55 protein-coding genes and 1 tRNA gene (1 of these 56 only partly in view) are annotated in these 56,703 nt (G+C 71.9%); 28 read left to right on the top strand and 28 right to left on the bottom strand.

All coding sequences use genetic code 11. From position 1 onward, the window contains the following. A protein-coding gene (locus tag Q8R60_14885) for a hypothetical protein (GenBank protein ID MDP3713758.1) crosses the window boundary here: on the top strand, positions 1-20 show its 3' portion. It extends 187 nt beyond the left edge of the window; the window shows 20 of its 207 coding nt (coding positions 188-207); its start codon lies off the left edge, out of view; its stop codon occupies positions 18-20. Between the two features lie 106 nt (positions 21-126). Here Q8R60_14885 and Q8R60_14880 read toward each other — a convergent pair whose 3' ends face one another. Next, positions 127-618 carry a hypothetical protein gene (locus Q8R60_14880; GenBank protein MDP3713757.1) on the bottom strand — a complete coding sequence of 164 codons (492 nt, stop codon included), beginning with the start codon at positions 616-618 and terminating at the stop codon, positions 127-129. Positions 619-1,107: 489 nt separating this feature from the next. Between Q8R60_14880 and Q8R60_14875 the strand changes: the two genes are divergently transcribed. The 4 genes from Q8R60_14875 (at position 1,108) to Q8R60_14860 (ending at position 2,875) form a co-directional block, all read left to right on the top strand. Next, positions 1,108-1,731 (top strand): hypothetical protein, encoded by a 624-nt coding sequence (locus tag Q8R60_14875; GenBank protein MDP3713756.1) that lies wholly within the window; start codon positions 1,108-1,110, stop codon positions 1,729-1,731. 88 nt (positions 1,732-1,819) lie between these two features. After that, entirely contained in the window at positions 1,820-2,173 is a 354-nt protein-coding gene (locus Q8R60_14870; protein ID MDP3713755.1) for a hypothetical protein, read from the top strand. 65 nt (positions 2,174-2,238) lie between these two features. Then, a complete protein-coding gene (locus tag Q8R60_14865; GenBank protein ID MDP3713754.1) occupies positions 2,239-2,496 on the top strand; it encodes a LysR family transcriptional regulator in 258 nt (85 codons plus the stop codon). Positions 2,497-2,518: 22 nt separating this feature from the next. Further along, positions 2,519-2,875, top strand: coding sequence for a hypothetical protein (locus tag Q8R60_14860; GenBank protein MDP3713753.1), 357 nt, complete (start codon positions 2,519-2,521; stop codon positions 2,873-2,875). A gap of 658 nt (positions 2,876-3,533) precedes the next feature. Here Q8R60_14860 and Q8R60_14855 read toward each other — a convergent pair. After that, positions 3,534-3,839, bottom strand: a complete 306-nt coding sequence (locus Q8R60_14855; GenBank protein ID MDP3713752.1) for a thioredoxin family protein — start codon at positions 3,837-3,839, stop codon at positions 3,534-3,536. Positions 3,840-3,915: 76 nt separating this feature from the next. Here Q8R60_14855 and Q8R60_14850 point away from each other — a divergent pair, with 76 nt between their 5' ends. From Q8R60_14850 to Q8R60_14805, 10 genes are all read left to right on the top strand, one after another. Next, positions 3,916-4,221, top strand: coding sequence for a hypothetical protein (locus Q8R60_14850; protein MDP3713751.1), 306 nt, complete (start codon positions 3,916-3,918; stop codon positions 4,219-4,221). Between the two features lie 69 nt (positions 4,222-4,290). Continuing rightward, a complete protein-coding gene (locus Q8R60_14845) occupies positions 4,291-4,518 on the top strand; it encodes a hypothetical protein (protein ID MDP3713750.1) in 228 nt (75 codons plus the stop codon). 36 nt (positions 4,519-4,554) lie between these two features. Next, a complete protein-coding gene (locus Q8R60_14840; protein MDP3713749.1) occupies positions 4,555-4,734 on the top strand; it encodes a hypothetical protein in 180 nt (59 codons plus the stop codon). Next, a complete protein-coding gene (locus Q8R60_14835; GenBank protein ID MDP3713748.1) occupies positions 4,731-6,161 on the top strand; it encodes a class I SAM-dependent methyltransferase in 1,431 nt (476 codons plus the stop codon). The genes Q8R60_14840 and Q8R60_14835 overlap by 4 nt, the downstream gene beginning before the upstream one ends. 56 nt (positions 6,162-6,217) lie before the next feature. Beyond that, a complete protein-coding gene (locus tag Q8R60_14830; GenBank protein MDP3713747.1) occupies positions 6,218-6,595 on the top strand; it encodes a metalloregulator ArsR/SmtB family transcription factor in 378 nt (125 codons plus the stop codon). Between the two features lie 14 nt (positions 6,596-6,609). Next, positions 6,610-9,429, top strand: coding sequence for a heavy metal translocating P-type ATPase (locus Q8R60_14825; protein ID MDP3713746.1), 2,820 nt, complete (start codon positions 6,610-6,612; stop codon positions 9,427-9,429). Next, positions 9,429-9,797: a DUF2470 domain-containing protein gene (locus Q8R60_14820; protein MDP3713745.1), complete on the top strand. Its 369-nt coding sequence runs from the start codon at positions 9,429-9,431 to the stop codon at positions 9,795-9,797. The genes Q8R60_14825 and Q8R60_14820 overlap by 1 nt, the downstream gene beginning before the upstream one ends. A 51-nt stretch (positions 9,798-9,848) precedes the next feature. Beyond that, positions 9,849-10,289 carry a DUF6153 family protein gene (locus tag Q8R60_14815; protein ID MDP3713744.1) on the top strand — a complete coding sequence of 147 codons (441 nt, stop codon included), beginning with the start codon at positions 9,849-9,851 and terminating at the stop codon, positions 10,287-10,289. Between the two features lie 90 nt (positions 10,290-10,379). Beyond that, positions 10,380-10,985, top strand: coding sequence for a DUF305 domain-containing protein (locus tag Q8R60_14810; protein ID MDP3713743.1), 606 nt, complete (start codon positions 10,380-10,382; stop codon positions 10,983-10,985). A gap of 103 nt (positions 10,986-11,088) precedes the next feature. Then, complete coding sequence (locus tag Q8R60_14805; protein ID MDP3713742.1) at positions 11,089-11,811, top strand: SGNH/GDSL hydrolase family protein; 723 nt, start codon at positions 11,089-11,091, stop codon at positions 11,809-11,811. Here the strand turns inward: Q8R60_14805 and Q8R60_14800 are convergent. From Q8R60_14800 to Q8R60_14780, 5 genes are all read right to left on the bottom strand, one after another. Then, positions 11,808-12,698 carry an exo-alpha-sialidase gene (locus Q8R60_14800; GenBank protein MDP3713741.1) on the bottom strand — a complete coding sequence of 297 codons (891 nt, stop codon included), beginning with the start codon at positions 12,696-12,698 and terminating at the stop codon, positions 11,808-11,810. The genes Q8R60_14805 and Q8R60_14800 overlap by 4 nt on opposite strands. Before the next feature lie 50 nt (positions 12,699-12,748). Beyond that, positions 12,749-13,360, bottom strand: coding sequence for an adenylate/guanylate cyclase domain-containing protein (locus Q8R60_14795; protein MDP3713740.1), 612 nt, complete (start codon positions 13,358-13,360; stop codon positions 12,749-12,751). Between the two features lie 92 nt (positions 13,361-13,452). Next, positions 13,453-14,946, bottom strand: coding sequence for a hypothetical protein (locus Q8R60_14790; GenBank protein MDP3713739.1), 1,494 nt, complete (start codon positions 14,944-14,946; stop codon positions 13,453-13,455). A gap of 27 nt (positions 14,947-14,973) precedes the next feature. Further along, complete coding sequence (locus tag Q8R60_14785; protein MDP3713738.1) at positions 14,974-15,723, bottom strand: transglutaminase family protein; 750 nt, start codon at positions 15,721-15,723, stop codon at positions 14,974-14,976. 54 nt (positions 15,724-15,777) lie between these two features. Then, positions 15,778-16,578: an AraC family transcriptional regulator gene (locus Q8R60_14780; GenBank protein MDP3713737.1), complete on the bottom strand. Its 801-nt coding sequence runs from the start codon at positions 16,576-16,578 to the stop codon at positions 15,778-15,780. Between Q8R60_14780 and Q8R60_14775 the strand changes: the two genes are divergently transcribed. Together Q8R60_14775 and Q8R60_14770 are read left to right on the top strand one after the other, a co-directional pair. Then, a complete protein-coding gene (locus Q8R60_14775) occupies positions 16,579-16,920 on the top strand; it encodes a metalloregulator ArsR/SmtB family transcription factor (GenBank protein ID MDP3713736.1) in 342 nt (113 codons plus the stop codon). It begins immediately after the preceding gene. Then, positions 16,920-17,591 carry a cation transporter gene (locus Q8R60_14770; GenBank protein ID MDP3713735.1) on the top strand — a complete coding sequence of 224 codons (672 nt, stop codon included), beginning with the start codon at positions 16,920-16,922 and terminating at the stop codon, positions 17,589-17,591. Before Q8R60_14775 ends, Q8R60_14770 begins: the two co-directional genes overlap by 1 nt. A 174-nt stretch (positions 17,592-17,765) precedes the next feature. Here Q8R60_14770 and mobF read toward each other — a convergent pair whose 3' ends face one another. From mobF to Q8R60_14755, 3 genes are all read right to left on the bottom strand, one after another. Further along, on the bottom strand, positions 17,766-20,960 hold the full coding sequence (gene mobF / locus Q8R60_14765; GenBank protein ID MDP3713734.1) for a MobF family relaxase: 3,195 nt from the start codon (positions 20,958-20,960) through the stop codon (positions 17,766-17,768). Between the two features lie 92 nt (positions 20,961-21,052). Continuing rightward, entirely contained in the window at positions 21,053-22,225 is a 1,173-nt protein-coding gene (locus Q8R60_14760) for a DnaB-like helicase N-terminal domain-containing protein (protein MDP3713733.1), read from the bottom strand. Between the two features lie 161 nt (positions 22,226-22,386). Next, positions 22,387-22,605 carry a hypothetical protein gene (locus Q8R60_14755; GenBank protein ID MDP3713732.1) on the bottom strand — a complete coding sequence of 73 codons (219 nt, stop codon included), beginning with the start codon at positions 22,603-22,605 and terminating at the stop codon, positions 22,387-22,389. 297 nt (positions 22,606-22,902) lie between these two features. Here Q8R60_14755 and Q8R60_14750 point away from each other — a divergent pair, with 297 nt between their 5' ends. From Q8R60_14750 to Q8R60_14740, 3 genes are all read left to right on the top strand, one after another. Continuing rightward, positions 22,903-25,476, top strand: coding sequence for an ATP-binding protein (locus Q8R60_14750; protein MDP3713731.1), 2,574 nt, complete (start codon positions 22,903-22,905; stop codon positions 25,474-25,476). Next, on the top strand, positions 25,473-26,534 hold the full coding sequence (locus tag Q8R60_14745) for a DNA cytosine methyltransferase (GenBank protein ID MDP3713730.1): 1,062 nt from the start codon (positions 25,473-25,475) through the stop codon (positions 26,532-26,534). The genes Q8R60_14750 and Q8R60_14745 overlap by 4 nt, the downstream gene beginning before the upstream one ends. A gap of 281 nt (positions 26,535-26,815) precedes the next feature. Beyond that, positions 26,816-27,790 (top strand): HNH endonuclease, encoded by a 975-nt coding sequence (locus Q8R60_14740; GenBank protein MDP3713729.1) that lies wholly within the window; start codon positions 26,816-26,818, stop codon positions 27,788-27,790. A gap of 67 nt (positions 27,791-27,857) precedes the next feature. Here Q8R60_14740 and dcm read toward each other — a convergent pair whose 3' ends face one another. The 5 genes from dcm to Q8R60_14715 are packed head-to-tail and all read right to left on the bottom strand — an operon-like array spanning position 27,858 to position 33,673. Continuing rightward, positions 27,858-29,048, bottom strand: coding sequence for a DNA (cytosine-5-)-methyltransferase (gene dcm / locus Q8R60_14735; protein MDP3713728.1), 1,191 nt, complete (start codon positions 29,046-29,048; stop codon positions 27,858-27,860). Then, on the bottom strand, positions 29,045-29,479 hold the full coding sequence (locus tag Q8R60_14730) for a very short patch repair endonuclease (GenBank protein MDP3713727.1): 435 nt from the start codon (positions 29,477-29,479) through the stop codon (positions 29,045-29,047). The genes dcm and Q8R60_14730 overlap by 4 nt, the downstream gene beginning before the upstream one ends. Continuing rightward, the gene (locus Q8R60_14725) at positions 29,476-30,096 is read right to left on the bottom strand and encodes a hypothetical protein (GenBank protein ID MDP3713726.1); all 621 of its coding nucleotides are present in this window, start codon (positions 30,094-30,096) and stop codon (positions 29,476-29,478) included. Before Q8R60_14725 ends, Q8R60_14730 begins: the two co-directional genes overlap by 4 nt. Beyond that, positions 30,093-31,751 carry a DEAD/DEAH box helicase family protein gene (locus tag Q8R60_14720; GenBank protein ID MDP3713725.1) on the bottom strand — a complete coding sequence of 553 codons (1,659 nt, stop codon included), beginning with the start codon at positions 31,749-31,751 and terminating at the stop codon, positions 30,093-30,095. Before Q8R60_14720 ends, Q8R60_14725 begins: the two co-directional genes overlap by 4 nt. Then, positions 31,748-33,673: a hypothetical protein gene (locus Q8R60_14715; protein MDP3713724.1), complete on the bottom strand. Its 1,926-nt coding sequence runs from the start codon at positions 33,671-33,673 to the stop codon at positions 31,748-31,750. Before Q8R60_14715 ends, Q8R60_14720 begins: the two co-directional genes overlap by 4 nt. 9 nt (positions 33,674-33,682) lie before the next feature. On the opposite strand from Q8R60_14715, the gene Q8R60_14710 reads away from it, so the two are divergent. Next, positions 33,683-34,180 (top strand): hypothetical protein, encoded by a 498-nt coding sequence (locus Q8R60_14710; protein ID MDP3713723.1) that lies wholly within the window; start codon positions 33,683-33,685, stop codon positions 34,178-34,180. A gap of 129 nt (positions 34,181-34,309) precedes the next feature. Here the strand turns inward: Q8R60_14710 and Q8R60_14705 are convergent. After that, a tRNA-Met gene (locus Q8R60_14705) sits at positions 34,310-34,383 on the bottom strand. Positions 34,384-34,469: 86 nt separating this feature from the next. On the opposite strand from Q8R60_14705, the gene Q8R60_14700 reads away from it, so the two are divergent. Then, positions 34,470-35,093, top strand: a complete 624-nt coding sequence (locus Q8R60_14700) for a dihydrofolate reductase family protein (protein ID MDP3713722.1) — start codon at positions 34,470-34,472, stop codon at positions 35,091-35,093. Next, positions 35,090-35,398: an ArsC/Spx/MgsR family protein gene (locus tag Q8R60_14695; protein MDP3713721.1), complete on the top strand. Its 309-nt coding sequence runs from the start codon at positions 35,090-35,092 to the stop codon at positions 35,396-35,398. Before Q8R60_14700 ends, Q8R60_14695 begins: the two co-directional genes overlap by 4 nt. Here the strand turns inward: Q8R60_14695 and Q8R60_14690 are convergent. The 4 genes from Q8R60_14690 to Q8R60_14675 are packed head-to-tail and all read right to left on the bottom strand — an operon-like array spanning position 35,337 to position 42,628. Beyond that, positions 35,337-36,914, bottom strand: a complete 1,578-nt coding sequence (locus tag Q8R60_14690; protein ID MDP3713720.1) for a potassium/proton antiporter — start codon at positions 36,912-36,914, stop codon at positions 35,337-35,339. The two genes, Q8R60_14695 and Q8R60_14690, sit on opposite strands and share 62 nt — an antisense overlap. A 13-nt stretch (positions 36,915-36,927) precedes the next feature. Beyond that, positions 36,928-39,180: a protein translocase subunit SecD gene (gene secD / locus Q8R60_14685; protein ID MDP3713719.1), complete on the bottom strand. Its 2,253-nt coding sequence runs from the start codon at positions 39,178-39,180 to the stop codon at positions 36,928-36,930. A gap of 56 nt (positions 39,181-39,236) precedes the next feature. Further along, positions 39,237-39,662 carry a hypothetical protein gene (locus Q8R60_14680; GenBank protein MDP3713718.1) on the bottom strand — a complete coding sequence of 142 codons (426 nt, stop codon included), beginning with the start codon at positions 39,660-39,662 and terminating at the stop codon, positions 39,237-39,239. Between the two features lie 23 nt (positions 39,663-39,685). Beyond that, a complete protein-coding gene (locus Q8R60_14675) occupies positions 39,686-42,628 on the bottom strand; it encodes a UPF0182 family protein (GenBank protein ID MDP3713717.1) in 2,943 nt (980 codons plus the stop codon). Positions 42,629-42,722: 94 nt separating this feature from the next. Here Q8R60_14675 and Q8R60_14670 point away from each other — a divergent pair, with 94 nt between their 5' ends. After that, the gene (locus Q8R60_14670; GenBank protein ID MDP3713716.1) at positions 42,723-43,235 is read left to right on the top strand and encodes a PPA1309 family protein; all 513 of its coding nucleotides are present in this window, start codon (positions 42,723-42,725) and stop codon (positions 43,233-43,235) included. A gap of 38 nt (positions 43,236-43,273) precedes the next feature. On the opposite strand, the gene Q8R60_14665 is transcribed toward Q8R60_14670, so the two are convergent. From Q8R60_14665 to Q8R60_14655, 3 genes are all read right to left on the bottom strand, one after another. Continuing rightward, positions 43,274-46,111, bottom strand: coding sequence for an ATP-binding protein (locus Q8R60_14665; protein MDP3713715.1), 2,838 nt, complete (start codon positions 46,109-46,111; stop codon positions 43,274-43,276). A 40-nt stretch (positions 46,112-46,151) separates the two neighbouring features. Continuing rightward, positions 46,152-47,204 (bottom strand): PDZ domain-containing protein, encoded by a 1,053-nt coding sequence (locus Q8R60_14660; protein MDP3713714.1) that lies wholly within the window; start codon positions 47,202-47,204, stop codon positions 46,152-46,154. Positions 47,205-47,299: 95 nt separating this feature from the next. Then, complete coding sequence (locus Q8R60_14655; protein ID MDP3713713.1) at positions 47,300-47,758, bottom strand: hypothetical protein; 459 nt, start codon at positions 47,756-47,758, stop codon at positions 47,300-47,302. Between the two features lie 303 nt (positions 47,759-48,061). On the opposite strand from Q8R60_14655, the gene Q8R60_14650 reads away from it, so the two are divergent. Together Q8R60_14650 and Q8R60_14645 are read left to right on the top strand one after the other, a co-directional pair. Further along, positions 48,062-49,147, top strand: a complete 1,086-nt coding sequence (locus Q8R60_14650; GenBank protein ID MDP3713712.1) for an RNA polymerase sigma factor — start codon at positions 48,062-48,064, stop codon at positions 49,145-49,147. Further along, entirely contained in the window at positions 49,144-49,317 is a 174-nt protein-coding gene (locus Q8R60_14645) for a hypothetical protein (GenBank protein MDP3713711.1), read from the top strand. Before Q8R60_14650 ends, Q8R60_14645 begins: the two co-directional genes overlap by 4 nt. 140 nt (positions 49,318-49,457) lie before the next feature. Here the strand turns inward: Q8R60_14645 and Q8R60_14640 are convergent, their stop codons facing one another. The 3 genes from Q8R60_14640 to Q8R60_14630 all read right to left on the bottom strand — a co-directional run bounded on the left by Q8R60_14640 (position 49,458) and on the right by Q8R60_14630 (position 51,245). Continuing rightward, a complete protein-coding gene (locus tag Q8R60_14640) occupies positions 49,458-49,661 on the bottom strand; it encodes a hypothetical protein (protein MDP3713710.1) in 204 nt (67 codons plus the stop codon). Between the two features lie 68 nt (positions 49,662-49,729). Beyond that, positions 49,730-50,158: a molybdenum cofactor biosynthesis protein MoaE gene (locus Q8R60_14635; GenBank protein MDP3713709.1), complete on the bottom strand. Its 429-nt coding sequence runs from the start codon at positions 50,156-50,158 to the stop codon at positions 49,730-49,732. 43 nt (positions 50,159-50,201) lie between these two features. Next, on the bottom strand, positions 50,202-51,245 hold the full coding sequence (locus Q8R60_14630; GenBank protein ID MDP3713708.1) for an NAD-dependent epimerase/dehydratase family protein: 1,044 nt from the start codon (positions 51,243-51,245) through the stop codon (positions 50,202-50,204). 146 nt (positions 51,246-51,391) lie between these two features. Here Q8R60_14630 and Q8R60_14625 point away from each other — a divergent pair, with 146 nt between their 5' ends. Next, a complete protein-coding gene (locus Q8R60_14625; GenBank protein ID MDP3713707.1) occupies positions 51,392-52,696 on the top strand; it encodes a zinc-dependent metalloprotease in 1,305 nt (434 codons plus the stop codon). 63 nt (positions 52,697-52,759) lie between these two features. Here the strand turns inward: Q8R60_14625 and Q8R60_14620 are convergent, their stop codons facing one another. Together Q8R60_14620 and Q8R60_14615 are read right to left on the bottom strand one after the other, a co-directional pair. Further along, a complete protein-coding gene (locus tag Q8R60_14620; GenBank protein MDP3713706.1) occupies positions 52,760-53,293 on the bottom strand; it encodes a M48 family metallopeptidase in 534 nt (177 codons plus the stop codon). A 456-nt stretch (positions 53,294-53,749) separates the two neighbouring features. Beyond that, a complete protein-coding gene (locus Q8R60_14615; protein ID MDP3713705.1) occupies positions 53,750-54,286 on the bottom strand; it encodes a septal ring lytic transglycosylase RlpA family protein in 537 nt (178 codons plus the stop codon). Positions 54,287-55,007: 721 nt separating this feature from the next. On the opposite strand from Q8R60_14615, the gene Q8R60_14610 reads away from it, so the two are divergent. Further along, positions 55,008-56,703: S8 family serine peptidase (locus tag Q8R60_14610; GenBank protein MDP3713704.1), on the top strand; the 1,696-nt coding region annotated here is incomplete at its 3' end.

The following is a 56,703-nucleotide window of genomic DNA, read 5'->3' as shown; positions in this document are numbered from 1 at the left end:
TCACCGAGGTGTCGATGTAGCCGCCGAACATGTCTCCCTCGACTGTGACGGGATCATCAGCCCAAGCAACCCGAGGCACGGCGAGGGGCGCGAGGCAGATCAGACAGGCGACCGCCACGCGCCCGGTCAGCATGGCGACTTCGCGTAGTCGATGAAGAAGACCTTCCACAGGCCTCCCGGCTGCTTCTTCATCGTGACGCTCACGTGGTTGCGCGCGACACCTTTGGTAAGCCGCTCTCCCGTATCGCGTTTGGCTAGACCGGCTTGACGACCGTCCTGACAGTCTCGAACTAGGGCCGTCGTTCCGTCCGGGTTCACTCGTGCAAGCGGCCGCGGGATGGCGGCGCCATAGAACACCTGACCCTTGCCGTCGGCCTGGGTCATCCCGAACAAGATCGACTTCAGCGCCGGATCGACCGCGAGTTCGGCCAGAACTGATCGCCGATCCGCGGCCGGCATCTTGCTGACTGGGGTCAGGCTCGCCCAGAACTCGCGGTACTGAACGAGCAGCTCCGCCGTCTCGTCGGCTGGAGTTGGCGTTGAGGTTGCCGATGGAGCGGCGGTCGAGCTCGGCGTCGGGGCACTCGTCGCCTCACCGGCACAACCCGACAGCAGCACTGCCAGAGCGGATCCGACAAGAACGCTTGTGCGCCGTGAGCGGGACGGATGGCCGCACGGCGTCGGCGCCTGAAGGCGCCTCGCCAGCGGCGTCTGGGAAGAAGCGCTCATCACGCCTCCCGCCGGTCCGTCGGAGCGAGGAAGATCGCAGTCTTTCCGTACATGTCGGGTTCGTGTCAACTCGCCCTCCCTCCGCTCCACGTGCGCACGACCACGAGGCTGGGCTTCAACCGCTCCAAAAACGTGACCAAACGCTCCAAGCAAAGCGTCGGGATCCCACCTTCAGCACGGCGCTGACGGATCTGTGGATAACTCCCAGGCGCGGATCGTGCTGGTCCGTTGCGGCCGCGAAGGGTCGGGAGCCGTCCGCCAGACCCGACCGCTCCACCTCATGTGCGGCGCCCCGCTGGACCGGCCGCTGAAGGCAGCGGCGTGGCCGTGGAGCGGTTGGTCACGATCGTGGAGCGGTCGATGTCGACCGTGCCGACCATGAGCGACTCATGGGATCTCAGCCTCAGCATCGACGCGCACGGCCACGACGACACCGCGGTGACGGTCGCGCCTGCCGGCGGCTCAGGGCGCCCGCATCTGAAGGTCCGTGCCGGCACGGTGGTCGTGCACTGCATCGATGGGGCGAGCGCCATGAGCGCCGCCCGCGCCTGGGCCGCCGCCCAGCTGTCGGCCGCCGAGTGGCAGCCCACGTTGCGCGACATCCGGCGACCGGCGCCACCAGTCGGATCCGGGGCGGCCTATCCCGCCGGGTCGATAATCTTCGAAGGCCGGCAGCCCTGGCACGTCGACCGCGTCGGTCATGCCCTGGCCATCACGGTCGGGCCGCTGCAGGTACGGGCCTACGACATGACCGCGCTGGAGACCCACATCCGCGCCTGGACCCAGGCTGCGGCGGTTGCAACCCGAGTGTTCCCCGGTCGCGCCGTGCCGTTCGCCCGGGTCCTCGAGCAAGAGCGACAGGCGCGGCTGCGCGCCGTCGACGAACCCATCAACCGCCGATACCGCCGACTCGACGGCCGTCAGCCAGGCCTCCCCCAGCCGGACGGGAAGGGCCTCGAGCCCCCCGCGCCGGGCCTGCCAGGCACTGGGCCGGCCAGATGACGACATCCACAACCTGCCTCGCCGCGGCACCACTGCCGATCTCAGCCCCCCACCGTCGCCCGACCAAGACGGCGCTCCGGGAGGAACGATGACCACACCAACAAGCGGCGCACCTCCTCGTGGGCCGTACCACCTGCTCGCCCTGACCACCGTCCGAGGCGGTGGACGCCCGGTCGCATGGCGGCATCTCGGCCACCACGAGGACCTCGAGACCGCGGTACGAGCTCGGATCGAAGACGTCCTCGAACAGCTCGCCCTCAACGACGGCTGGCTGATCAACTCACAGCACCTCATCGTCGGCCCCGGTGTCGACGGCCCCGCGACGCTGCACAGCTACGTCAGCGAGGTTGGCGCCGACCCGGGCGACGACAAGGTGCCGAGCCCGCACAACGAGCCGGCGCTGCGCCACTGGCTGCTCAACGCACACAGCCTGACGTACTGACCGTGCCTTATGCGGATGCTGCATCGGTCGTAGACCTGGCGAGCACCCGTCGCAACACTGCGCGCATGAACACCGAGCAGTTCCGCACGTTCCTCGTCGCCGCAGAGGAGGGAACCGCTACGGGCGCCGCCACGCGGCTCGGCAGATCCCAGTCCGCGGTCAGCCGTGAACTCGCCGCGCTCGAGGAGATACTCGGCGTCCCTCTGTTCCGGCGCCGACCGCGCGGTCTCGAGCTCACTGCTGCGGGCCGGGCGATGCTCAGTCCGGCGCAGGACGTCGTGGACGCGGTCGACGCGATGTTCAAGGCCGTCGCCGACATGTAGCTCTGCGCGGCAGGATGAGCGCGTGAGCGACCGCGCCTGCTCCATCCCGAGGTGCGGGCAGCCGGTCGTGGCGCGGGGGTGGTGCCGGTCCCACTACGACCGTTGGGAGAAGTACGGCGACGCGACCCACCCGGGTCGACCTGGGCGCGGCGTGTGCGGCGTCAACGGCTGCGGCCGGCCACACAGCCAGCACGGGCTGTGCCGCGGTCACTACGACCGAGTCCGCCGAACCGGCGAACCCGGACCCGCCATCTTCCGACCGGCGCGGGTGCCGGCGACCGGCTCGTGCGCAGCCGCCGACTGCACCGCCGACGTCGTGACCATGGGGCTGTGCCAGCGGCACTACGACGGCGACCGTAGAGCGCGGCACCGGCAGTGACGTCTCTGCGCCCTCGCCCCCGGGGCGCTCTCGGATCCCGATGCCAGGTTGTCCACAGGCCCTCCCCGAGGCTCTCGGATCCGGTCTAACTTCCTGACGCGTGGACGTCCGGCGTCATGGCCGCACCTGAAGGACCCGCGAAGCGCTCGGCTGCATGTGTGGAGGAGGCCTTGCCGCGGGTGCTGGATCGTGCAGATCGGCGCCGGACGTCCACCCGACTTGATGTAGTAGGTCATGACGTTGTTGCTACCTGAAGGCCTGCACGAGCAGATCGCTGCGGGCGGCCGGGACCTCCGGCCCCAACGGCCGTAACCGGCGCTCCTGGACAGGTCGGATCGGTGCGCGACGGACGCGATTACACCGGGGCGGGTGCAATCACGTGGAGGCGGAACCCGGACCACGCCATCGGGCAAGACGTGCGGGGCGACCCGGCCACTATCCACCTGCTGCCGCCGGCGGGCGAGCGTGTCCACGAGGTGCTAGCGGACCCGCCCGCCGGGTGACCGACTGATCTACCGGCGGAACGACCGGAACAGCGCCCAGACCGCGCACCTGCGGCACAGGAACACCCCGGGCGTGCTCCCGAGCTCGGCCACCTTCGACCGCGGCATCGGCCTCGCGCAGCAGCCGCACGGCACGGTCGCCCTCGTCGGCGCGGTCACCGGGCGCCGTCGAGCGCTTCGACGAGCTGCTGGACGGTCGGCGCGCCGCGCAGTCCGTCGGGGGTCCGGAAGACCCGGCAGGACAGCCCGACCGGGTCGTCCTCCTCGGCGAAGGGGTCCGTGCCGTCGAGCAGAACCGTCGGCAAACCGCGGAACCTGAGCCGCTCGGCGTCTTCGGGCGTCGTCACCTCGACGAGCGCGACGTCGGCGTCGACGCCGGCCAGCGGCAGCGCCTGGCGGAGCCGGGCGTCGGTCTCCTGCCAGTTGGGGCAGCCGGAGAACCACAGCAGCTCGACCTTCACGCCCCGACGGTACGCAACTACGGGACGTCGCGGTCGGGACCTTCGGCCCATGCCCGCGCAGCCGTACGGGTGCACGATGAGGGCGAGCCCGAACGACCGGCAGGCCCGTCCCGCCGGCACCGGGCCCGAACGACGAACCCCGAAGGGGTTGGTCTCCATGAACCACGACAAGCACCCGTACTGGCTGCTCGGCATCGTCGCGGTGGGAGCCGTGCTGGTCCTGACCGGCAACGTCGGCGGCTGGCTGTTCCTGCTCTGGCCCGCGGCCTGCGTCGCGATGATGGTCTGGATGATGTGGGGCATGCGCGGCATGGCCGCCGCGCCCGCACCCGTCCCGCCGGAGCACACGCACGACGACGGCCTGACGCACGCGCACAGGTAGCGGACGCCGGCCCGCGGGGGCTTCCCGCAGGGCCGCCCGGCACGTCCCAGGCAGACCCCGGAGGTCGCCATGAACACCCCCCGTCTCTCGCTCCTCATCAGCTCGGTACTGGTCGTCCCGCTCGCGCTCGTCGTCGGCGCCGGACCTGCCACCGCAGAGCCGCCCGCCAAGCCGTTCGGCTCGCACGTCTCGTCCTGCGCGCAGCACGCCGGCTTCACCGGAGCGCACAACCCGAGCCACCACCGCGGCCCGGCCGCCACGCACGACATGAGCGCCATGCACTGCATGCACCACTGATCGAGCACGCCACCCGGCTCGACCCAGGAGGACCGCATGAGCGAGACCCACCCCGACCAGTCGCCCGACCCGACGGGCAAGCAGCTCCGGGACGCCCGCCGGCACGCCCACGGCGTCCAGAAGGACAGCAAGCCCGAGGGGGGCGGCAGCAAGAAGGACCGCAAGGGCATGCGCGACAAGAAGGGCCGCAAGGGCAAGGGAGACCCGAAACCGTGACGCGCCCGGCCACGGCCCGGCGCCCGCTGGTGCCGCGGGCGCTGCGCCGCCGGGCCCGCAGGCTCCGCGCCAGGTCCCGCCTGCGGGCGGCGAACCTGCGCGGCACCGGGGCCACCCTGCGCCGCCGTGCCGAGGCCCCAGCACTCGGTCCAACCGTCCCGGAGCCCGAGGGCGTGGAGACGACGTACGGCGCGCCCCGGACGCTGCTGACGGTGACCGTGAAGCGCGACAACCCGCAGTGGCTCGACCTTTACGGCCACTGGTGGGTCGAGGCGGGCGAGCGGAGCTGGGGCTGGTGGCCGCGCGAGATCCCCGTCGGCGTGCGCCAGCTCGCGCACGGCACCGACGGCGTCCTCAACGGCACCGGCCTCGTCGGACGCAAGGGGACCTGGCAGCGCGACCCGCAGCACGGGCGGCACGCGGCGCACTCGTTCCACCCCGTCCTCGTCGAGCCGATCACCGACGCCGAGGTCGTGGCGCGGCTCCAGGCGTACGCCGACGGCTACCGCGGCGAGTGGCGGTGGGCGTGGACCCGGCGCAGCGTGCACGACACCTGCCGGACGTTCCAAGACGGCCTGCTCGCCGCCGGCGGACTGACCGAAACGCTCCAGGACCTGCCGAGCCGAGGCAGCGGCTGCCCGTTCCTCTACCCGCCCCGGACCGTCCTGTGGCGCGCGCAGGACCTCCTCGACGCCGCCCGCGGACGGCTCGCCCCGAAGGCCGGGTCCGGCGGCGACACGGACCGGTCGGCGCAGGTGCTGTCGACGTACGAGCGGGTCGCCGGGCGGTACGACCGGTACTGGAGGCGGCTCTGGCTCCTCGTCGCGGGCCGCGCCGCCGAGCAGGCGATGCTCCAAGCGGTCATCCGCGCCGCCGCCGGCAGCACCGACGCCGGGCGCCCGCTGGTGCTCGACGCCGGCGCCGGCACCGGGGCCCTGTCCCGACGGCTTGCGCGGGCCCTCCCGGACGTGCACCCCGTGCTGGTCGACGTCTCGCCGGGGATGCTCGCCCGCGCCGCCGACCTGCACGACCCACGCGCCGTCGCGTCGGTGCAGGCGTTGCCGTTCCCCGACGGCACGTTCGACGTCGTCATGTCCGCCTGGGTCATCGAGACCGTCGACGACCCCGCAGCCGCCGTCACCGAGATGCTCCGCGTGCTGCGGCCCGGCGGCCTCGTCGCGTACTCGTTCTGCTCAAGGCCGGTCCGACGCCGGGACCGGTGGCGCACCGGCCCGACGCGGGCGGTCGTGCACGCGCTGTTCGCCGGTCACTTCCTACGCGATGAGCAGACGCCGTTCCACGACTGCGCCACGTCGCGACGGAGCTCGTTCGGCTCCGGGGCGGCCACCGTGGTGCTGCTCGGGAAGTGCTGCACCGTCGCCGCCGCCGCGACGCAGGGCGCTTTGCCGGCGGAACGGTCCAGCTAGCGCTGGAACATCCGTGCGGTCGCACGGTTGTACGGATGGAGAGGAAGGAGGTCCGCATGGCGACAGACCACGCCCACCCCGTGGACCCGAAACGGGTCGCCGCCGCGAAGGCCCGGCTCATCGACACCGAGGAGGCCGGGCGCCTCGCCGGGCTCCTGGGGCTGCTCGCGGACCCGACCCGCGCCCGGATCCTCTACGCCCTGGACCTGGTCGACGAGCTCTGCGTCGGCGACCTGTCGCTGGCGCTGGAGGCGACCGAGGACTCCGTCGGTTACGCCCTGCGCGTCCTGCGGACCGCCGGGCTGGTCAGCACCCGCAAGGACGGTCGGGTCGTCTACTACCGCCTCTCCCACGGCTTCCCCGAGCCGCTTCGCGACCACTGCCTGCGCGCCCTGGTCGACCTGTCCCGCACCGTCGCCGACACCGACGACTAACAAGAGGAGCGTTCATGAACGCCACTGAGATCGCCGTCGTCATCGGCGGCATCGCCGTCATCGCCGCGCTCGCCTGGTACTTCTTCGCACCGCGCAAGGCCGTCGGCGCCCAGCTCGAAGGGGGCCGGCAGGTCGTCGACATCACGGTCCGGGGCGGCTACTCCCCGAACCGCGTCACCGTCGAGGCCGGCAAGCCTGTCCGGTTGCGCTTCGACCGGCAGGAGAACAGCGACTGCTCCGCCCGGGTCGTGTTCCCGGATCTGCGCAAGAGCGCGTCGCTGGCCGCGTTCGGCACCACCGTGCTCGACCTCGACATCACCGAGCCGGGCGAGTACTCCTGGGCCTGCGGCATGAACATGCTCCACGGCACCCTCATCGCCGAGGCCCCAAGCAGCAGCGCCGACGGCGGCGGCGCCCCCGAGCGCAGCACGACGCCGGCCGCCGACGCGCACCAGCACGGCGCCGGGCATGAGACCGCCCGCGCGGTCGGCGTAGGACCGCGGCTGGACGCCGGCCCGGCCCGCGAGCGCGCGGAGTTCGCGCTGCCCGGCGCTCTCCGGAGCCTGCCGACCGACGTCGCCCGCGCCGAGGCCAGCCTGCAGGCCCTTCCCGGCGTCGAGAGCGCCCAGGTGAACTTCGGCATGGAACGAGCCGTCGTCATGTACGACCCCGACATCACGACCGCCGACTCGCTCACCGACGCCGTCGCGAAGGCCACCGGCTTTAAGGCACGGCTCCGCGCCGAGCCGGGCAGCGAGAGCACCGAGGACGCCGAGGCCGCCGACCGCAAGGCCGAGGTCAAGGACCTCAAGATCCGCGTCGGCCTGGGCGCGCTGCTCACGGCCCCGGTGCTGTACGCGGCGATGGTGATGGGCCTGTTCGGAGAGCAGTACGTGCCGGATGTCCTGATGAACCGGTGGGTCCAGCTCGCCCTGACGCTGCCGGTGTTCCTCTGGATCGGCTGGCCCATCCACGCCACCGGCTGGCGGGCCCTGCGCAACCGCAGCGCCGAGATGAACAGCCTCATCGCGCTCGGCACCCTCGCCGCGTTCGGCTACAGCGTCGTCGCGACCGTCGTCCCTGACGTATTGCCCGAAGACACGCGGGAGGTCTACTACGAGGTCGTCTCGTTCATCGTCACGGTCATCCTGCTCGGGCGCCTCGTCGAGGCCCGGGCCCGCGCCGGCACCGGCGACGCGATCCGCGCCCTCGTCGGGCTCGTCCCGGCCACCGCACGGGTCGTCCGCGACGGCCTGGAGGTCGAGATCCCGGTCGCGGACGTGAAGGTCGGCGACCAGCTCAAGGTGAAGCCGGGCGAGAAGATCCCCGTCGACGGCGAGCTCGTCACGGGCACCTCGAACGTGGACGAGTCGATGGTGACCGGCGAGAGCGTCCCGGTCGCCAAGGCCGCCGGCGACGAGCTGATCGGCGCGACGGTCAACCAGACCGGCGCGTTCACGATGCGCGCCACCCGCGTCGGCAGCGACACGGCGCTGGCGCAGATCATCAGGCTCGTCCAGGAGGCCCAGACGTCCAAGGCCCCGATCCAGCGGGTCGTGGACAAGGTGTCGAGCTACTTCGTCCCGGCGGTGCTGTTCCTGGCCGTCGCGACGTTCGTCCTGTGGTTCGTCCTCGGGCCGGAGCTCCCGCTCGCGGTCGTCGCGACCGTCAGCGTCCTGATCATCGCGTGCCCGTGCGCGCTCGGCCTCGCGACACCGCTGTCGATCATGGTCGCTACCGGGAAGGGCGCGCAGTCCGGTGTCCTGGTCAAGAGCGCCGAGGCGCTAGAAACCGCGCACAAGCTCCACACGATCGTGCTCGACAAGACCGGCACCATCACCCGCGGCAAGCCCTCGCTCACAGACGTCGTCACCGTCGACGGGCAGGACGAGGACGAGCTGCTCCGCCTGGTCGCCGCCGCCGAGGTCGACAGCGAGCACCCCCTCGCGTCGGCGATCGTCACGGGCGCCCGCGACCAGGGCCTGGACCTGCCGGCGGTCACGACGTTCGACTCGGTCACCGGCAAGGGCGTCCGCGCCACCGTCGACGGGCGCGAGCTGCTCATCGGCAACGCCCGGCTCCTGCGCGACGCGAGCATCGACACGGCAGGGCTCGACGCGCACGCCGACCGGCTCGCCGACGAGGGCAAGACCCCGATGTACGTCGCCGTCGACGGCAAGGCCGCCGGGCTCGTCGCCGTCGCCGACACCGTCCGGCCGGACAGCAAGGCCGCTATCCGCAGACTGCAGGACATGGGCCTGGAAGTCGTGATGATCACCGGGGACAACCCGCGGACCGCGAACGCCGTCGCCCGGCAGGTCGGCATCACCCGCGTCCTCGCGGAGGTCCTGCCGGACCAGAAGGCCGCAGAGGTCCGCGCGCTGCAGGACGAGGGCAAGGTCGTCGCGATGGTCGGCGACGGCATCAACGACAGCCCCGCGCTCGCCCAGGCCGACGTCGGCGTCGCCATCGGCACCGGCACCGACGTCGCGATCGAGGCCGCTGACGTGACCCTCATGTCCGGCGAGCTCAAGGGCTTGGTCACCGCCGTCGCGCTGTCCCGCGCGACGATGCGCAACATCCGGCAGAACCTCGTCCTGGCGTTCGGCTACAACGCCGCCGCCATCCCGATCGCCGCCGGGCTGCTCTACCCGTTCACCGGCGCGCTGCTGTCGCCGATGATCGCCGCCGGGGCGATGGCCCTGTCGAGCATCAGCGTCGTCCTGAACGCCGCGCGCCTCAACGCCTTCACGCCGCCCGTCGTCGCCGCCGACGTCCCACCGACCGCCGGGACCGCGACGACGGCCCGCCAGACCGCCCGGACTCGCGGCTGATGGCTGACGGCGACGGGGACCGGGCGGTGCGGCAGTCCGCGAACCTGGCCCGGCATCTCAACGGCCAGCACCCGACGACGGTCCTGCTCCTGGCCCGGCACGCCCCGGGCGGCAGGCCCGACGCGGCCGCCGCCGAGCTGACCGGCGCCGACGACGATGGCCTGACGCTCACGGCGACCACGCCGGACGGCGAGGTCGTGCTGCGGCTGGCCCTGCCGGACGGGCCGGACGTGCGCGGGCGTATCGGGGCGCTGCTCAAGGCGACCCGCGCGGGGCTGCCCGACGACGGGTCTGTGCCGCTGACGTCGCTGGAGGAGCAGATGGCCGGCGGCGGACGCGGACCGCACGGCAGCGCCGCGCAGCACTAGCGCCTCGACCGGCGACACCTGGGCAGGAGACCTACCGTGACAAGCATGGGCATGACGGCACCCGGGGCTCGCGCTGCGACGCGCGCCCTCGCGGTGCTCGCCGTCCTGCTCGGGCTCCTCGCGATGCACGGCCTCGCCAGCACCCACCACGCCTCAGCCGCCACGACCGCCACCCCACGCGACGCCGCGCAGCACCAGGCCGCGACGACCGCTCCCGAGCAGCACCAGCACGCAGCCGTCCCGGCCGTCGTGCCCGAAGCCGCCGCGGTGGCCGCGCCCGCGGGCTCCGGCTGCGACGACGACTGCCCGGACCTGGCGGTGCTCTGCCTAGCGGTGCTGACCGGCGCTGCGCTGCTCGCGGTGCTGCTCGCCGACCGCCGCGCGCCGCTCCTCGCGACACCGCCCCGGCACCGCCTCGTCGAGAGGGCGCCGCCCGAGACCGTCCCCCGACCGCCCGACCCCGTGAAGGAGCTCTGCGTCAGCAGGACGTAGGCCGACCGCCCCCGCGCCCCCGCCGTCGGGCGCCGACGGCACGACCGGCACGTCCCCCCTGACCTCAGACACCCTGAACGGAGCACCACCATGAACAAGCGCCACCTCACCGCGTCCGCGATCCTCGCGTCCGCGCTCGTCCTCACCGCCTGCGGCAACGGCGGCAACGACACCGCCGGCAGCACCGGCAACAACGGCGGCGGCACCAGCGCCGAGACCGCGAAGGGCAACGACGCCGACGTCGCGTTCCTGGTCGGCATGACGCCGCACCACGAGCAGGCCGTCGAGATGAGCGAGATGGTCCTCGCGGCGGACCCGCCCGCCGAGGTCGCCGCCATCGCGAACCAGATCAAGGACGCGCAGTCGCCCGAGATCGAGCAGATGAAGACGATGCTTGAAGACCTCGGCGAGGAGCCCGCCGAGGGCGGCCACAGCGGCGGGCACAGCGCCGGGATGGCCGGGCACGGCGGGATGATGAGCGAGGACGAGATGGCCGCGCTCATGGACGCGACGGGCACCGACGCGGCCCGGCTCTACCTCGAAGGCATGGTCAAGCACCACCAGGGCGCCATCGAGGCGAGCGACACCGAGATCGCCGACGGCCAGTACGAGCCCGCGATCGAGCTCGCGAAGAGGATCAAGACCGCCCAGCAGGCGGAGATCGCCGAGATGCAGGCCCTGCTCAAGGACCTGTAGCCCTGCGGCTCGGGCGCGGACCGCTGGTCGGCGCCCGAGCGGCGGGATCTGCGGCCCTGGCTTCTCGGGCCGGGGCGGGGGACGGTGAGGCAGGAGGGCCCCGATGACCGCACGGATCAGGAGGCACCCCGTCGCAGCCGCCCTGCTCGCCGCCGTCCTCGTCCTCGGTGCCGTCTGGGCCGTCAAGCTCGGCCAGGTCGCGCTCGGGGCCCGCTCGAACGCTGACTACTGGTCCCAGCCTCAAGGGGAGACCGGCGGGCTGCTGTACGTCGCGCTCGGCGACAGCGCCGCGCAGGCGGTCGGTGCAAGCGACCCGCAGCACGGCTACGTCAGCCTGCTCGCCGATCGGCTCCGCGACAGCACCGGCAAGCCCGTCGAAGTCGTAAACCTCAGCAAGAGCGGCGCCCGCATCAAGGACGTCCTCGACACCCAGCTACCTGCCCTCGCCGCGCTGGGCAGGACGCCGGACGTGATCACCGTTGCGATCGGCGGGAACGACGTCCGCGCCTACGACCGAGCCACGTTCGCCCGCGAGGCCGACCGCCTCGCCTCAGCGCTCCCCGACGGGACCTACGTCGCCGACGCGCCGTACTTCATGCACGGACGATGGGAGCGCGACGCCGACCAGGCCGCCGCCCTGCTCCGACAGGCCGCCGCGGAGGAGGGGCTGCGGCCCGTGGGGCTGCACGCCGCTCTCAAGGCCCAGGGCTGGAAGGCGATGCTCACGCAGTTCGCCGCGGACTGGTTCCACCCGAACGACCGCGGCCACCGGGTCTGGGCCGACGCGTTCTGGCACGCGATGGCCGACGACGCCGCTCGGCTCTAGCCGCCGGCCTCGGCGTACCGCGTCGTGAACGTCCTGCCGCCGTCCCCGCTGACGACGATCCCCCTGCCGGCGACCGCGACGTGCAGCCGCGGCTTCCCGGCGACCGCGTCGACCGCCAGGGCCTCCGGCTCGCCGCCCGCAGACCCGCTCCGCTGCCAAGACGCCCCGCCGTCGCCCGACCGGTGGACCGTCCCGTCCCCGGCGACGCCGAACAAACCTGCGCCCTGCTGCCACGCCACCACCGCGAGCGACGGCGCGCCGGCGAGCGACGTCCACGTCCTGCCGCCGTCGACGCTGAGCTGCGGCCCCTGCGGCGTCGTCGCGACGACCTTCTCGGGGTCGGCGGGGTCGACCGCGAAAGCGAGCAGCTGGAGACGTGACCGGCGGTCCCACTCCTTCTTGTCCTCGGTGACCATGAAGGTGCCGGACGTGGAGTCGTAGCCGTAGACCTGGCCGTGCGCGGCAGCCAGGGCGTGGAAGTCGGCCGCGCCGTGCAGGCTGATCCGGTCCCACGTCACGCCGGCGTCGTCGCTCTCGATCAGCCCGAGCAGCGGCGGGCGGACGTCGTCCTCGCGGAAGTCGGGGTGGCCCGAGCCGATGAACCGACCGGGGCCGACGACGGAGAAACCCATCGTGTCCTGCGCCCGGTTCGCGACCCGCTCGGCGTCGCCCTGCTCGGGGATCTTGAAGAGGCCGGAGTGCGTCGCTGCGTACAGCGTCCCGTCGCCCGGATCGACCCCGAGGCCGTGGACGTGCACGACGCCGGTCTCGACGTCGAGCGGCGGGAGCGGCCCTGCCCCGACGGCGGCCCGGTCGGTCCCGGCGGAGCAGCCGGCGAGCAGCAGGGGCAGCAGGGCCGCGGCGGCGCGGCGGGCTCGGGTGCGCACTTCCCGAGCGTAGGCGGGCCCGGGCCGCGCGTCCTGGCGGCTGGGCACTGTCAGCGGTGCCCTGCGAGGAACGCGTCGCGGCATCCCTCCGAGCAGAACAGCCACTCGCGGCCCGCGGCCGCGGCGGCGATCGAGCCGGGCCCGACCGTCATGTGGCAGACCGGGTCGATGAGGCCGTCCTGCGTCCCGAGCGGGAGCGACCAAGCCTCGATCGGGCCCGCGATGTGCCGCAGCGGACGGGCGCCGAGCGGCACAGCGTCGCAAGCGGTCGTGCCCGCCTCGGCGACGGCGGCGGCGGTCATGAGCAGCTCTCCGGGCGCGGCGATCCCGGCGAGCCTGGCGGCGACGTTGACCGTGTGGCCGAGCACGTCGTCGCCGTGCGCGGTTCGGACCAGCAGCACCGGCCCGCAGTGCACCCCCGCCCTCACGCGGAGGCAGAGCTCGGCGTCGCCCTGCTGCTCTACGCCTGCGCGCAGCGCCGCGAGCATCCCAGCGGCGGACGGCGAGACCAGCAGGGCGCCATCGCCGAGGTGCTTCACGCACTCGACGTCGAGGGTGGCCGTGCAGGCGGCGTCGAGTGCGCCGACGAACGCGTCGTGGACGTCGGCGGCGTAGTCGTCGCCGTGCGCCTGCGTCATCGCGGTGAACCCGGCCAGGTCCACGAACGCGACGCACCGCCAAGCACGCCGTCGCCGTCCTGCGTGGTCGGTCACCTCGCCATCATCGGCTCGCTCGGCCCACGTCGTCGCCGCGGTCACGCGAAGGCGCGAGAGCGGCGGGCCAGCCGCAGGCACGCCACTAGCAGGGCCGCGCAGACGGCCAGGAGCGCGGCGCCGGCGGCGTTGCGGGTGCCGGCGTCCGCCGCGACCGGCGGCGCGTAGAGCGGGCGGACCTCGGTGTCGGTCTCGCCCGGTGCGGCGGGCAGCCACGCCTCCAGGGCGGTGCCGTCGTCGTCGCGGGCCTCGGCGTAGACGAACCACCGGCCCTCGCCGAGCCCGTCGACCGTGCCGTCAAGGCGACAGCCGCCGGGCGCGTCCTCGACGCGCAGCGGACCGTGCAGCGCCTGGCCGGCCCGTCGGGCGACAGCCCCGCCGGCGGTCAGCCCGTCGCACGCGCCGGGGAGCTCCATCGTGATCCGGGCGGTCCCGCCCTCGCGCGCAACGGTCAGCTCGCCCTCGCGGAGCTGCTCGCCCTGGCCGGGGTCGTGCGCCCATGCCGCGTCCTGGCCGGGGACCGCGCCGACCGCCAGCGCGAGCGCTGCGACGACGACCGCCGTCCGCGCCGCCGCCGCGCGGGAGAGGCGCAGGTCGCCGTGCGCCAGGGCGACCAGCAGCCCCGCGAGGGCCCCGAGCGCGACCGACCCTGGGAGCAACGCCAGCGGGACGAGGGTGGTGACGTCGGCCTGGAGCCGCAGGAACGGCCACCACACCAGCGGCACAGCGGCGCCGAGCAGGATGAGCCGCAGGACCGGCCCCTTGTCGCGGAGCAGCGCGGCGAGCGCGAAGGCAACGACGACCGGCGGGACGAGGGTGAGGGAGAACCCGGCCGCGGCGAGGAACGCGACGGTCCCGGCGCGCAGGAGCGTATAGACGACTGCGGCGCCGACTGCCTCTCGGGGGCCGGGCAGGAGGTCGTTGAGCAGCGCGACGGCGGCGCAGACCCCGAGGGCGGCGACGGGCAGGAACCACAGGACCGAGAACTGCGGGACGTCGCTGTCGTACTCCAGCACGGGGACCTGCAGCGTCCCGATGACTCCGGCGGCGGCGAGCAGCCGCGCCAGGGCGCCGGCGCGGCCCTGCGCCAGGCGAAGCCCGGCGAGCAGGCCGACGGACAGGGCGAGGGTGCCCAGGACGGCGGTGAGGTGCGGCGGCGACCAAATGACGGCGTCCCTGCCGTAGATCTCGTGCCAGGCCGCGTCGACCGGGCCGCTCGCGAGGGTCGTCGCGCCGCCGATCCCGGCGAGCAGCAGCGCCGGGTCCCCGAGGACGGAGCGGACGCCGCCGACGCCCCAGCCGGCGCGGCGCCACGCCATCAGCCCCCACGCGGCGACGGCCAGGGAGGCGACCAGGACGCCGCCGTACAGGAGCAAGTGCGGCGGGATCGCGAAGTCGTCCCGGCCCTTGTCGGTGTGCCAACTGTCGTCCCAGTACGTCGCGAGCAGCGCTGCCGCCGAACCGGCCCCAGCGAGCAGCCCGAGCCCGACCGGCACCGTCGTCGCATCCCGGCCCGTCCGTAGCGCGTTCAGCACGATGTCCCTCCTGGCTTCGTCGTCGGCTCAGCGGGCGGCGGGCGACGTGGCGCAGCCGGCGGCGTCCGCGGCGGTGAGCGCGCAAGCGCGGACGGCGGCGACCTTGCGGTTCATCGCCGGGCGGACGCGGTGCCGGAACACCCAGCCGCGCAGGCCGCGGAGGTTCGTGCCGTGCTCGGCGTAGAACGCGTCGGGATCGTCGTAGGCGCCGAAGTCGTTGTTGATCCCGGTCGCCTGGATGTAGGTGTCGGCGCCGGTCCACTCCACCGGGGGCGAGGCGAGGTTGTCGGTGCCGACGGCGTAGCCGAGGAACTCGCCAGCCGCAGTGGGGTTCGAGGCGCGGACGCCGTCGAGGTAGCGGTCGTCGAGGATGACTCCCTCCAGCCCGACCCACCGCCCGTCGACCTGCACCTCGGCCCAGCTGTGGATGATGTCGCGCGGTGCGAGGCGGTACATCAGGCCGGTGACGACGCCCTTCTGCAGCCGCTTGTGGATCGTCGCTCCGTGAAACCGGACCGGGACGCCGGCGCCGCGCAGCAGCGCCATGAGCAGCGTCGTCTTGGTGTTGCACTGCCCGAGGCCGTCGGCCAGGACCTGCGAGGCGGGGATGTCGTCGGAGGCGTTGTATCCGAACGCGATGTCGTCCCGCACGAACCCGTAGATCGCGCCGACGCGCTCGGCGGGGTCGAGGCGGGCCCAGCCGCGCCGCTCGGCGAGGGCGCGCAGCGCGGGGTGCTGGTGGTCGAGCAGGCGGGTCGGGCGCAGGTAGCGGTCCATGCGTTCGACGGTAGGAAGCGTGGGCCGCTCAGGGCTTGAACGTTGCGGCTGACCTCAGGGCCGGTCGAATGTGCCGGCGAAGGCAATGCCCGCTGCGAGCAGCGACGGCGGGAGCCCGAAGTTGGCGCGGAACGTACGGCTGAGGTGCGCGCTGTCGCTGAACCCGGCGCGGACGGCGGCCTCGGTGAGGTTCGCGCCGCCGCCGACCTCCTGCACCGCCCGGCGCAGGCGGGCCCAGAGGACGTACCGGCGGAACGGGATGCCGGTCTCCTCGGTGAACGAGTGGGTGAGCCGGCTCGGCGAGACATGCGCGGCGGCTGCGGCGTCGGCCAGCCGCGGCATCCCGTCGAGGTTGGCGTCGACGTAGTCCAGCGCTCGCTGGACGTGACGCGACTGGGCCGTCGGCTCCTCGTGCCAGCCGAGGCGGGCCAGGGCGCCGTCGAACCACGCCGTCAGCGCCTCGGGCCCGAGGTCGCCGTCGGGCGGGGGCACCGGCCCGGCGGAGGCCACCGCGCCGGGCCCAGCCCCTGCGACCCGCCGGGCGAGGGCCTGTCCGCGGGGGCCTTGGGGCTCGAGGAGGGCCAGGACGATGCGGCCCGTGACCGCCCGCACGCCGTGCCGCTGGCCCGCCGGGATGAGCGCCGACGTGGTGGTGACGGCCTGGCCGCCGACGTCGAGCTCAAGCTGGCCGTCGAGGGCCCAGAACATCTGGATGGCGTGGTGGGCGTGGTCGGCGGCCGTCCCGCCGGGGCCGGCGTACAGGACCAGGCCCGGCGCGAGGACGGCCGATCCGGACCAGGAGCCGGCGGCGGACGGCGCTTGCCGTTCCGGCCTGCCCGGGCCTATCATCGCCATATGCCGATGATAGCCCAAGAAGCCGACACGACCCCGGCGGTGTGCCTGTTCCGCTCTCTTGCCGATCCCGCCCGCCTGGCGATCGTCCGGCACCTCGCCCTCGGCGAGCACCGCGTCGTGGACCTGACCGCCCACCTCGGGCTGGCCCAGTCCACCGTCAGCGGACACCTGTCGTGCCTACGCGACTGCGGCCTGGTCACCGCCCGCGCCGAGGGCCGTGCCTCCCTCTACTCCCTCGCCAGGCCCGAGCTGCTCGACCTCCTCGCCGCCGCCGAGACGCTCCTGGCCGCGACCGGCGACGCCGTGAGCCTCTGCCCCACCTACGGACAGGACACCGCCTGATGGCCGCCCACACCGACCACGCCACGCTCGCCGCGCTCTCCCCGAAGGAGACCGACCGGCTGACCCGCAAGGGGCTGCGCCTCGCGCAGTTCACCGTCGGCTACAACGTCGTCGAGGGAGCCGTCGCCGTCACCGCCGGCATCATGGCCGGCCTCGTCTCGCTCGTCGGGTTCGGCGTGGACAGCGGCATCGAGTCGATGGCCGCCTTCCTCGTCGCGCTGCGCCTGTCCGCCCGGCTGCGCCACGGCGAGGCAGACGAGAAGAAGGAGAAGCGCGCCCTCAAGGCCGTCGCCGTGACCTTCTTCGTCCTCGCCGCCTACGTCGTGATCGAGGGGGTCCGGAGCCTGCTCGACGGCGAGGAGCCCGACAGCAGCACGATCGGGCTGGTCCTGCTTGCGCTGTCCCTGATCGTCATGCCCGTGCTCGCGGTGCAGAAGAAGAAGGTCGGCGCCGAGCTCGGCGGGGACCGGCTCATCCTCGCGGACGCCGCCGAGACCAAGATCTGCGTCCTGCTCTCCGTCAGCACCCTGCTCGGCCTCGGGCTCTACGCGATCACCGGCCTGGCGTGGCTCGACCCCGTCGCCGGGTTCGTCATCGCCGCGTTCGCCGTCAAGGAGGGCATGGAGGCTTGGGAGGGCGAGCTCGTCTGCGACAAGGGCTGCGACGACTAACGCCGCCGCAGCGGCACCCGACGATGCTTGCACCCGCCATGGTGCGATCACCGCACGGCAGATGCGATTGGCAGACGCGCAGGTGGTGGGCGGCGACCTACATGCCGCTCAGCGGCATGAGCGCACGCATGCCCAAAGTCGTCCCGAGGCTTGCTCGCCAGGACGCGCGGTGCGTCAGCGGCCCGTGCCGAAGCCTGAAGCCGGCGGCAGCTCACGCTCAACCCCGCCCGGAGGCTCGGTTCCTTGCGCGGGCTCGCGCGTACGCCAGACGGAAGCTGTCGGTGAGGGCCGCCACCAGCTGCGAGCGGTGCGCTGCCGGCCTGTCGCGGCGAGGCGTTCGGCGATGCCGGCGCGCGTGAGCGCTTTGCGGGCCTGATCGTCGGGCCGACGCAGGACGGCGGGCCGGTCCAGGTCGGCGGTGTCGGTGAGTCCTGTGTCGCGGCTGAGCAAGTCCCAGGTGCTGTAGAGGTAGTTCCGTTCGCGGCCGCGGCTCATCGCGACGTAACCGGTCTCGCGGGTCAGGGCGTGGGTGCCCCAAAGCAGCGAGACGTCGACGGTGATGCCCTGCGCTTTGTGGGCGGTGAGGGCGTAGCCGTGGGTGAGCCTGCCGGTGCGCAGGTAGGTCTGGTCCAGGTGCAGGGTCCGGCCGTCGTCAAGCCGAACGGTGACCGCGTTGTCGTCGGGGTGGAGGGTCGTGACGCTGGCGCGAGTGCCGTTCAGCAGCCCGAGGGGGTAGTCGTTGGCGGTGACGAGGACCTGCTCGCCGGTGCGGTAGCCGCGGTGTCCGCCGGCGGCCAGCGGCACGCGGAGTTCCTCAGGCCCGAGGCGGCCGTGCTCGAGCATCCGCTGCCGCAGCTGGGCGTTGAGGCGGCGGGCGTCGCCGCGGCTGCTCGCGATGACCAGGACCCGGTCGGGGGTGTGCGAGCGCAGGTGGGTTTCGTAGTCGTCGAGGAGCCGGCTGGTCAGGCTCTCGATGGTGTCGGTGACGCGGAGGCGTTGGTGGCGGCTGTAGGCGGACAGGGCACGCAGGACGTCGCCGCCGCGGAGCTCCCGGAGTGCGCGCTGTTCCCACTTCGCCTGCTGTCGCTGGTTGCCGGTGAGCTCGACGGTGGGCAGGCGCTGGGCGAGGGATGCGAACAGCCCGCCGGCGTCGATCTCGGGTAGCTGCTTCGGGTCGCCGACGAGGACGAGCTTGGTGCCCGTCTGTTCGGCGAGGGTGAGGAGGCGGTGCAGGGTGCGGGTTCCGACCATGCCGGCCTCGTCGATGACGAGGACTCCCCCGGGCGGCAGCACTTCCTCGAGCCGGCCGCGCACCTGCGCTCCGCCGGTCACTGGCGTGGGGTCGGTCTGGTTGAGCAGCCGTTGCAGGGACTGGGCGGGGATGCCGGCGCTGTCCTGCAGGACGCGGGCGGCGATCGCGGCCAGGGCGGCTCCCTGGACCGGGATGCCGCTGGCCCGCCATGCCTCGGCGGCGACGGCGAGCGCTGCTGTCTTGCCGCTGCCCGCTGCGCCGACGATCACCTCGAGTCCGGTGTCGCCGGTCAGGAGACGTTCGAGCATGGCTTGCTGCTGGTCGCTCAGGCCACGTGCCTGCGCGGCCGCTTTAGCAGCGTCGAGCGTCGCGTCCCGGACCGGAAGGCACGCCGGCACGGTTGTGACGGGCGGACCTGCGTGGGTGAGGCGCTGTGCGATCTCGAGGGCGTCGTGCTCCAGCGCGAGGAGCTCGCGGGTGCTGTAGCGGCGGGCACTGACGGGGGCGTCGCCGAGCAGCGGCACGATGCGTTCGTCGTGCAGGACCCGCGTCGCCAACGCTCGTAGCCCGGCCAGTCGGACCGGGACACCGGCCGGCAGGTGCTCGCACACGCCGCGGAGCAGCTCCTTGCGGTCAAAGCTCGCCCGCTTCAGGGTGAGGCCGGTGGGTTCGAGCAGGTCGTCGGCGAGCTTCCGTGTCATCGGACCGACAGCTGCCTGGGCATCTCGGGTCAGCTGCCGCAGCTGTCCGCTCGTGTCCTGGTGCAGCACCGCCCGGGTGACGTCGCGGTCGTAGCCGGCGGCGGCCGCCTCCTGCTGCCAGCGGTCCTGCAGCCGCACCGCGTCCTCTGCTGTTGGCTTGTCCGGGCGGGTGGAGAGGGTCGCTGCCTGCGCAGCGGCCGGGCCGTCGAGCCCGACGCGTTCAAGCTGCTCCTCGATCTGCGTGCGGCGCTTGCTGAACAGCCGCAGTAGCGGCTGGGGGATGCCGGCGATGTCGGCCTGGCCGTTGCGGACCGGCCCCCAGGTGACGCCGAGGGTGCGGGTGAGTTCCCCCCGTAAGACGGCCTGGTAGACGAAGCCGGCGGTGCGGGCGTGGGCGTAGATCTCGCGAGTGTCGATGGCGCTCCACTTCCCGTCGCGGCCATGCAGGAGGTTCGCAATGACGACGTGGGTGTGCAGCTGCGGATCGCCGCATCGGCTGCTGCGGTGCTCAAACGCGGCGCCGATGAACCCCTCGCTCCCGATCCTGGTGTCGCTGCCATCCCCGCGGTGGTGACCGCGCAGGGCGGTCGCGCACTGCAGCTCGAGATAGGCCAAGGCCTCGGTCACCGCGAGGCGGTGGGCCTCCCGAACCATGCGTCCAGTCTGCCCGCTGCCCGAGCTCGCGGCGTCGATGTCGAGATCGGCGGCGCCGTCACCGCTGCTATCGGGAGCGAGCGCGTACAGGACGGAGACGCTCTTGGGGGCGCTGAAGGTCAGGTCGAGACCGGGGATCCGCACGTCGACCCGGTCGTCGCGGTGCCGTACCGCCTTGGCGAACCGGTCCCGCAGCCGCCCGCAAGGTGTGCGCTCCGCCAGGGCCTGGGTCGGGTTCAGCCGGGCAGCGCGGAGCAACCGCTCAGCGTCGTCGACGCTCATCGTTGGGGCTGGCCAGCGCGGCCGGCGCCGCGCCCTGTCCAGGTCGGTCTGGGCTCTCCGGTACAGCTTCGCCAGCCGCTCCTGCTCCGCCAACCTTCCGGATGCCTGAACCACTGTCGGCTCCGTGCCGCCAGCGACCGGCCGCCACAGGTCTTCGACATCTTGCTCCAACCGCTGCGCCTCGCGCTGCAACGCAGCAACGATCACTGCGGTCGGGACCCGGCTTCGTGGATCGGATCGGAGCACCTGCCCGACCAGTTCTGTCCCATCGGGAGCTCGACCCTCGAGCAGCCGTCGCAGGTCCTCCTCCCGGTCCGGGCTGGACAGCTCACCGTCCAGACCCATGGCGCGGGCACCGTCACCGATCCACCGGCCCGCCAGCTCGCCGCTGCCGACGAAGTAGTCCAGCGGGCAGCCCACCCGCTCCAGGAAGTAGTTAGCCGCCGCCCGGCCTGGCGCGAGCCGGCCGATGCTCAGCACCGCTCCACCACCCGAACCGGTGCGCCCACCCGCGACCACCGGAAGCTGCGGATCGACTCACGGAAGGTCAACGCTGGAGCGTCGCCCATGCGTTAGCCCGCGTCCCGGTTCAGACCGCTCCGCAGATCCGCGGTCATGAAGCGGTCCGACGTGGCGGAGCGCTCCAGAGGTGTGGAGCGCTCCAGCGCTCGCGTTCGCTCCAGACCCGGGTGGCGAGTCAGGTCGATCATCCGCGAGGGCCTGGTCGCCTCCTCCCAGCGGGTGGCGAACGGGCGCAGTACCTCAAGCCGGGTCTGGGCCGCGGTCATCAGTCCTGACCCCACGCCACCAGCACTCGCTGGCGCTTCCGCCAACGCCACCAGCTCCCGCCCCGCGCGTTCCACGCCGCGCAGCAGCGCGTCACCAAGCACCATCCGTGACAGGAACGGCACCGTGGTCGGTACCGCGGCGTCCGGCCGCAGCGCCCTGGCGACCTCCGACGGGCTCTGACCGCTCCACCCTCGCTGAGAGCCATCGCACAGGGCCGGCAACGTCACGACGTCGACCGCTCCACCACGCTCGTGCACGCGCCGAACCGCCTCGAAGACGCTCCCGCACGCCGGATCGGTGAAGTCCTCATCACGAAGCCACGGGATCCGACCCAGCAGCTGAGGCGCCGCCACGAGGCCCGCGAGCAGGACCCGCTCCCGCCCCGCCCCCCTTGCGAGCTCCGCCTCGGACACCTCCGCGACATGCTCGGGAACAGACCGCTCGGCCGCCGCGGAGTCAGGCACCGGCAGGCACGGCATGGTGTCGCGCCACTTCGCGGGCAAGTCCTCCCAGCGGTGAAAGCCACTCGCGAGGCTCGCGCGCTGCGCCGACGCCATTGCCAGCACCTTCCCGACCGGCCATGTCCCCTCCCGGCCGATGTCAACCGCCTGGAGCAGACGAACACCAGCCGCGTTGACCTGCCGCCCCACGGTGCCGGCGACGATCAGCGTCGCCCACGCCTCCGGATGCACCGGGACAGGCAGCCGTGGCAGCCAGTCGAGCAACTCCGACAGCGGGTAGCCGTCACGACGCAACAGCCCCTGCCTCTGCAACGCGGCCGGCAGGTCCGCCGCGGCGATCGGGCGCTCCGCGTCCATCGCGACGCGGAACAGCACTGCGGCCGCCGGATCGGTGAAGTCCGACTCTCGCAGCCGTCCCGACAGCTCAAGACGATCCGCATTCCCCAGCACGAGGGCCGACACGAGTGCGCGTTCAGCCGCGCGGAAGTGCTCCATGCCCGGCAGACTCCGAGCCCACCGCTCCAGAAACGCTCCAAACGCTCCACCCCCAGAGCGAGGGGGCGCGCTCAGCGCTGGCGAGCCAAGCTCGGCGCGGCCATCGGCCTCACGTCCGACGGGACGGCGCCAGCCTGAGCGTGCAGGCTCAGCTGTTTCGGCTAGGAGCCCAGCGACTCCGGATCGTCCTCGTCGACGTGCTCAGCCGCAGGCACGATCCGCAGCACCTCCTCGACCGCCAGCACTACCGGCCGGCCAACGAAGCCACTCCGCACGATCAGCGTCTCGCCGGCGACCTCAATCGTCCCCAGGAACCAGTCGTCCTCGGTCTCGACCACCAGGAGCTCACCAGCAGCCAGCATCGCCATGACCGACATCATCCTGTAGCCACCGTTGAACCACACGATCCGCGCCGGCCAGTCTCAGCCCCCTGACAGCCGACAAGATCAACTGCCCAACCTCACCGAACCACACACTTGTACCGCCCCTGCGGGGCGGTACATCAGTCGCGCCATCGCTCTCACCCAGGGTTGCTTAGAGAGGGAGTTGACGCCCCAAGCAACCGCGCCTTAGGGCATCCTGCGTGAGTACACGACCGACGCTCAGAAGGATCGCCTCCCTTGACCGCCGCAGAAGGCCCCGCACCGGATGCAACGCAGGGTTCCGAGGAACCTGCCGTGCCCGTCGAACCCTCGGACGTAGGGGTAGAGGCCGACACGGTCGAGATCGCCATCGACTACGCGATCATCTCCCACTTCTCACAGCACCTCTACGGCTCGCCGAACAAGGCAGTCGAGGAACTCGTCGCGAACGGCTTCGACGCGCTCGCGAGCACCGTCGATGTCTGGGTTCCTGGCGAGCAGATCACCGGCTCCGTGCTCGTCTGGGATGACGGCCAGTCAATGGACATCGGCGGCCTCAAGTCACTCTGGGAGATTGCGCGCAGCCCGAAGGCGAAGGTCCCCAAGCGCCAGATCGTGGGCATGATCGACGGCCACCAAGTGACTCGCGACATGATCGGAAAGTTCGGGATCGGAAAACTGGCGAGCTATGCCGTCGGGGACCAGATCACCCATTACTGCCGATCCGGCGAAGACTACCTGTTGGTGAACGTCGATTACGTCCAAGTCCTCGACGAGAACCGAGGGACCAAGTCCTACACGACACCTGTCCGACGTCTCACCAAGGAGGAGGCACACACAGCCATCCGTTCGCTGTTCACCGATCCTCCCGCTGACATCGACGAACTCCTAGAACGTCCGACCTGGACCCTCGCGCGGATCGGACGTCTCCGAGCAGACGTAGACCTCAAGCCCGGCCGACTGAGCTGGGTGATCGGCAATGGGATGCCGCTACGGCCAGACTTCGCCGTCAACGTCAACGGGGAAGCGGTCACCACCAAGCTCAGCAAGAACGCCAAAGAGACATGGAACCTCGAGACGCCGAGTCTCACCAAAGCCATCGCCAGCGGCTGGTACGACAGCGTGCGCGCGGGCGATGTCGACGGCACCTTGCTGATCGGCCCTGGGATGTCTGGCTGCATACCCGCGGCGCCCAAGAAGGCGGGGGCGGACGCTCAGGTCTGGGTCGAAACCAGCGACGAGATCCCCGACTTAGTGGTTCGGTTCCCGAACCTCGGAGACGTGCGCGTCGAGGTCAGGCTCTTCGCAGACAGTCTTCTTGCGAAGAAGGACGAGGACCGTCCCCGCACTCACGGCTTCTTCGTCATGGTGCGAGGGAGGCTCGTCAACAGCGAGGACGAGCTCCTGTTCCTGAACGACCCGTCCTTCACTTCCTTTTACCGGACGCAGTTCGTGATCCACGCCGACGCACTTGACACCGACCTTCTCGCGGACCGCGAGCGTCTCAAGCGATCGAGCAAGGCGGCCACCGAACTGGCCTTGCTGCAACGAGTCCTCAACGGGGCGGCCCGCGCATTTTTCGAAAGCAAGGACGACGAGGACGCCGCCAAGCGGAGCTCGGTCAGCTTGCTGCCGCTGGACAACCGTGAGCTGTATAGGCAACCCGTCACCGCCCTCTTGCTGGCTCGCGACGCACTCGGGGCAGACGGAGACTTCTCGGATCCCGAGGTCCGACGGGTCAACAACACCGAAGCAAGCCCCCTCTCGGACCTGGACGTCGTCGAGGGCAACTTCCTTGTCAATCAAGACCACCCCCTGTTCGCTGCGGTCCGAGCGGAGGCCGGCGGTGGCGCTGCTGCGAAAAAGTTCTTCCGCGTGTTCGACGTCTTCGCTGTCGGAGAGCGGCTGCTCGAGGGTCACCTCCGAGAGATCGGCCTGCCCGCTGACCAGGTCGAAGGCATCAGTGGTTGGCGCGATCGACTGCTTCGTGCCCTCGCAACGCGATACAGCCTGGCCGGCGAAGAGGTCATCGCCGAGGTCACGAACGCCAGCTTCAAGGGCGACGCCCCGTTCGAAATCGCCTTGGCAAAACTCTTCCGGCTTATGGGCTTCGACGCCTCTCGCGATGGCGCGCCCGGCCAGAAGGACGTGCTCACCGTTGCGCCTACCGGCCCCGAGCACTACACCTGCGCAGTTGAAGCAAAGGGTTCCTCGACAGCGGTGACCAACGTGACCGCAGCGATCGCCAGCGCCGCCTCGCATCGGGACAAGGTCACGGCTGACCACGCCATCGTGGTCGCCCGCGAGTTCTCCGGCTTTAAACAGCCGAAGGACGAGGGTGTGGCGATTCTCGACGAGTGCACCGCGGTGGGTGGCGTCTCCGTCGTGACCCTCGACGTGCTCATCGACCTCTACAAAGCTGTGCAGGAGTACAGCTACCCGCTCTCTGTCATCCTGCCGGTCCTCCAGGTCGTCGAGTCCCCCGACGAGAAGCGAAAGCGCGTCGCGGACTTGACCGATCCGCTCGCTAGCTTCGACTTCCGCTCGCTGCTCGAGAGCATCTGGAACGCCCAACGCGGGGACGCGGCCAAGGACGTAGTCGCGTTCCGTTCACTCTGGCAGGTCACGGACCGAAGCATCGATCTCACGCAGTTCACCACCAAGCTCGTGGCACTGGAGGCGATGAGTGGGGGGCTCATCGTCGTGGATACCGCGAAGGACACCGTGTACATGCGCCAGTCTCCGGACTTGGTCGCCGCCCGCATCGCCAAGTCGCTGGCGGGACACGAATCACATGAAGAGGCGGCAGCCGAGACAACCCCCGAGCCCACGCCCGCGACCGAGGGCGCGGCCGCCTCAGAGCCTGACGTCGAATCGGGCACAACGTGACGACGGAGGAGAACGAGAACAAGGCAAGTCGACTGACTGCAGTCGACTTGTTCGCTGGCGCGGGTGGCGCTACCCAGGGACTTCGGAACGCCGGCTTTACTGTGCTAGGCGCGGTTGAGAACGACCGGTCGGCAGCGACTTCCTACGCCCTCAACCATCCGCAGGTGCGCCTCTGGACGGAGGACGTGCGGAAGGTCCCCGCGACGACCATGCTCCGTGAACTGAGCCTCAAGGTCGGCGAGCTGACCCTGCTCAAGGCCTGTCCGCCCTGCCAGGGGTTCTCGTCTCTCGCAGAAGGCCGCGCCGAGGTCGACGAGGTTCAAAACGATTTGGTCCTAGACCTCGGCCGGTTCGTCCGCGCCTTCCGCCCTAAGATGGTTCTGTTAGAGAACGTACCCGGCCTGGGGCGCGACGCGAGATCGCGTCGACTGGTGACTGTGCTGGCATCCCTCGGCTACGTCTCAAGGCAGTACAGGGTGAACGCGCAGGACTTCGGTGTCCCGCAGCGCCGCAAGCGGCTGATTATCGTGGCTGGGCGGGGGGTCAAGACGGAGCTGCCCACCGAACTCTCAGGGGTCGGTTTGGAGGGTGAAGCACCAGCAACGGTGCGGACGGCCTTCGACCAGCTAGCGCAGGAAATCCAGGAAGGGGATCCGCTTGATCGCGGTCGGCAGTTGTCCGGCACTGTCTTGGATCGCGTACGTGCAGTACCGGTCAACGGGTCGCGATTTGACCTACCCGAGCATCTTCGGCTCCCTTGCCACAACAAGCTGGATGAAGGGTGGCGAAGCGCTACCGGCTCGTACGGACGGCTCCGCCTCGACGACGCGGCACCCACCATGACAACCCGCTGCACGACGCCCGCATGTGGGTCGTTCATCCACCCGACTGAGCCCCGCGGGATCACGCTCCGAGAAGCCGCGACGCTGCAGACCTTCCCCTCGACCTACCAGTTCAGCGGTACGTACGGGGAGATCGAGCGGCAGATCGGCAACGCAGTTCCGGTGAAGATGGCGGCCGCGCTTGGGAGCGCAGTCCTCGCTGTCATCGGCGCCTGACGGCTCTTTCGGCACGCAAGCCGGGCCGAACGCGCCTCAGCAACGACGAGGGAACCAGGCTTCTCGAGCATCCCGTACGGCAGACATCGGCTCCGGATGGACACCAGCCCTTCGAGCCGACAGGAGGGCCGCGTCCCTGCTCGCTTCTGTGCCCCGCAGACCGCTGATGACGGCCCGTGCACGCGAATGAGGCCAGGCATCTGGGTTGGCTCGGCCGAGCCTCTCCGTACAGCAGGATGTAGAGGAGTGCGGACCCGCTCTTCACTCTCTAGCCTGCCGCTGTGGCCTCCCTCTCCGACTACTTGGATCTGACGCCGGAGGAGGCTGGCCGCCAGTTCCGAGACCTAATTCAACGGCGCGTTGTAAGGGCGGGCTCCCGGCAGGTCGACTTCGTTCCCATTGAGACTCTGCTCTGCCTCGCTGCATCTTTCGTGGTGCAGCACAACAGGTTCGGAGGCTCAACCTCCCACCTCGCGCCGGAACCCGTGCCGGCTCTAGCGAGACTGATGCGCCGCCCTCCGTCGAGCGTCTTGGCCAAGATGGCCAACCTGGACGGCAGCAGGTCCAACGGTGGGAAGTTTGACATCTCGGCTGGCGCCAGACTCCGCGAGGATCCGTCGCGCATGGCGTCCGTCTACCGACTAATCCTAGCCGCCGGACGACGAGAGGGTCTCACCACGGAGCAGCTGCCCGACTTCCTAGGTCTCGAGTCTGGTGGCGACTTGCTCTTACTGGGTCAGGAGGAGCTCAACGATCAGGATCTCACAGCTTCGATCAGGGAGGTACTCGTAGACAGCACGATCGAAGACGGGCTGGCGGAGACCGAACGCATTCTCATGGCGGCCATGCGGGTGGGACAGCATCGGTTTGCCCGCACGGTCCTGCAGAATTGCGGTCATACTTGCGTCTTTTGCGGCTTCGCACCTCCAGGTGACAAGACCCAGCGACTACTGGTCGCGTCGCACATCAAGCCGTGGAGCAGCTGCCAGAGCAGCCGCGAACGACTCGATCATAGAAATGGACTTGCGGCTTGCCCCACACACGATGTCGCGTTTGATCAAGGGCTGCTCGCAATCACGGACGACCTTCGTATCCATCTGGCACCAGTCCTCCAACAAGCAGTCGTGGCCGGGGATGGCGCGCAGTACTACTTCGCTAGGCCACCGCTCCGGGAGCGGCTGCTCTTTCCCCAGGATTCGGACCAGCCCCAGCACCGGTACCTGAGGTGGCACAAGGAGCACGTCTTCGGCGGCTGAGCAACAAGCGGCAAGCGTCGCAGAAGCGTGGTCGTCCCAAGCCGTCTTAGCTGGCGTGAACCTGGCATCACAGGCCCGTGTGCTTGCGCAGGGCCTTTCCGAGTGTGCCGGCGACGTGGGTCGCGACCGCATTGCCGATGACCCCCATGACGCGGCTACGCGCACCGGGAAATTCGTAGTGCTGCGGGAAGCCCTGAACCGTGGCTGCCTCACGGACGGTGAGGTACCGGACGGTGCCGTCGAGCTCGCGCAGCATCGCCTCGCCACCGGCGACGCCGTGGACACCCGCCTTGATGGTCTTGCTGGGCATGTCGACCGGACTGCCGCTGTGCTTGGCGTAGGTGCGGGCGCCGGGGATGAACAGATGGTTGGGCCACAGCGGGACCTCTTCACCCTTCCCGGGCTTGGGAATCGTGGTGAGGACGTCCCGAAGTGTCCGCCACGCCTGATCGCCGGGCGCGCCCACGGCCTCGAGTCGCTTTACGGCGTTGGCGAGCCGTATGGGGGCGTCCTGTGGCGCGAGGTTGTGCCGCGCCCAGTAGGTGCCGGTGACGTACTGGTCGTGCAAGAGAGCGTCGCGGCTGTGGCTCATGTCGAGCTTCTGCCAGGTGTCTGCGCCCGGAACATCCGCGCGGATACCGATGATGAAGACGCGCTTGCGGGACTGAGGTACGCCCAGGTCGGCGGCGTCGATCTCTTCCTGGTAGACGCGGTAGATGGGCAGGGCCTTGCTCTTGTTGATCCGAGCGTGGTGTTCGTTCCACAGCTCGTCGTCGCTCTTGGCGGTGATGTCCGGATGCCGGAGCTGCGCCTTCACGTAGTCGACGTAGTCGACGAAGGACGGTCGCAGCAGACCGGGAACGTTCTCGAAGATGACCAGTTCGGGGCGGAGTCTGCGCACCACGTCGAGGGCGGCTGGGAACTGGTTGCGCTCGTCCGTGTCGCCCGCATGAGCACCGCCGAGGCTAAACGGCTGGCAGGGAGGGCCTCCGGCGACGAGCTGGACGGTGCCACGCTCACCGAGCAGGTCAAGCGACAGGCGCACGTCCGCCTCGATGACGTCGTCGGGCTTCCACAGATCGGGCTTCAGATTGGCGTTGTGGCGCAGCACCTTGGCTGCGGGGGCCCACCACTCGACGAGTGCGGTGTGCTTGAACCCGGCTTCGCGCATGCCTAGGGCCATGCCGCCGCCGCCGGCGAACAGCTCGACCGACTGCGGAGGATCCGTCTTCTTGGTCTTGGCCTTGTTGCTGGTCACGCGGCCCGGTCCCGGACGATGGTCTTGATGCGGTCCGCGACCGCGTTGAGGTCGGAGGCGAGGTCGGTCTCCCAGACACGGACCACGCACCAACCATCGGCACGAAGGCCTTCCGTGACGTGCTGGTCGCGTTCGACGTTACGGCGGATCTTGGCTGCCCAAAACGCGCCGTTTTCGCCGCGGCAGTAGTAGCTGTCGAAGTCGGCGTATCCCCGGGTCCGCCATGCGTTGCCGTGCCAGTAGTCGCCGTCGACGAACACCACGACGCGCGGCCCGACGAACGTGATGTCGGGCTTGCCGAGCATGCGCCTGTGCACCCGGTACCGAAGTCCTCGACGGTGGAGGGCGGACCGAAGCGCGCGCTCGGGTCCAGTGTCGGCGTTGCGGACACTCGACATGATGCGGCTTGTGACCTCAGGCGCGCGAGTCATGGCGCGTCTGTCACTGGCGTCATGCTTCCGAGCACCTCGCGCAGGTGATGCAGGGTGAGGCCGCACCGGTCTGTGATGGCGCGTTGCTCGTCCGCTGTGGCGGTCGGTGTCACGGTGCCGGGCGGCTCGAGCACGACGATGTGTCCCGGAACGCCGTGGTCGATGGATCCGCGGAGTGCGGCCCACAGCAGGTGCTTGAGGCTGTTCGTGTCGCCCCACGTGACGTACGCCTGCGTTCCGTCGCTCGCGGTGGCAAGGCAGTGCGGCGGCTTCGTCCCGATGTTGCCGTCAATGTTCGTGCCGTCGCCCAGGGCGCGGTTCACAATGTCCTGTGGGCTGGTGCCGCCTCGACGTCCGAACTCGGCGAACCGGCCGGTGCCACGCATGGCGCGGGCATATTCCTTCATCGGGCCGTCTTTGATCCACAGTCGTGCTTGCTCGGGGCTCATGTAGCCGGTGAGGCGGCCGCCGACGCGCGGGTCATCGATCCACCTGTTGAAGGCGGTGGTCTTGGCCTGAGGGCCGAGGTTGGCCCAGCCGAGCTGGTTCGCGTCCGCGTAGAGCGCCCGGACGATTTCGGCGCGCAGCGCCTCGGGGAGTAGGAGGTCGCGGGTCATGCCGGGAGGATGTCCGGGTCGAGGAACTGCAGCTTCGCTTCGTCGTTCGCGGTTTCCAGGTCGGCCGCGTCGAGGATCCACTGCTCGAGCAGGCTCTCGGCGCGGACATCGTTGAACTCGATCCGTGTTTGCGGGACGCGGGGCAGCACTTCGACGTCGCCGTCGGGGTCGAGTTGGCGGCGGATGTTGAGGAGGGCCGCGACGCGGCGGATGTCGCTCACGAAGTCGAGCGCGACGACCTTGTCCTTGCCGGCTCGGAGCCGCAGGCCGCGCCCGAGCTGTTGGACGAAGATCCGGCGGCTGTGCGTGACGCGCGCGAAGGCGAGGATGTTCACGTCCGGGACGTCGACGCCCTCATTGAGGATGTCCACCGCGATGAGTAGCGGGATCCGGCCTGACCGGAAGTCGAGCAGTCGCTGCTGCCGTTCACGCTTTGGCATGTTCGCGTGGATCGCGCTCGCGTTGCGCCACTCGGGGCGCCGGCGGACGAGCTGCTCCATGTGTTCGCAGTGCTGGATCGTCTGGCAGAAGACGATGCCGCGCGGATCCGCGACGTTGCGCCACGCGTCTGACAGGGCGTCGATGACGGCGTCGTCTCGCTGCACGAGGAAGAGCTTGCTGTTGAGCTCCTTGAGCGAGTACCGATTTTCGCTGGCCTGCCGGACGACATCCCAGTCGATGTTGTCGACGAACAGGCGGTAGTCGACAGCGGCGAGGTACCCGCGCTTCATGCCTTCTTCGATGCCGAGCTTGTAGCTCGCGAGGCCGAACCTCTGCTCGATGTCGTACTGGTCCGCGCGCCACGGCGTCGCGGTGACACCGAACTGGAGCGCGTCGGCAAGTTCCGTGAGGAGCCGGTCGAACTGGCCGTCCTCACCGACGTGATGGGTCTCGTCCACCATTACAAGCCCAGGGCGCCAGCCCTTGAGGACGGCGTCGAGAGCGCTCGCGACCGTCGCGCACGTGACGCCATGCAGGTCGCGCGGCTTGTCGTCTCCGGTCAGGACCTGCGTCTTCACGCCCTTAGGGAGGTGACGCCACAAGGCTCGTTCCAACTGGTTGACGAGGTCCTTCGTGTGAGCGACCACGAGGACGTCGCGCTCGGGGTTTGCGCGCAGATAGCGGCCGATGATCTCGCCGCCGACGACCGTCTTGCCGAGGCCGGTCGCGAGGATGAGCAAGGCACGCTGTTTGCCTTGCAGGTCGCTCCAGAGCTCGCTGACCGCATCGTCCTGATAGTCACGAAGAACGAGGGCGGGGTGCTCCGGGGCGCCGGCGTACAACTCCTGGAGGAGCACGCCGTCCCATGGCTTGATGTCCTTGCCGATCCGGCCGAGTTCGTCGATGCGTCGCAGCGCGTCGGGGGACAGACGCGTGTTGGTGACGACGACGGCCCGGTCTGTGCCGTAGTGGTCCTGCGCCCACGCGACCTCATCGACGGCGTCGGCCGCGACAGCCTGGCCCTTCTTCCACTTCGCCTGGAACGCCCACAGCTGGCCCTGTCGCGTGGCCAGCAGGTCGCCCCCGCGGTCACCGCTGCCGTCGATGTTCACGACATCGGTGAAGCCGAGCTGTCCCAGGAGCCGTTCGACCTGGCGCGTGAAGCGGTACGGCCCGCCCTCTGTCAGCAGGCTCGGAGCGACGTAAGCCGTCACACGGACTCGATGAGCTCGTCCGACAGCAGGCTGATCGACAGCCGGCCGCGCTGCAACTCCTCGGAGCGACGCCGGACCGGCTGGTCCGAGAGCGCGGCCACGTCCGAGAGCAGGTCCGTGACGCGCTCGAGCCCGGCCCGCTGCGCGTCCGCGTCCGTCAGGGTCGCGTAGGCGGCCGCGAAGACCCGTCCGTCGAGGAAAGCGTCGGGGCGACCGGTCAGCAGGCGCACGAGGCCCTTCGCTGGCGCGTAGTTGAGCCAGCGACCCTCGGTGAGCGTGTCGTCCCAGTTGCGGCCGCCCTCGCGCACGAACCGCTGCTGTGTCGCGGCCTTCTCAGGCTCGAGCAGCAATGTCCAGTAGCCGGTGCTGTTGCCGGAGATGATCGGAGCCATCGCCTCCCGGATCCGGTCCAGGAGGCTGTCAGCGCTGTCCTTCAGGAACGGGCCCGTGACGCGCTGGTCGCTCAGGCACTGCTCCTTCAGGTCCGCGAAAAGCGACGTGATGTCGTCCTGCGCACCCTCACGGGTCCGGAGGTAGTCAGCGAGCGCGACCGTAACGAGATCCCGCACATCGACGGCGAAGTCGGTGAAGATTGGGTGCTCATCGTCAATGAAGATCTCCACCTGGGCGCCGCGCCCCGTCCCGATGTACACCGGCTGACCGGCGCGGCCCACAGGCCCGATCTGGCCGCGGTTGCCCGTCACGCGCCACGCGCCCGTCACCTGCAGCGCGCTACCCCGGCCGCGAAGACCGAACTGCGTCTCCAGGTCGGGCACGGCGGCGCCGCCCGTCTTCCACCGCGTCCGTCGCGCGTCCTCGGTCTCCGGCGGTGCAGGAGGCGGCGGAGGCGCTCCCGGACCGGGTGCGGGTGCGTCGAAGTCACGGTCGTCCCCAAGGCCGGCTCGCGAGAAGGCGTCTCCGCCGGGCTCGGGCGTCGGCTCAGGGTCAGGCTCAGGCGTAGGACGGTCATGCAGCTCGGCCTGCGCGTACCAGCGCTCGTCCGTCTGGTAGTCGGGGTCGCCCTTCTGGAATTGCTCGGCCCACTCGCGAGCCCTCGCGCGGAGCGCCGTCTTGCCGTCGCCTGGCATGAGGTCCTTCAGGCCCCCGTTGGTGCGGCGGTAGCCCGTGAACAGGCGCGCGAGGGGGCTGATGTTCTCGGTGTACCCGAGCTCGCGGGCCTTCTGCGGCCGCAGGGGCGACTCGCCCCTGAGCGTCCGCCGCACCTTGACCCAGTCGGGTGAGGCGGTTTCGAAGCCGTTTTTTTGGTAGGGAACCCAGAGGTGGTCGACGTGGATCTCGCCGACGATGCGGCCCTCGTAGGGGACCTCGACGGGGTACTCGCGCTCGCCGGAGGCGATCGGGTCGTTCGGGTCGACCCAGTCGAACATGCTCTTGTCGCGGAGCAAGATCTTGCGGCCATTGCGCAAGAAGTCGATGCCGAAGTCGGTCTTGTCTGTGTACCGCTGGATCCCGAGCCAGCCCCAGATGCGGCGCTCTCGGGCCTGCAGCCGGCTGCTCTTGCAGTTGCGGCACTCCGCGTCACCCAGGTCGTCCTGCCACGTTCCGCAGTCCAGGCAGGCGAGCCGCTCGCCCAGCGGCTCGTCGATCTTGATGTATGCGGGGATGCGTTCCGCGTTGCGCACGACGAATCGCTCCGGGGCCCACACGCAGGGCCTGCGCGGCTGAACGGCGGTGGAGTCGACGGTGAGTTCGAAGTCATGCTCGGTGAGCAGGTAGCTGTAGACGTCGCCGAGCGTTTCGCGCAGCTTGCGGGAGTTTCTCGAGAGCTGGTCGTGCAGGGCCTGCTTCAGGTCGCTCACGACGATCTCGGTGCCGTGTTCTGAGGGGTGACTCTTGGGCTCGGTCCGGACCGGGACGTCGAAGTGTCCGGCCCGCTGCATCTCGGGCAGGTTCAGCGTCACGACGGTCCAGTGCGGGTCCTCGGCACGGGCGGTGCGGACGCGCGTGAGGTTCCCCATCCGTGCGGTCGCGATGTTGAAGCCCATGCCGAAGAGCCCGAGTTGCCCGTGACGGTCGTTGCTCGTCCATCCGGCTCGGAGCGCGTTCTGAAGTTGGTCGAGTGTCAGGCCGGGCCCGTTGTCGACTACCCAAACCTCAGCCTCGGTCGGGTGGCTGTTCCGGCCGGGGAGCGTGATGGCGACACGCGGACGCTCACCGTCGATGGGGTGCCGAAGGAACTCGTCGAAGCTGTTGTCGACGAGCTCGGCGATGCACTGCCACGGCGCGAACGGGATGTCCCCGAGGACGGTGAGGACCCGCGGGTGCGGGCGCAGGTCGATGCTGGGAGCGGGTTGGGTCACGTCGTCCTCTTCGATTCGTGCTCGGTCAGCTACACCTTGCCACCGAGCACAGACAGGATGGGACGGCTTGCGCGAGGTGCCGCCCGCCGATCGCTCAAGAGCCGTTGAGGGCCGTGCTCGTCTGCTGGAGTCCGCGCCGGTCGCTCATGGTCTTTGCGGACATCTTGCGGACATCAACGCCAGAGGCCGCCTCCCTGTTACTCAGGGAAACGGCCTCTGACCTGCGGTTTTGCGTTGTAGCGGGGGCAGGATTTGAACCTGCGACCTCTGGGTTATGAGCCCAGCGAGCTACCGAGCTGCTCCACCCCGCGTCGGTGACACCACTGTACGTGTCCGCCCCGCCGGGTTGCAAACGAGCCACAAGACGAGCCCGGCGGGAGGTTGTCACACTGGGGCCATGAGCAGAGTCCGCGTGCACAACCTCTCGATCAGCCTCGACGGCTACGCCGCCGGCCGCGACATGAGCGAGGAGGACCCGATGGGTGTCGGCGGCATGGCGCTGCACCAGTGGGCCCTCGCGACCCAGGCCTTCCACGACCAGCACGCGACCGGAGCCGCCGGTCAGCCCGGCACCCTGGAGGACGCCCTCGTGGCCGCGGGTGTCGAGGGCATCGGCGCCACCGTCATGGGTCGGCGGATGTGGGGCCCGTCACGGGACGACTGGCAGGGCTGGTGGGGCGAGGAGCCGCCGTTCCACCACCCGGTCTTCGTCGTGACGAGCACGCCGCGCGAGCCGCTGGTCAAGGGCGAGACGACGTTCCACTTCGTCACCGACGGCGTGGCCGCGGCCGTGGAGCGCGCGAAGGAGGCCGCCGGCGACCGCGACGTCCGTCTAGGTGGTGGCGCCATGACCGTGCGGACCGCGATGGAGCTCGGCCTGGTCGACAGCCTCCACCTCGCGCAGGTGCCGGTGCTGCTCGGGGCGGGCCAGCGGCTCTGGGAGGGGCCGGTCGACTACCTCCTGACCAGGTCGGAGCAGGCCCCCAGCGGCGTGCTCCACCTCCACCTGGAGAAGGCGTGATCGTCTGGCACCACGGCCGCTGCAGCAAGAGCCGAGGCGCGTTGGAGCTGCTCCGCGGGTCCGGGGTCGAGCCCACGATCCGCCTCTACCTCGAGGACCCGCCGACGCGCGACGAGCTGGCGTGGGTGCTGGAACGCGTCGACGTACCCCTCACCCGCCCCGACTACCGCGGGAGCCAGGACCGCGACGCGGTCCTCGACGCCCTCGTCAGGGACCCCTCGCTGATCGAGCGCCCCGTCGTGATCAGCGGGGACCGAGCTGTCGTGGCGCGCCCTCCGGAACGCGTCCGCGAGCTGCTCGACTGACGCGGAGCGGGATGGCCCGGTCGTCGGCCAGCGGCTCGCGGCCGTACCACCGAGCCAGCTTGCCGCCCTTGTTGACCGCACGGATGCGACGCTCGGTCGCCTCACGCGACACCGTCGGGGTGACGACGAGGACGTGGTCGCCGGCGAGCAACTGGCTGTGCTCGTCGAGAGGCACGGACGCCCCGGCTCGCTCGACCAGCACGACCCGCGCACCGACCGGCAGCCGCAGCTCGCGGACGTAGACGCCGCGCAGCTGGGAATCCGACTCGACGGTGACCTGCAACAGGTCGGCGGCCAGGTTGTCCATCGGGGTGAGCTCGACGTCGAGCTCGGAGGCGCCACCGCGGTCGATGACGCCGAGCAGGCGGCCGACACGCGGGATGCTCGGGGCCTGCACGAGGGTGTAGACGACGACGAGCACGAAGACGACGTCGACGACCCGCTCGGCCCCGGCCAAGCCCTCCGTCACGGGGATGATCGCGATGACGATCGGGACCGCCCCGCGCAGGCCCGCCCACGACAGGAACGCCTGCTCGCGCCAGGGCAGCCGGAAGCCCAGCGCAGACAGCCACACCGCCAGCGGTCGCGCGACGAAGGTCGCCGCGGCACCCACGACGAGCGCGTCGACGAGCGCTTCGGGCAGCCGGGCCGGGGAGGCCAGCAGCCCGAGCAGGGTGAACAGCCCGAGCTCGGCGAGCAGCGCCGCCGACGACACGAAGCCGATGACCGCCCGCCGGTGCGGCAGGTGCGCGCTCCCGAGCACGAGCCCGCAGAGGTAGACGGCGAGGAAGCCGCTCGCGTGCAGTGCCTGCGCGGAGGTGAAGGCGATGAGGGTCAGCGCGAGCGTCGCGATCGGGTAGAGGCCCGCGGTCGGCAGCGCGAGCCGGGCGAGGATCCAGGCGCCGACAATCCCGACCAGCACTCCGAGAGCCGCTCCCGCGGCGAGCTCGTAGCCGATGAGCGCGGCCGACTCGAGGACACCGGTCCGGCCCCACTCGTCCGACGCGGCGAGCGAGACGAGCACGATCACGGGCGCGTCGTTGAGCCCCGACTCCGCCTCGAGCGTCGCGCGGAGCCGGCCCTTCACCGGCAGCTTCCGTAGGACAGAGAAGACCGTCGCGGCGTCGGTCGACGACACCACCGCCCCGAGGATGACCGCGGTGCGCAGGTCGACGTCGAGCAGCAGGACGGTCAGCCCCGCGATGACCGCGACCGACGCGAGCACGCCGAGGGTCGACAGCACGACGGCGAAGCCGAAGACCGGCCGGATGTGGGACACCTTCGTCGTGAGGCCGCCCTCGGCAAGGATGACGGCGAGCGCGAGCAGCCCGAGGTCGGCGGTGAGCTGGTAGTCCTCGAACTGCACGCCGAGGCCGGCCTCCCCCACCGCGACGCCGATGCCGAGGTAGAGCAGCAGCACCGGCAGCCCGGTGCGGGCCGAGACCCGCACGGCGAGGACCGCGACGAGCAGCAGCAGGCAGGAGCCGAGGAGTACGAGGTTCAGCTCCCCGTCCATGCCACCTCCTGCCTCACACGACCGCCCCGCTGTCCCTCGGCAGTCTCGCAGCCCGCGCCGGCCGGCCCGGCGAGCGCTTGGGCATCGGCGGGGCGGCGGTCGACCAGCGCTCGAGCACGAGCAGCAGCGGGGTCGCGGTGAAGGCCGACGACCAGGTCCCCACGACGAGCCCGAGCAGCAGCGCCAGCGCGAAGTCGGTGAGCGAGTCCCCACCCAGGACGACCAGCGCGGCCAGCACGAGCATCGCCCCGATCCCGGTGTTCACGGTCCGCGGCGCGGTCGCGAGGATCGCCTCGTCGGCCACATCGGCCAGCGGGGCGGTGCGGCGTGCGCCCCAGGTCTCCCTGATCCGGTCGAGCAGCACGATGCTGTCGTTGACCGAGACGCCGATGATGGTGAGCGCGGCAGCGAGGAAGACCCCGTCGACGGGTCGCCCGAGCCACGCGAAGACCCCGACGACGATCGCCAGGTCGTGCAGCATCGCCAGCACCGCTGCGGACGCGAACGTCCACCGGTAGCGCACCGAGAGGTAGGCCAGCTGCAGCGCCAGCGCGATGCCGAGGGCGAGCAGCGCCTTCGTGCGCAGCTCGTCACCGAGGGTCGGCCCGACCGACTCGTCACGCACCACGCTGACGTCCCCGCCGAGCGCCGCGAGCGCGTCGCGCACCGCTCCCGCCTCCTCCGCCGACAGCGCGGCGGAGCGGATGGTCAGGCCGCCGTCGGAGGACTGCACGACGGCCCGCGGCTGCCCCGCGTCGGCGACCGCCTGGCGGGCCGCGTCGACGTCGACCGGCGTCGTCGTGGCGTACTCCACGAGGCGCCCACCCGTGAACTCCACGCCGAGCTCGAGCCCGCGCAGGGCGATCCCCGCGGTCGCGACGAGCAGCGCGACGGCCGACACCGCGAGCCAGGTGCGACGGCGTGCCATCAGCCGTGGCGACCGGCGCTGCAGCCAGAGCCGCACCCGACCGAGCCCGGACAGCCCGGTGACCCGCGGGCGGCGCAGCACCCAGCCGCGGGCCAGCGCCTGCTCGGTCAGGACCCGCGACACGAGCAGCGCGGACACGAGCGAGGCCAGCACGCCGATGCACAGCGTGACACCGAAGCCGCGGACCGGCCCGGTCGCGAAGAGGAAGAGCAGCCCGGCCGCGAGCAGCGTCGTCGCGGCGCTGTCGGCAATCGCCGACCAGGCCTTGGCGAAGCCGACGGCCAGCGACCCGCGCAACCCGCGCGGGTGGGCGACCTCCTCTCGGGCCCGCTCGAAGACGAGCACGTTGGCGTCGATGGCGAGGCCCGCCGACAGCAGCAGCCCGGCCAGTCCCGGCAGGGTCAGGGTCGCGCCGAGGGTCACCAGCGCGGCGTAGGAGATCAGGCCGTACGACGCGAGACCCACCGCAGCAAGAAGCCCCGCCAGCCGGTAGACGAGCACGAGGAACGCAGCCGTGAGGGCGAGCCCGATGACGCCGGCCTTGCCGCTCGCCTCGATGGCGTCGGCGCCGAGCGTCGGCCCGACGGTGCTGCGCGAGACCACGGCGACGTCGACCGGCAGCGCACCGCCCTCGACGAGGACCGCGAGGTCGCGGGCGGACTCGCGGGTGAAGTCGCCGGTGATCTGCGTCGAGCCGCCGAGGATCCCGGTGCCGCACGACACCGACGGGTCGACCTGCGGCGAGGACACCACCTCGCCGTCGAGCACGATCGCGACCCGACGCGCCGGGTCGCCCGGCGGGGAGCAAGCGGCCTTCCCCGTCAGGTCCGCCCAGGCGCGGTCACCCGCGCCGTCAAAGTCGACCGCCACCGACCACGACGACCCGAACTGGTCGAGCTCGGCGCGCGCCCCCGACACCTGCGCGCCGGTCAGGGCGGAAGGCCCGTAGGCGATCGGCCGGCCGTCCTCGTCCACCTCCTCCCCCACGTCTGCGGTGACCGGGTGGAAGGTCAGCTGCGCGGTCTCGCCGACGGCCGCCTCCGCGGCCCGCGGGTCCTGCACCCCGGGCAGCTCGACGATGATGCGCTTCTCGCCGGAGCGGGCGAGCGTCGGCTCGCTGACGCCGAGGGCGTCGACGCGTCGGCGCAGCACCTCGAGGGTCCGGTCGGTCGCGTCGGCGTCGGCGACGACCGCTCCGGTGTCGCGGGTCTCGAGCACGATCTGAGTGCCCCCGCGCAGGTCGAGACCGAGGCGCGGCGAGGTGGTGAGGACGGCGGCCAACGAGAGGCCGAGGACGACGAGCGCGAGCAGCGCACGCCACAGCGGGGCACGGGACATGACGGGGTTCTCCAGCAGGGAGGGCCGCCCAGGTCGGGGCGGCAGGGCAGGGACGCTCAGGTGCCTGCGACTGCGGGAGGTGCACGGCTCGGGGAGCCGGAGAGGAGGAGCGAGGGGTACGACGAGGACGGCGGGCGCGGCAGCTGGCCGAGCAGCAGCGGAACGAGCGAGCGGTGGGCCGCCGGCAGCACGCCGACGGGCCCGGCCGAGCCGGACGTACCGCCGGAGGCGCCGGCCCCGAGGACGACGCCGCCCAGCTGGCGCTCGGCGCCGCGCACGTCACCGGCGGTCGTCGGCGACACCTCAACGACGCGGGTGGCCGAGCGCTGACGGGCGGTCGTCGTCGTACGCCCCTGGTCCTGGACCACCGTCGCGGACCCGCCGCTGCGGACCTCGGCGCGGGCCGTGGGGGCCGCGATGCCGAGGGCCGCGAGGACGAGCAGCAGACACGCCAGTGCCCGGCCGGGGGTCCGGCCGGGCACGGGGCGCTGCTGCTCGATGAGGATCAGCTCGGGCTGGGCGAGGGCGACGCCGACGGTGACGCCGATGCCGAGCCCGAGGCGCTCGGGGACGGCGACGCGCTGCCGGCGGCGGCCGCCCGGGCGAGGGCGTCACGCAGTCGCGCCTGCGCTTCGCCGTACGCCGTGAAGTCCGGCGGGCTCTTGGCCAGCGCGGCCTGCGCGTCGTCGAAGGCCTGCTGCGCGTCCGCGATCGCCTGAGCCGCAGGGCCGCTCCCGGGTGCGGGCGGCTGACCCGGGGTCGGGGTGGTCGGGGTCGCACCACTGCCCGCGAGCAGCGCCTTGACGGCCTCGGCGAGGGTCTCCTTGATGACCGTGCGGTTGCCATAGTTGACGATGACGTACTGCAGGCGGGGGTAGCTCGCGCCCTGCTGCGACTGGACGTAGATCGGCTGCACGTAGAACAGCGAGCCTCCGACCGGCAGCGTCAGCAGGTTGCCGACGATGATCCGCGAGCTGCCGGCTTGGACCAGCGGGAAGAGCACGCCGCGGACGGCCGAGTCGGACTGGAAGTTGCCGGCGACCTGACCCGGACCGCGGACCGGCGGGACGACGGGGACCTGCAGGATGCGGATCTTGCCGTAGTCGTCACCGGGGTCGCTCGAGACGGAGACGAGAGCGGTGAGGTTGGGCTGGCTCCGCGCGATGAACGACGTCGTGAGGTTGAACGACGGACGGGTCGTCCCGGGGAACTGCGACAGCACGTAGTACGGCGGCTGGTCGCCCTCGCCGGCGGCGCGGAAGATGGAGTTGGGGTTGGCCGACGCCGCGTTGGTGCCGCTCGAGGTCGTCGTGACGTTGGCCGGGTCAGCCGGGATCTGCCAGTAGTCGTCGCCCTGGAAGAACTTGCGGGACTCGGTCACGTGGTAGCGGGTCAGCAGCTCGCGCTGGACCTTGAACAGGTCCTCGGGGTAGCGGAAGTGCGCGCGCAGGTCGTCGCTGATCGCGCTCTCCGGCTCGAGCACCCCGGGGAAGGCCTTCGACCAGGTCTTGAGCACCGGGTCGTCGCTGTCGAAGGTGTAGAGCTTCACCTCGCCGGTGTAGGCGTCGACCGTGGCCTTCACGGAGTTGCGGATGTAGTTGACGGTGTCGAGGGGCAGACCGGCGCGGGTCTGGCTGTCGGCGGTCGCCTCGCCGAGCAGGGTGCGCTCGGAGTAGGGGTAGCCGTCACTGGTGGTGTAGCCGTCGACGATCCAGAGGATCTTGCCGTCGACGACCGCGGGGTAGGGGTCCTCGTCGAGCTGCAGGAAGGGCGCGACCTTCTGCACCCGCTCGCGCGGGGTGCGGATGTACTGCAGCTTGCTCTCGCTGCCGAGCGCGCCCGACAGGACGAGGTTCTTCTCGCGGAACTTCAGCGCGTAGGCGAGCTTGCGGACCGGGCCGCTGAGCTCGACACCACCGTCGCCGTCGTAGTTGTAGTTGGGCGCCTCGCCCTCGGTCACGCCGTCGGTCTCGGCCTGCTCGGTGTCGACGACGCTGTAGTCGGTGGTGCCCTCGCCGAAGTAGATGCGCGGCTCGTCGATCTTCAGCGGGCCCTTGACCGGCAGCCCACCGACCTCGAAGACGGGCTGGCCGTCGCCGTCGGTCTGGTTGGCGGGCGCGGCGACGAAGCCGTTGCCGTGGGTGTAGATGAGGTGCTCGTTGATCCAGTTGCGCTGGTCGGCGCCGAGGCCGGCCTTGCGCAGCTCGCGGACCGCCACGACGTAGTCCTTCACGCCGTCACCGAGGTCGTAGCGGTCGATGTCGAGGGAGGTCTCGTTGAAGCCGAAGTAGCCGCGGAAGCGCTGGAACTGCGTGAAGGTCGGCGGCAGCACGTTGGGGTCGAGCAGGCGGGTGTTGGGCACCGTCGCCTTGTCGGCCGCGAGGGTCTGCAGGTTGGTCTGCGTGGCGGTCTCCGCGACGTTGAACGTCGTCGTCTCGGACTCGTCGATGGAGTACGCCGCGCGGGTCGCCTCGATGTTGCGCTGGATGAACTCGGCCTCGCGCTCGATCTCGTTGGGCTTCACCCGGAACTGCTGGGTGTAGGCCGGGTAGACGCCGCCGAGCACGATGGCCGACAAGACGAGCAGCGCGAGGGCGCCGGCGGGCAGCACGATGTTGCGGACGTAGATGTTGGCGAAGAACAGCAGCGCGCAGATGATGGCGACGCCGATGAGGATGTTCTTCGCGGGCAGCACCGCGTTGACGTCGGTGTAGCTCGCTCCCTGCACCCTGCCGCGCTCGCTGAAGGCGAGGCCGAAGCGGTCGAGGTAGTAGGCGCCGGCCTTGAGCAGCACGATGATCCCGATGAGCACCGACAGGTGGGCCCGGGCCGCCGGGCTGACCTTCTCCCCCACGGTCTGCAGGCGCACTCCGCCGAACAGGTAGTGGGTGACCGCGGCGGCGAGCAGGCTCAGCACGACGGCGGTGAGCACGAAGGTCAGCACGAAGCGCTGGAACGGGTAGGTGAAGGCGAAGTAGGAGATGTCGCGGCCGAACTGCGCGTCCTTCACGCCGAAGTCGGTGGCGTTGCGCCACAGCAGCCAGGTCTGCCAGCGGCTCGCGGCGGACAGCCCCGCGAAGACGCCGAACACGCCGGAGGCGAGCAGCAGCACGGGCGTGAGGTAGGGCTCGACGGCGACGCGGTAGCGCTCGAGGTTCTGCTGCTCGAGCGACATCGGGCGGAACGGCGGGCGCAGCCGGTAGGCCAGCGTGATGTTGGCCCCGACGAGCAGCGCCATGAGCAGGCCGAAGGCCACGAACAGCAGCAGCTTGGTGCGCAGGACGGTCGAGAAGACCTCGCTGAAGCCGACGTCGCGGAACCACAGCAGGTCGGTGTAGAGCGCGATGCCGACACCGCCGAGCAGCAGCACAAGGGCGACGACGACGAGGGACGGGGCGAGCAGGCGGGGGCGGGCAGGCAGGCCCGCCCCGGGTGTGCGGACGGCCACGCGGCTCACTTCCGGTACTGAGGGGTTGGTGCTCCTACCTGTCGAACTCAACCACAGGGGGTCGGAGTTCCCCCGGTGCGGTTGGATGGCGCCCGTGAGCACGCAGCTGCAGGCCGTCGTCGGAGAGGTCGAGGGCCACCTCGCGGAGGCCGGCTGGGACCAGCCGCCCCAGCTGTTCGCCCTCGTCGAGACCGAGGCGCTGCTCGCCGCGGAGCCGCAGCTCGCCCAGTCGCTCGGCCTCGTCGCGAGCCGCCCCGGCCACCTGACCCCGATCGCGCAGGACCCGCTCGCCGACGGCCCGCTCGACGAGGCGCTCGCAGGCGTCGTCTTCGGCCCCGACGTGCTCGGGGTCGTGCTCGCCCACGAGGTCCTCGTGCTGCCTCCGACCGCGGAGGCAGCGCTCGCGGAGTCCGACGACCCGGCCGTCGTCGCGGCGTCCCACGAGGCCCGCCGCGAGGTCCGGATGTGCGTCGGGGTCGTCCGCGACGGCACCCGCGCCTGCGTGCTGCGGCTGCGCGGCCACGACGGTGCCGCCGACGAGCGGGTCGGGGGCGCCGACCTCGCGCCGGCCCTCGCCGACGCGCTGCTCGCCACGCTCGAGGACTGACAGCCGGGCCGCCACGCCCTCGGCGTACTCCCCTGCTGTCAGCGGGGCGGCTTCTTCGCGGGGGCCTTCTTCGCGGGGGCCTTCTTCGCAGGAGCAGCGGCGGGTACGACGGGGGGCGCGGGCTTGCGCACCGCCCGGCGGGTGGGCGCAGGCGGCGGCTGGTCGGTGACCGGCAGGTCGAGGGCGAACTCCGCGCCCTTGCCGGTGCTCGACACGACAGTGAGCGGGAAGCCGGCGTCGTCGGCCAGCCGGCGGACGAACGACAGCCCGAGGCCGAGGCCCCCGACGCGGCGGGTCGCCGAGCCGTCGACCTGCTCGAAGGACGTGAACAGCAGCGCCTGGTCGCGCTCGGCGATGCCCGGTCCGCTGTCCTTGACCGACACCCGCACGCTGCGGCCGTCGGGTGACATCGCGCCGACGAGAGCGATGGGGGTCCCGACGGGGGTGTACTTCACCGCGTTGTCGAGCAGCTCGTCGAGGGCCTTGGCGACCCAGGTCGGGTCCACCAGCACGTGCGGCAGGGAGCCGGCGACGCGCCGCCGCAGGTCACCGGCGCGCTCGGGCGCGCGACCCCTCCACGCCACCAGCCGCTCGTCCAGCAGCGCCCGCACCGCCACCGGCCGGGGCGAGACCTGGACCCGGCCGGCCTCGATGGACGCGACGTCGACGAGGAGGTCGACGACGCGGTTCATCTTGAGGCTCTCGGCGAGGATCGTCGCGGAGAAGGTCGCGACCTGCTCGGGGCGCAGAGCCGCCCCCCGGCTGACGAGGATGTCGGCGTAGCCCCGGATCGGGGTCAGCGGGGTGCGCAGCTCGTGACTGACGTTGGACAGGAACTCGGTCTTCATCCGCTCGACCTCGCGCTCGCGCGTCGTGTCGCGCAGGACGACGACGACGCCGTCGCCGGACTGCAGCGGGGTGATGGCGATGCGGACGGGCACGGTCGGCCCGCCGTCGACGGGGTGGACCTCGCCGGGGGCGTCGCGCAGCCGCAGGCGCGCGTCGGCGAGCTGCTCACCCGCGGGGTCGCGCACGTCGAGGACATCCACGAGCGAGCGGCCGAGCGCGGCCGCCTCGTCGGGGAGACCTGCCATCTCGACCGCGGCCCGGTTGACGCTCGTCACCGTGCCGGTCCCGTCCGTGGCGACCATCCCGTCGGACATCGACGCGAGCACCGTCGCGAGCCGGGCCGCGGAGTCGCGCAGGTCGTCGGTGAGCCGACCGAGGTTGCCGGTCATCGCGTCGAAGGTGCGCGACAGGGCCGCGACCTCGTCGTCGCCGGTCACCCCGGCGGTGGCGGCGAGGTCTCCGGCGCCGATGCGCTCGGCGGCGTCGGTGAGGCGGCGGACCGGGTCGACGGTGCGCCGACCGAGCACGACCGCGACGACACCGACGAGCGCGGTGGTCAGGAGGGCGGTGAGCATCAGGACCCGCAGCGCATCCCGCTGCGCTGCCAGCGACTCGTCGGCGCGACGCGACAGCGCCAGCACGCCGACCGGCTCCCCGTCGAAGCCCTGCAGCGGCACGAAGCGGACCGTCGGGCTCTTGCCCTCGGCCTGGACGGTCACGCCGTCGGTGTCTATGCCGGACGACAACCCGGTACGGGAGGCGATCGCCTCGAGCTGGTCGGCCTCGGCCCCGGACCGGTTGGACGCGACGACGTCGTCGCCGACGAGCAGGGACAGGCCGTAGCCGCCAGCATCGAAGTCGTCGGCGGCGTAGGCGTCACCGAGCCGCTGGCCGAAGACGAAGACCGACGCCGGCCGCACGTCGGCGCTGGCGCGCGTCTCGGGCACCAGCACCACGAGCGCGAGGGACGGCTGCGCGCCCGCCAGCCGGGTGAGCAGGGTCAGCGGTTGCAGGACCGCCTCGGGCCCGGTGGTCTCGAGCGCGAAACGGACCGCGCGGTCCTGCCCCAGTGAGAGGGTCTCCGCAGGGGTGAGCGGGCTCGACCCTCCGACGGCGGTGGCCTTGCGCGTGCGGTCGACGACGCCGGCGAAGGTGTCGCCGCGGTTGGAGAGGCTCGCCAAGATGCCGGTGACGTCGGCGGCTGACGCGCTGCGGGCGTAGGCAGCCTGGGCGACCCGCCCGACGGGGACGGCGCTCTCGCCGGTGGCGGTGAGGGCCTGCAGCCGGCCCTGGGCGGCCTGCTCGACGAGCGACGCGGCCTGCTCGTCGAAGCGCGAGGTGACGACGGTGCCGACGACGCCGACGGCCGCCGCCGCCATCGCCAGGACCCCGGCCAGGATCGCGGCGACGACCTTCGCGAGCAGCGAGGTGCGGGCCAGCACGACCAGTGCGGTGAGCACGAGCACCGCCCCGGCGCCGCGCAGCGCGGTGGCGGTGACGGCCTGCGACGGCCCGTCGTCGGCGATCGGGGCCACGACCGCCGCGGCCGCGGCGAGCGCGAGGCCGCCCCCGAGGGCAGCCCCGGCCTTGCCTCCGACCGCCCGCACGGCCGCCAGGGCGGCGGCCAGCGAGGCGCCGGCCGCGAGGACCGAGGGACCGGGGGCGGCACCCAGGGGTACGACGATTCCGGCCAGCGGGAGTGCTCCCAGGACCGGCGCGACGGGACGCTCCGCTGAACGAGCCGGTGAGGAGGGAAGCGCTCCGGCGTACAGCCCTGCACCGAGCAGCAGAGCGCCGGCGCAGCGGGCGAGCGCGAGGTCGTCGGACGCCGCCGAGCCGAAGCTCAGGCCGGTGCGGACCTCGACAGCGACGAGGACGACCGCACCGAGGGCGGCGAGCAGGGCGGGGACGCGGGAGCCGGGGGTGCGGCGGGTCAGCGCCAGCGCCGCGCAGGCGAGCCCGGCCCAGGCGGCGACGGCCAGCAACTGGACGGAGCCGAGCAGCGCGAAGGGGACGCCGGGCTCCATGCCGGGAGTCTAGGGACCACAGGCCCCCGCGACCGGCGAATCAGCAGCCTTCGGGCACGCCGCCGTCGCGCAGGACTCGCAGGCCGACGAGCGCGTCGCGCAGGGTCGCGGCCTTGATGAGGGTGAGGCCGTCGGGTGGGCTGGTCCTGGCCTCGGCGCAGTTGTCGGCCGGGACGAGGAAGACCGTCGCGCCCTTGCGCCGGGCCCCGACGAGCTTCTGGCTGATGCCGCCGATCGGGCCGACCTGGCCGTCGGCCGACATCTCGCCGGTGCCCGCGACGTGGCGACCGCCCGTGATGTCGACCTTGTCGAGCTTGTCGACGATGCCGAGGGCGAACATCAGGCCCGCGCTCGGGCCACCGACGTCCTTGAGGTTGATGTCGACGGTGATGTCGCGCACCGGCGTCGGCGTCGTGACGATGCCGATGACGGGGCGGGGCGCCGCGTCGGGGTTGGCAGGGTCCGTGGGAGAGGCCGAGGTCGTGATCGAGACCTCCTCCACCGCACCGGAGTCGCGGCGGAAGCCGATGCGCACCGTCTCACCCGGCTGGCGGGTGCCGATGAGCTCGCGCAGGCCGGGGCCGTCGAGGACCGGCTCACCGTCGACCTCGACGATGACGTCACCCGGCTGGAGCTTGCCCGTCGAAGGACCGGCGGGGACCTGGTCGACGGTGACGACCTCGGAGCGGATCTTCAGCACCCGCAGCGCGGCGGCCGTCGCGGTGTCCTGCGACTGCTGCATGGACTGCTGGTTGTCGGCTTCGACCTCTTCGTCGGTCTTGTCCGGGGGGTAGACGATCTCGCGCGGCAGCACGGCCTTGTCGCGGTCGAACCAGCCCCACAGCGCCGCGCCGAGGGTGAGCCGCTGCGAGACGCTCACGGTCGTGAGGTCGAGCTTGCCCGTGGTCGGGAAGGTCGGACGGCCGGTGATCTCGATGACGGGCTGGCCGCTTGCGGTGCCCTCCGCCCCGAGGGTGTCGAAGGTCGGGCCGGGCTCGAGGGCGACGTAGGGCACCGGCGTCACCGCCCCGCCGAGCGCGAGCGCCGCCGACAGGGCGGTGCCGAGCGAGAGGGTCAGGGCGCGCCGGGTCACCCTCGAAGCGTAGGCGAGCAGGCCCGGTCACGCCGCCGGCCGGCCTCCCTCGTCGGGTGGCCGGCCGGTCGGCGGTGCTGTGGGGCTGGGACGGGCTAGGAGAAGAAGCCGAGGCTCTTCGCGCCGTCGCCGCGGCCGTTGGCGGACGCGAGCTCGGGCTCATCGAGAGCGGGGACCGCCTCGAGCACGGGGGCGTCGACGACCGGCGCGTCGACCGCCGCGACCTCGACCAGAGCAGGCGCCTCGACGACAGCAGGCACCGGGGCCTCCTCCACGACGGGCTGCGCGGGGACGAGCGAAGCCGTGTCGACGGCGCCGGGCACCTCGACCTTGATGACGGTGCGGAACGCCAGCGGGACCTCGGCGAGGGCGTGCACGCTGACCTCGTTGATGCCCTCGACGTTGCGCAGGTGCTCGACGAGGCGCACTGCGTCCTCGAGGCTTCCGACACGACGGAACGCGGGAGTTCCGTCGTGGGCGGGGAAGAAGACGACGTGCTCCACGAGCGTGCCCCTCTGCTGATCCGGGTGGTGCGACGTGTTGGTCTTCGGCACGCCGTCACCCCTTCCTTGAGCCCTCGTTGTCCCTGACACCTGCCCTGGACCCCGGCCGGTGTCCTGTGCAGACTGAGAAGCGATCTGCCCGATGTGTCCCGCATGTCGGACAGGACTCGCTTCGAAGTTGTCGAACATTGGCGCGCGAGGTTCTCCCAGCACCTCCGTTACCTGGGTTAGTCGGCTATCCCAGCCCCCGACGGAAGAGGCACCATGTCCTCGATGCAGGACCTGCCAGGGCTCGCACCCCTCGCACCGGTCAGTCCCCCCGCAGACGCCCCGGCACGTCCGCGCCTGCGTGCCGTGCCCGACGTCCCGCTCGACTTCGACGACGCCGTGCGCACGCTCACCCCGCGCCTGGTCCGCTACGCGACCCGGCGCCTCGGTGACGTGCACGAGGCGGAGGAGGTCGTGCAGGAGGCGCTGCTGCGTGCCTACAAGCACCGCGCCGAGCTGCTCGCCGAGGACGACCTCGCCGCGTGGTCGACCTGCGTGACCGGGCGCCTGGTCATCGACCGGCTGCGGGTGCGTGGCCGGTCCACCTCCGTCGCCGAGGTCCCCGAGGGCACCCGCGTCGGTCGCGACACCGCCGACGTCGTCGTCGCCCGCGACGAGGCCCGCACCGCGCTCGACGCGCTCGACGCGATGCCGCCCCGCCAGGCCGCGGTCCTGTGGGCCCGCGAGGTCGAGGGTCTCGCCTACGACGAGATCGGCGCGCGCTTCGGCATGACCGAGCCGGCCGTCCGCTCGATCCTCACCCGCGCCCGCAAGGCCCTGCGCAAGGAGTACGCCGCCCGCGGTGGCACGCTCCCGGCCGGTGGGCTGGCCGCCATCGCCCCCTGGGCCGACGGCCTGGGCTGGCTGGAGCGCCTGCGCGGCGTCGTCGGCCGCGTCGCCGCCCCCGCCGCTCTCGGCGTCGTCACCACCGGCCTGCTGGCCGGTGGCCTGCTCACGCTCCCAAGCTTCGACAGCGTCACCCCAGCCCCGCCAGCCATGACGACCACCGTGGTGACCTCGCTGTCGCTCGACACCCCGGAGATGCTGCACGTTCCTCAGGGATCAGCCGTCCCGCTGCAGCCAGCGCTCACCCGCAAGCCCACAGCGACAGATTTGGCCGCCGGAAGCGAGCCTCCAGGAGCAAAGGTGGTGAGGACGGTAATGAACGCAACTGTGGGTTGCGATGTCCTGTTGTCAACACCCAAGGGCCTAGCCGGCATTGGCAGCGGTGACTGCGGTGGCGGGCGCACATCCACGACCTACGTCGACCTCACGCTTCCGCTCGTCGGCAAGGTCGGCATCACCAGCGACGAAGAGTGCCACCCCGTGTTCGGCAAGGCCCCCAACCCAGTGATCAAGTGCGAGAGCACGCCCGACGGAGGATCCCAGTGAAGCGCGCCATCATCACCGCCAGCGTTGCCAGCATCGCCCTTGTCGGCGCGTTCGCCGGTCAGTCGTCCGCAACGAGCGACAGTCAGAAGCGGATCTGTCTGTCGATGAGCTACGACCCGCAGAACCAGGGGACCGAGCCGCTGTGCGTCTGGATCCCGCTCGGCGAGTAGTCGCGGCAGAGGCAGCCGTCTTGTCGGTCGGGGCGCGCGTCGTACCGGGGGGTTCGGGCGCGCGCCTCGGCCGACACTGCTGTCCGGCCCCGGGCACAGGACAGCTGCCGACGAGCGAGCGTGACGCTTCCGCGGAAGCGTCAGTGCGAGGAGCGCTCGGTCGCCTTCGGCATCGGGCGGGGCGACGGGACGGGCGACGACATCGCCGAGCGGAACCGGTCGTACTCCTTCACGGAGTCGATCGCCTGCTCAGGGCCACGGGCCCGGGACGTCCAGTGCGCGTAGACGATCGCGCCGACGGTCGCCAGCGGCACTGGCAGGAGCCAGGCGAGCCAGGGGGCCATCAGTGCTCCTCGGGAGTGTCGGGCGCGCCCTCACTGTAGAGCGCAAACCGCCCGGAGTCTCGTAGGCATCAAGGTGACCCCACCCACTCCTCGTCACCGTCGGCGAAGAGCTGCCGCTTCCAGATCGGCACCTGGTCCTTGAGGTCGTCGATGAGCCGGCGGGCCGCCTCGAACGCCTGTCCGCGGTGCGCGGCCGACGCGGCCACCACGACCGCGACGTCACCGACGGCGAGCAGCCCGGTGCGGTGCACCGCCGCGAGGGCGATCACCGACAGGTCGGCCGCGACCGTCTCGGCCACGGCCAGCAGCGCGGCCTCGGCGCCGGGGTGCGCGGAGTACTCCAGCTCGGTCACCTCGCGCCCCCCGTCGGAAGACCGCACGACTCCGGTGAACGACACGACCCCGCCCGCGGCGTCGTCCGCCACGGCCGCGAGCACCTCGTCGACCGAGAGCGGGCTGTCACGCACGGCAGTCAGGCGTACGACGGGAGCGCTCACCCCCTGATCGTCCCCGACGAGCCGCGACCCGGCCGCACCCGGGTCAGTGGCCGCGGCGGCGGCGGCGGGCGGCGCGCACGAGCGCTGCCGTGCCGACCAGCGCCACCGTGGCGCCCGCGGCTGTATAAGCCCCGCCGCGCCCGTCAGCCGTGCGGCCCGCGAGGTGCCCGCGCAGCGCGGCGTCGTTGGTCCACTGCGGCTCCCAGCCGACCGCCTTCAGTGCCGTCGACGGGACCACGAGCGGCGCGAGCAGGTGGTCGAGCTCCCGCGGCGAGCCGGCGGAGACACCGAGGCGGTGCAGCCGCTCGGCCGTCGAGATCGCGACCGACGCGGGCAGCTCGAGCCGCCGCACGCCCGCGATCGACTCCACCTCCGACTGCGCCAGCCACCCGTCGCAGCCCACGGTCACGCCACCGGTGACGACGCCGCAGGCGGCCAGCTCGAGGGCCGCGACGAGGTCGTCGATGTGGCACAGCTGCCACAGCGGCTCCGTGCCCCGCACCGCGAGCAGCCGCGACGAGGACAGCTGGCGCAGGAGCGTCCCGTCGTACACCGGTCCGAGCCGTCCCCCGACGAGCGTCGCCGGGCGCAGGACCGTGACCTCCGGGCCGCCGCGCGCGGCCGCGAGCCGCTCGACCTCGACGTGGTCGCCGACGAGGGAGTCGTCGGGGAGCGCGAGCAGGGGCGCGTCCTCGGGCAGCGGCACAGGGTCGCCGGGCCGCGGGCCGTAGACCGCGGCGGAGGTCGTCAGCACGACCCGCTTCACCCCTGCGGTGCGGGCGGCGGCGAGCAGCAGCTCGGTCCCGCGCACGTTCTGCGCACGCCGGGCGTCAGGGTCGGTGGTCACGTCGTACGACGTGGCGAGATGCACCACGGTCGTGACGCCGGTCAGTCGCGACGCGAGCAGCGGGTCGCGGACCTCGGCGGCGCGCCAGACGACACCGTCGACGCGCGCGGTCGCGGTGTCGAGGCCGATCAGTCCCCCGACGTCGTCACGGTCGGCGAGCCGCTCGACGAGCAACCGGCCGAGCCCGGACGCCGCACCTGTGACCGCGACGACCGGTGGAGCCTGCCGCCTGAGCCTCATCCGCGCGGCGGGGTTACCGTGACCCGCATGAGCGACCGCACCTCCGCCAGCGCTGCGGGGCGACGGTGACCCGTCCCCCGTTCGGGTTCGGGCCGTCCGACCGCCCCGAAGATCCCGAGGGTAGCGATCCGTTCGGGCTTTCGGGCATGTTCGGCGGCGCACTGGGACCGGACCTGTTCTCCGGGCTGCAGAAGTTGCTGTCGTGGCAGGGCGGACCGGTCAACTGGGACCTCGCCACCCAGGTCGCCACGACTGCCGCGGGCACTGACGACCCTGCCGTCACCGACGCGGACCGGGCCGCGGTCGTGGAAGCCGTCCGCTTGGCCGACCACTGGCTCGACCCCGTCACGACGCTGCCCGCCTCGTCGGGCGACGCCCGCACCTGGACCCGGTTGCAGTGGGTCGAGCAGACGCTGCCCGCGTGGAAGCAGCTCGTCGAGCCGGTCGCCAGCCGCGTCGTGGCCGCGATGGGCGGTGCGCTCGAGAAGGGCATGCAGGGCCTCATGGGCGGCGGCGCGATCCCCGGGCTGCCCGAGGGCATCGGCCCCGAGATGATCGCCGGGATGCTCGGCGGCGGCCAGATGAAGCAGATGATGGACCAGGTCGGCGGCCTGGTCTTCGGCGCGCAGGTCGGCCAGGCGCTCGGGGCGCTCGCCGGCGAGGTCCTCGGCGCGACCGAGATCGGGCTCCCCCTGTCCGACGGCGCCGCGCTGCTGCCGGCCAACGTCGCCGCCTTCACCGACGGCCTCGAGGTCGACGCCGGCGAGGTGCGTCTCTACCTCGCGCTGCGCGAGGCCGCCCACCAGCGGCTGTTCGCCCACGTGCCGTGGCTGCGGGCGCACCTCTACGACGCCGTCGACGCCTACGCCCGCGGCATCGAGGTCGACCCGGCCGCGATCGACCAGGCCATCTCCTCCATCGACCCCTCCGACATGGAGTCGCTGCAGAGCGCGCTGTCGCAGGGCGTCTTCGAGATGAAGCCGACCCCGTCTCAGCAGGCCGCGCTCGACCGGCTCGAGACCGCCCTCGCCCTCGTCGAGGGCTGGGTCGACGCGGTCGTGGAGGCCGCCGCCGCCGAGCGGCTGCCGTCCTCGGTGGCCCTGCGCGAGACCGTACGTCGCAGGCGTGCCAGCGGCGGACCCGCCGAGCAGACGTTCGCCACCCTGGTGGGGCTGCAGCTGCGGCCGCGCCGGCTGCGCGAGGCGGCGTCGCTGTGGGCCGCTGTCGCGCAGGCCAAGGGGATCGAGGGCCGCGACGCCCTGTGGGAGCACCCCGACCTGCTGCCCGGCCCGACCGACCTCGAGGACGTGCTCGGCTTCCTCGACCGCACGGGCGCCACTCCCGACGAGTCCGGCACCGACTGGGATGCCGCCCTGCGCGACCTCGCCGACGGCGACCCGGACAGTGACGCCGCCGACCCGGACAGCGACCCCGACGCCGACGGGACCTGACTCCGGCGTCAGCGCGACGGGTCGTCAACGTGTCGTCGGGCAGGCGCGGCCGCGCTGCCGGGCTCAGGTGCCGGAGAGGTCCAGCCCGGCGGTCGCGGCGACGCCCTCGAGGTAGCCACGGGCGCGCTCGGCTCTCGGGTAGCGGGCGACGAGCTCCCAGAACGGCGCGTCGTGCCCCGGCTCGAGCAGGTGCACGAGCTCGTGGACGAGCACGTAGTCCACGACCCAGTCCGGCATCCCGCGCAGCCGGGTCGACAGCCGGATCGTGCCGTCGGCCGGCGTGCAGGAACCCCACCGACCGCCCTGCCGCTCGCTCCACGTGACGCTCACCGGCCGCGCCCGCCCGTCGAGGTAGCGGTGCGACAGCCGCTCCGCCCGGGCGGCGAGACCCGCGTCGTCCGGGCGTCGGCGGGCGTCCTGGCGCGCCAGCCGGTCGACCATCTCGGTGACCCAGCGGTCCTCGTCGGCCTTCGACATCCGCGCGGGCAGCAGCACGACGGTCCGCCCGTCCTGCCGGTAGGCGCTCACCGTGGCCCTGCGCCGGGCGCTGCGCACGACCTCGACACCGTCGGGCCGGGTGACGCGCACGGGGGGCACGAGACGCACGGTAGGTGCCGCCCGACGCCCGGTCCAGCACCGTTGCGTGACGGTGGACACGCGTCGCACCCGGGCAGCGAGGGCAGCGAGACGGGCCTGTGCCGCTACCGGGTCGAACTTTCTTCTGTCCACAGGCAGTGGACGGCGTTCCTGCAGGTCAGGGGTATCAGGCATGCGTTGTCCACATGGCCGTCCCCAGGGGTGGACCGGGACTGTCCACAGAGACACGCCTTCCGACCCACACCCCGTCCCCAGCACTGTCCACAGGGTGGGGTGAGGGGCCGTTGACGACCGAACGACAGCACGCCTAGCGTCTCGCAGCACGGAGCCCCCGGTGCTCCGGGACCGGTCGCAAGGGGAAGGCGACCAGTCTCGGAGCCCGGGGGCTCCGTGACGCAGCAGGGTCGTTCGAGCAGTCGCGTCGAGCAGTACGACGGACTGCCGTGGGCCGGCCGGTCAGGCCGGGACGCGGACCTGCTTCTGACGCACCGGGGTCGCCGAGACCCACGCGGTGCCGGAGTAGCCGAGCTGCTGAGCCGCGGCCTTCGACAGGTCGAGCACCCGGCCCCCGGCGTACGGGCCACGGTCGTTGATGCGCACGACGACGCAGCGCTCGCCACGGCAGACCTTCAGCCGGGTGCCGAAGGGCAGCGTCTTGTGGGCTGCGGTCATGGCGTACATGTCGTAGCGCTCACCGTTGGCGGTGGTGCGCCCCTGGAAGCCCGGGCCGTACCAGCTCGCCTCGCCGCGGAACGCGGGACCGACGGCAACGCTGCGCCAGACCAGCTTGGTGGCGCGCGGTGGCGTGCGAGCGGCGCCTCGGGAGGCGCGCTGCGGGGTCGCGGCGGGCGCCGCGACGACGCGCGGCGGCAGCTCGGACAACGCGCTGACGCTGGCGTCCTCGACGCTCTGCTCGGCGCTGGCGGCACCGCTCGGGACCAGCGAGGTCCCCAGAGCCGCGATGAGCGCGGTGGCCGCCGTCGTCGCGACCACGGGAAGGGTGTGGGCCGGGAGGCGACCGACGAGGCGGCGGGCCACACGACCGGCGGGGTGGCTGGCGCGAGGACGGCTGGCGGCGGGACGGGGCGTGCTGCTGGGCCTGCGGTTCGTCATGCGAGTGGTCGCTGTCCGGCTCCGCCCTGGGGCAGTGCTCCTGCCGCACCGCGGGTCGCGGGCCGGCCAGGGTCCGTACGGCGCCGAGGTGCCCGGTGGGGGCTCTCGACGGCTCGGCCGCAGGTGCTGGGCGGCGCGGGCGACGGACGGACGGGGGACCTCACCTCCGGGGTGTCTGCGTGCACGGGGCCTACCCGCGGCACGTTCGTGATCACCACGCTAGGTCGCCGTGCTTGCTCTGGCTAGCAGTTGTGACGCGCGCAGCAAGCGGTCTGCAAGCAGTCCGTCCACGTTCTTGCAGGTCAGCGGCCCGCGTGCGGATCATGCTGAGAGCCTTGTCACAGGCGCAGCAGCCGCCCTGACGCCCGATCTGCATGATCGACAGGCGGCCTGCACGCGACTCGCCGACGCGTCCCGTGCAGATGTCCTGATGATCACCGGCAGGGGCTGCGGCGAGGGCGGGGCCGCGGCGGCCGGGTAGCGCGTCGGCGCGGTGTGGAGGGCGTGGAGGGCCGCGGAACCGAATCACCCGTTCGTGTGGCGACATCGGTGCTGCGGGATCCCGACACCTCTAGGGCAGACCTCTCAGACAGGACGTCACATGACCCCGACCACCCGCACGAGCGAGCGCTCACCCCGCAGCGCCCTGCTCGCCGTGGCGCTCGCTGGCGCCATGGCCCTGCCCTTGGCGCCACCCGTGGCCGGGAGCACGACCGACGCGGCCCCGCTGGCGCGCGTCGTCGTCACCAGCGCGACGGAGAGCGTCTCCACGGTCGCCCGTGCGGTCGTCGCGGCCGGCGGCCGGGTGCTCGACCGGCTGCCGCTCGTGGGCGGTGTCTCGGCCGAGCTGCCCGCAGGCGGGGTCCTGGCCCCGGCGTACCTCGTCGTGCCGGACCGCGCGCTCACCCTCGCCGGGACCGCGTCGACCGACCCCGTCTCCACCGTCCGCCAGACCCTCGGCCTCGAGGGCACCGGGAGCGAGGGCGAGGGCGAGGGCGTCACCGTCGCCGTCGTCGACACCGGCGTCGCCGACCACCCTGACCTCGCCGGCCGGCTGAGCCACGTCGACGTCACGGGTGAGGGTGCCGGGGACGGCTACGGCCACGGGACCTTCATCGCCGGGCTCGTCGCCGGCAGCGGCGCGTCCAGCGGCGGTGCCTACGCCGGTGTGGCCCCGGGTGCCGACGTCCTCGACGTCAAGGTCGGCCGCGCGGACGGCTCCACCGACCTCGTGACCGTCCTGCGCGGTCTGCAGGCCGCAGCGCGCGCCGACGTCGACGTGCTCAACCTGTCGCTGTCGTCGGGCAGCCCGCTGCCCTACCAGCTCGACCCGCTCAACCGGGCGCTGCAGGCGCTGTGGGAGCGCGGCGTGGTCGTCGTCGTCCCGAGCGGCAACGTCGGCACCGAGGTCAGCGCCCCCGGCAACGACCCGCTCCTGCTCACGGTCGGCGGCCTCGACGAGTCCGGCACGGCCGCCCGTGACGACGACGCGGTCGCGAGCTGGTCCGGTCGCGGCCCGACCGACCAGGGCGTCGCGAAGCCCGACCTCGTCGCTCCCGGCGCCTCCGTGGTGTCACTGCGCGCCACCGGCTCGGTCGTCGACGCCGCCAACGCCTCGGCGCGCGTCGGCACCAGCTACTTCAAGGGCTCCGGCACGTCGTTCGCGACGGCGGTCACCTCGGGCGCGGTCGCCGCGCTGCTCGCCGAGCGCCGCCTCACCCCCGACCAGGTCAAGGCGGTCGTGGTCGACAGCGCGTACGACGCAGCCGGTCTGCGCAACGCCGACGCCGCCGGCGCGGGCGGTCTCGACGTCGCCGCCGCCCTGCGCCAGAAGGCCCCGTCGGTCGGCAAGGCCGCGAAGCGCAACGGTGCCGACGACCACCTCGGCGCGGTCCCCGGCAGCCCCCGCGCCTGGGCCCTGCTCATGCAGGCGCTGGCCTCCGGCGACCAGGCCGGTGCCGCCAGCTCCTGGGGCGCGCTGTCCCCCGCCGCCCGCAACTGGGCCGCCCGCAACTGGGCCGGTCTCGACGACGCCACCCGCGAGTGGGCCGCCCGCAACTGGGCCACGAGCGACCTGGCCGGCTGGGGCGAGGAGTGGGCGGCGCGCAACTGGGCCGCCCGCAACTGGGCCGCGAGCAGCTGGGCCGCGAGCAGTTGGGGCGCACGCAACTGGTCGGCACGCAACTGGTCGGCACGCAACTGGGCCGACGCCTGGGACGCCCGCAACTGGAGCGACGAGGAGTGGGCCGCCCGCAACTGGAGCGCCCGCAACTGGAGCGACGAGGAGTGGGCCGCCC

The sequence above is a fragment of the Mycobacteriales bacterium genome (assembly GCA_030697205.1).
GTDB lineage: Bacteria > Actinomycetota > Actinomycetes > Mycobacteriales > SCTD01 > JAUYQP01.
This window is presented reverse-complemented; position numbering and strand designations above follow the sequence as displayed.

Excerpts from the sequence above, each read along its gene's own strand:
- Q8R60_14875 (MDP3713756.1), top strand. The coding sequence starts at position 1,108 with ATGAGCGACTCATGGGATCTCAGCCTCAGCATCGACGCGCACGGCCAC.
- Q8R60_14870 (MDP3713755.1), top strand. The coding sequence starts at position 1,820 with ATGACCACACCAACAAGCGGCGCACCTCCTCGTGGGCCGTACCACCTG.
- Q8R60_14865 (MDP3713754.1), top strand. The coding sequence starts at position 2,239 with ATGAACACCGAGCAGTTCCGCACGTTCCTCGTCGCCGCAGAGGAGGGA.
- Q8R60_14850 (MDP3713751.1), top strand. The coding sequence starts at position 3,916 with ATGAGGGCGAGCCCGAACGACCGGCAGGCCCGTCCCGCCGGCACCGGG.
- Q8R60_14845 (MDP3713750.1), top strand. The coding sequence starts at position 4,291 with ATGAACACCCCCCGTCTCTCGCTCCTCATCAGCTCGGTACTGGTCGTC.
- Q8R60_14840 (MDP3713749.1), top strand. The coding sequence starts at position 4,555 with ATGAGCGAGACCCACCCCGACCAGTCGCCCGACCCGACGGGCAAGCAG.
- Q8R60_14830 (MDP3713747.1), top strand. The coding sequence starts at position 6,218 with ATGGCGACAGACCACGCCCACCCCGTGGACCCGAAACGGGTCGCCGCC.
- Q8R60_14825 (MDP3713746.1), top strand. The coding sequence starts at position 6,610 with ATGAACGCCACTGAGATCGCCGTCGTCATCGGCGGCATCGCCGTCATC.
- Q8R60_14820 (MDP3713745.1), top strand. The coding sequence starts at position 9,429 with ATGGCTGACGGCGACGGGGACCGGGCGGTGCGGCAGTCCGCGAACCTG.
- Q8R60_14815 (MDP3713744.1), top strand. The coding sequence starts at position 9,849 with ATGACGGCACCCGGGGCTCGCGCTGCGACGCGCGCCCTCGCGGTGCTC.
- Q8R60_14810 (MDP3713743.1), top strand. The coding sequence starts at position 10,380 with ATGAACAAGCGCCACCTCACCGCGTCCGCGATCCTCGCGTCCGCGCTC.
- Q8R60_14805 (MDP3713742.1), top strand. The coding sequence starts at position 11,089 with ATGACCGCACGGATCAGGAGGCACCCCGTCGCAGCCGCCCTGCTCGCC.
- Q8R60_14785 (MDP3713738.1), bottom strand. The coding sequence starts at position 15,723 with ATGGACCGCTACCTGCGCCCGACCCGCCTGCTCGACCACCAGCACCCC.
- Q8R60_14780 (MDP3713737.1), bottom strand. The coding sequence starts at position 16,578 with ATGGCGATGATAGGCCCGGGCAGGCCGGAACGGCAAGCGCCGTCCGCC.
- Q8R60_14775 (MDP3713736.1), top strand. The coding sequence starts at position 16,579 with ATGCCGATGATAGCCCAAGAAGCCGACACGACCCCGGCGGTGTGCCTG.
- Q8R60_14770 (MDP3713735.1), top strand. The coding sequence starts at position 16,920 with ATGGCCGCCCACACCGACCACGCCACGCTCGCCGCGCTCTCCCCGAAG.
- Q8R60_14760 (MDP3713733.1), bottom strand. The coding sequence starts at position 22,225 with ATGGAGCACTTCCGCGCGGCTGAACGCGCACTCGTGTCGGCCCTCGTG.
- Q8R60_14755 (MDP3713732.1), bottom strand. The coding sequence starts at position 22,605 with ATGATGTCGGTCATGGCGATGCTGGCTGCTGGTGAGCTCCTGGTGGTC.
- Q8R60_14730 (MDP3713727.1), bottom strand. The coding sequence starts at position 29,479 with ATGACTCGCGCGCCTGAGGTCACAAGCCGCATCATGTCGAGTGTCCGC.
- Q8R60_14725 (MDP3713726.1), bottom strand. The coding sequence starts at position 30,096 with ATGACCCGCGACCTCCTACTCCCCGAGGCGCTGCGCGCCGAAATCGTC.
- Q8R60_14700 (MDP3713722.1), top strand. The coding sequence starts at position 34,470 with ATGAGCAGAGTCCGCGTGCACAACCTCTCGATCAGCCTCGACGGCTAC.
- Q8R60_14690 (MDP3713720.1), bottom strand. The coding sequence starts at position 36,914 with ATGGACGGGGAGCTGAACCTCGTACTCCTCGGCTCCTGCCTGCTGCTG.
- secD (MDP3713719.1), bottom strand. The coding sequence starts at position 39,180 with ATGTCCCGTGCCCCGCTGTGGCGTGCGCTGCTCGCGCTCGTCGTCCTC.
- Q8R60_14665 (MDP3713715.1), bottom strand. The coding sequence starts at position 46,111 with ATGGAGCCCGGCGTCCCCTTCGCGCTGCTCGGCTCCGTCCAGTTGCTG.
- Q8R60_14640 (MDP3713710.1), bottom strand. The coding sequence starts at position 49,661 with ATGGCCCCCTGGCTCGCCTGGCTCCTGCCAGTGCCGCTGGCGACCGTC.
- Q8R60_14630 (MDP3713708.1), bottom strand. The coding sequence starts at position 51,245 with ATGAGGCTCAGGCGGCAGGCTCCACCGGTCGTCGCGGTCACAGGTGCG.
- Q8R60_14625 (MDP3713707.1), top strand. The coding sequence starts at position 51,392 with ATGTTCGGCGGCGCACTGGGACCGGACCTGTTCTCCGGGCTGCAGAAG.